At 42.0% G+C, this 46,479-nt stretch carries 45 protein-coding genes, 1 other RNA gene and 2 pseudogenes; 21 read left to right on the forward strand and 27 right to left on the reverse strand.

Annotation, left to right across the window (positions count from 1 at the left end; translation table 11 throughout):
* Window positions 1–101: 101 nt before the first annotated feature.
* The 3 genes and pseudogenes from rlmB to CWB85_RS14920 form a co-directional block, all read right to left on the reverse strand.
* A complete protein-coding gene (gene rlmB, locus CWB85_RS14910) occupies window positions 102–848 on the reverse strand; it encodes a 23S rRNA (guanosine(2251)-2'-O)-methyltransferase RlmB (RefSeq protein WP_016709445.1) in 747 nt (248 codons plus the stop codon).
* Window positions 845–3,337 (reverse strand): ribonuclease R, encoded by a 2,493-nt coding sequence (gene rnr / locus CWB85_RS14915; protein WP_016709447.1) that lies wholly within the window; start codon window positions 3,335–3,337, stop codon window positions 845–847. Before rnr ends, rlmB begins: the two co-directional genes overlap by 4 nt.
* Window positions 3,338–3,456: 119 nt before the next feature.
* Window positions 3,457–3,666: pseudogene (locus CWB85_RS14920) on the reverse strand (response regulator transcription factor); the annotation flags it as partial.
* Window positions 3,667–3,938: 272 nt separating this feature from the next.
* Here CWB85_RS14920 and CWB85_RS14925 point away from each other — a divergent pair.
* The 4 genes from CWB85_RS14925 to queG all read left to right on the forward strand — a co-directional run bounded on the left by CWB85_RS14925 (window position 3,939) and on the right by queG (window position 8,019).
* Window positions 3,939–4,805, forward strand: a complete 867-nt coding sequence (locus CWB85_RS14925) for a DMT family transporter (protein WP_138555328.1) — start codon at window positions 3,939–3,941, stop codon at window positions 4,803–4,805.
* A complete protein-coding gene (locus tag CWB85_RS14930; RefSeq protein ID WP_016709451.1) occupies window positions 4,802–5,500 on the forward strand; it encodes a glycerophosphodiester phosphodiesterase in 699 nt (232 codons plus the stop codon). Before CWB85_RS14925 ends, CWB85_RS14930 begins: the two co-directional genes overlap by 4 nt.
* A gap of 101 nt (window positions 5,501–5,601) precedes the next feature.
* Window positions 5,602–6,819 (forward strand): methyl-accepting chemotaxis protein, encoded by a 1,218-nt coding sequence (locus CWB85_RS14935; protein WP_138555343.1) that lies wholly within the window; start codon window positions 5,602–5,604, stop codon window positions 6,817–6,819.
* 66 nt (window positions 6,820–6,885) lie between these two features.
* Window positions 6,886–8,019 carry a tRNA epoxyqueuosine(34) reductase QueG gene (gene queG / locus CWB85_RS14940; protein WP_138555329.1) on the forward strand — a complete coding sequence of 378 codons (1,134 nt, stop codon included), beginning with the start codon at window positions 6,886–6,888 and terminating at the stop codon, window positions 8,017–8,019.
* Window positions 8,020–8,040: 21 nt separating this feature from the next.
* Here the strand turns inward: queG and CWB85_RS14945 are convergent, their stop codons facing one another.
* The 3 genes from CWB85_RS14945 to CWB85_RS14955 form a co-directional block, all read right to left on the reverse strand.
* Window positions 8,041–9,171 (reverse strand): response regulator, encoded by a 1,131-nt coding sequence (locus CWB85_RS14945; protein ID WP_016709454.1) that lies wholly within the window; start codon window positions 9,169–9,171, stop codon window positions 8,041–8,043.
* A gap of 88 nt (window positions 9,172–9,259) precedes the next feature.
* A complete protein-coding gene (locus tag CWB85_RS14950; protein ID WP_029216203.1) occupies window positions 9,260–11,215 on the reverse strand; it encodes a hybrid sensor histidine kinase/response regulator in 1,956 nt (651 codons plus the stop codon).
* Window positions 11,216–11,297: 82 nt separating this feature from the next.
* Window positions 11,298–11,783, reverse strand: a complete 486-nt coding sequence (locus CWB85_RS14955) for a GNAT family N-acetyltransferase (protein WP_016709456.1) — start codon at window positions 11,781–11,783, stop codon at window positions 11,298–11,300.
* Between the two features lie 337 nt (window positions 11,784–12,120).
* Here CWB85_RS14955 and CWB85_RS14960 point away from each other — a divergent pair, with 337 nt between their 5' ends.
* The 7 genes and pseudogenes from CWB85_RS14960 to CWB85_RS14985 all read left to right on the forward strand — a co-directional run bounded on the left by CWB85_RS14960 (window position 12,121) and on the right by CWB85_RS14985 (window position 17,766).
* Window positions 12,121–12,690 (forward strand): glutathione peroxidase, encoded by a 570-nt coding sequence (locus tag CWB85_RS14960; RefSeq protein WP_138555330.1) that lies wholly within the window; start codon window positions 12,121–12,123, stop codon window positions 12,688–12,690.
* 84 nt (window positions 12,691–12,774) lie between these two features.
* Complete coding sequence (locus CWB85_RS14965) at window positions 12,775–13,056, forward strand: peptidylprolyl isomerase (RefSeq protein ID WP_016709458.1); 282 nt, start codon at window positions 12,775–12,777, stop codon at window positions 13,054–13,056.
* A gap of 67 nt (window positions 13,057–13,123) precedes the next feature.
* Window positions 13,124–13,528 (forward strand): annotated as a pseudogene (locus CWB85_RS14970) (glutathione S-transferase family protein); the annotation flags it as partial.
* A gap of 292 nt (window positions 13,529–13,820) precedes the next feature.
* Window positions 13,821–13,961, forward strand: a complete 141-nt coding sequence (locus CWB85_RS22495) for a hypothetical protein (RefSeq protein ID WP_016709460.1) — start codon at window positions 13,821–13,823, stop codon at window positions 13,959–13,961.
* A 16-nt stretch (window positions 13,962–13,977) separates the two neighbouring features.
* Entirely contained in the window at window positions 13,978–14,328 is a 351-nt protein-coding gene (locus CWB85_RS14975) for a DUF2750 domain-containing protein (RefSeq protein ID WP_016709461.1), read from the forward strand.
* A gap of 77 nt (window positions 14,329–14,405) precedes the next feature.
* Window positions 14,406–15,086 (forward strand): site-specific integrase, encoded by a 681-nt coding sequence (locus tag CWB85_RS14980; RefSeq protein ID WP_138555331.1) that lies wholly within the window; start codon window positions 14,406–14,408, stop codon window positions 15,084–15,086.
* A 109-nt stretch (window positions 15,087–15,195) separates the two neighbouring features.
* Window positions 15,196–17,766: a M1 family metallopeptidase gene (locus CWB85_RS14985; protein ID WP_138555332.1), complete on the forward strand. Its 2,571-nt coding sequence runs from the start codon at window positions 15,196–15,198 to the stop codon at window positions 17,764–17,766.
* Between the two features lie 71 nt (window positions 17,767–17,837).
* Here the strand turns inward: CWB85_RS14985 and CWB85_RS14990 are convergent, their stop codons facing one another.
* The 3 genes from CWB85_RS14990 to CWB85_RS15000 all read right to left on the reverse strand — a co-directional run bounded on the left by CWB85_RS14990 (window position 17,838) and on the right by CWB85_RS15000 (window position 19,660).
* Window positions 17,838–18,290 carry a hypothetical protein gene (locus CWB85_RS14990; RefSeq protein WP_138555333.1) on the reverse strand — a complete coding sequence of 151 codons (453 nt, stop codon included), beginning with the start codon at window positions 18,288–18,290 and terminating at the stop codon, window positions 17,838–17,840.
* Between the two features lie 64 nt (window positions 18,291–18,354).
* Window positions 18,355–18,720: a hypothetical protein gene (locus tag CWB85_RS14995; RefSeq protein WP_138555334.1), complete on the reverse strand. Its 366-nt coding sequence runs from the start codon at window positions 18,718–18,720 to the stop codon at window positions 18,355–18,357.
* 70 nt (window positions 18,721–18,790) lie between these two features.
* A complete protein-coding gene (locus tag CWB85_RS15000) occupies window positions 18,791–19,660 on the reverse strand; it encodes a TolB-like translocation protein (protein WP_138555335.1) in 870 nt (289 codons plus the stop codon).
* Window positions 19,661–19,775: 115 nt separating this feature from the next.
* On the opposite strand from CWB85_RS15000, the gene CWB85_RS15005 reads away from it, so the two are divergent.
* The 3 genes from CWB85_RS15005 to yjjG all read left to right on the forward strand — a co-directional run bounded on the left by CWB85_RS15005 (window position 19,776) and on the right by yjjG (window position 21,963).
* Window positions 19,776–20,675 (forward strand): phosphoribulokinase, encoded by a 900-nt coding sequence (locus tag CWB85_RS15005; protein ID WP_138555336.1) that lies wholly within the window; start codon window positions 19,776–19,778, stop codon window positions 20,673–20,675.
* Between the two features lie 67 nt (window positions 20,676–20,742).
* A complete protein-coding gene (gene yjjX, locus CWB85_RS15010; protein ID WP_138555337.1) occupies window positions 20,743–21,279 on the forward strand; it encodes an inosine/xanthosine triphosphatase in 537 nt (178 codons plus the stop codon).
* A 9-nt stretch (window positions 21,280–21,288) separates the two neighbouring features.
* On the forward strand, window positions 21,289–21,963 hold the full coding sequence (yjjG, locus tag CWB85_RS15015) for a pyrimidine 5'-nucleotidase (protein WP_016709469.1): 675 nt from the start codon (window positions 21,289–21,291) through the stop codon (window positions 21,961–21,963).
* Window positions 21,964–22,063: 100 nt separating this feature from the next.
* Here yjjG and lpxC read toward each other — a convergent pair whose 3' ends face one another.
* The 16 genes from lpxC to mraZ form a co-directional block, all read right to left on the reverse strand.
* Window positions 22,064–22,975 carry a UDP-3-O-acyl-N-acetylglucosamine deacetylase gene (gene lpxC, locus CWB85_RS15020; RefSeq protein ID WP_016709470.1) on the reverse strand — a complete coding sequence of 304 codons (912 nt, stop codon included), beginning with the start codon at window positions 22,973–22,975 and terminating at the stop codon, window positions 22,064–22,066.
* Window positions 22,976–23,079: 104 nt separating this feature from the next.
* On the reverse strand, window positions 23,080–24,324 hold the full coding sequence (ftsZ, locus tag CWB85_RS15025; protein WP_016709471.1) for a cell division protein FtsZ: 1,245 nt from the start codon (window positions 24,322–24,324) through the stop codon (window positions 23,080–23,082).
* Between the two features lie 21 nt (window positions 24,325–24,345).
* Window positions 24,346–25,578, reverse strand: coding sequence for a cell division protein FtsA (gene ftsA / locus CWB85_RS15030; RefSeq protein ID WP_016709472.1), 1,233 nt, complete (start codon window positions 25,576–25,578; stop codon window positions 24,346–24,348).
* Window positions 25,575–26,354 carry a cell division protein FtsQ/DivIB gene (locus tag CWB85_RS15035; RefSeq protein ID WP_016709473.1) on the reverse strand — a complete coding sequence of 260 codons (780 nt, stop codon included), beginning with the start codon at window positions 26,352–26,354 and terminating at the stop codon, window positions 25,575–25,577. Before CWB85_RS15035 ends, ftsA begins: the two co-directional genes overlap by 4 nt.
* 1 nt (window position 26,355) lies before the next feature.
* On the reverse strand, window positions 26,356–27,276 hold the full coding sequence (locus CWB85_RS15040) for a D-alanine--D-alanine ligase (protein ID WP_016709474.1): 921 nt from the start codon (window positions 27,274–27,276) through the stop codon (window positions 26,356–26,358).
* Window positions 27,273–28,721 (reverse strand): UDP-N-acetylmuramate--L-alanine ligase, encoded by a 1,449-nt coding sequence (gene murC, locus CWB85_RS15045; RefSeq protein WP_016709475.1) that lies wholly within the window; start codon window positions 28,719–28,721, stop codon window positions 27,273–27,275. The genes CWB85_RS15040 and murC overlap by 4 nt, the downstream gene beginning before the upstream one ends.
* The gene (murG, locus tag CWB85_RS15050) at window positions 28,722–29,831 is read right to left on the reverse strand and encodes an undecaprenyldiphospho-muramoylpentapeptide beta-N-acetylglucosaminyltransferase (RefSeq protein ID WP_138555338.1); all 1,110 of its coding nucleotides are present in this window, start codon (window positions 29,829–29,831) and stop codon (window positions 28,722–28,724) included. It abuts the gene before it with no gap.
* Window positions 29,828–31,003 carry a cell division protein FtsW gene (gene ftsW / locus CWB85_RS15055; protein ID WP_029216204.1) on the reverse strand — a complete coding sequence of 392 codons (1,176 nt, stop codon included), beginning with the start codon at window positions 31,001–31,003 and terminating at the stop codon, window positions 29,828–29,830. The genes murG and ftsW overlap by 4 nt, the downstream gene beginning before the upstream one ends.
* Window positions 31,000–32,325 (reverse strand): UDP-N-acetylmuramoyl-L-alanine--D-glutamate ligase, encoded by a 1,326-nt coding sequence (murD, locus tag CWB85_RS15060; RefSeq protein WP_138555339.1) that lies wholly within the window; start codon window positions 32,323–32,325, stop codon window positions 31,000–31,002. The genes ftsW and murD overlap by 4 nt, the downstream gene beginning before the upstream one ends.
* Window positions 32,326–33,408 carry a phospho-N-acetylmuramoyl-pentapeptide-transferase gene (mraY, locus tag CWB85_RS15065; protein WP_016709479.1) on the reverse strand — a complete coding sequence of 361 codons (1,083 nt, stop codon included), beginning with the start codon at window positions 33,406–33,408 and terminating at the stop codon, window positions 32,326–32,328. It lies immediately after the preceding gene.
* A complete protein-coding gene (locus tag CWB85_RS15070) occupies window positions 33,402–34,790 on the reverse strand; it encodes a UDP-N-acetylmuramoyl-tripeptide--D-alanyl-D-alanine ligase (protein WP_138555340.1) in 1,389 nt (462 codons plus the stop codon). The genes mraY and CWB85_RS15070 overlap by 7 nt, the downstream gene beginning before the upstream one ends.
* On the reverse strand, window positions 34,787–36,292 hold the full coding sequence (murE, locus tag CWB85_RS15075) for a UDP-N-acetylmuramoyl-L-alanyl-D-glutamate--2,6-diaminopimelate ligase (protein WP_138555344.1): 1,506 nt from the start codon (window positions 36,290–36,292) through the stop codon (window positions 34,787–34,789). The genes CWB85_RS15070 and murE overlap by 4 nt, the downstream gene beginning before the upstream one ends.
* Window positions 36,285–38,102 carry a peptidoglycan glycosyltransferase FtsI gene (locus CWB85_RS15080; protein ID WP_016709482.1) on the reverse strand — a complete coding sequence of 606 codons (1,818 nt, stop codon included), beginning with the start codon at window positions 38,100–38,102 and terminating at the stop codon, window positions 36,285–36,287. Before CWB85_RS15080 ends, murE begins: the two co-directional genes overlap by 8 nt.
* On the reverse strand, window positions 38,099–38,425 hold the full coding sequence (gene ftsL / locus CWB85_RS15085) for a cell division protein FtsL (protein ID WP_016709483.1): 327 nt from the start codon (window positions 38,423–38,425) through the stop codon (window positions 38,099–38,101). The genes CWB85_RS15080 and ftsL overlap by 4 nt, the downstream gene beginning before the upstream one ends.
* The gene (gene rsmH / locus CWB85_RS15090) at window positions 38,422–39,360 is read right to left on the reverse strand and encodes a 16S rRNA (cytosine(1402)-N(4))-methyltransferase RsmH (protein WP_016709484.1); all 939 of its coding nucleotides are present in this window, start codon (window positions 39,358–39,360) and stop codon (window positions 38,422–38,424) included. The genes ftsL and rsmH overlap by 4 nt, the downstream gene beginning before the upstream one ends.
* A gap of 30 nt (window positions 39,361–39,390) precedes the next feature.
* Complete coding sequence (mraZ, locus tag CWB85_RS15095) at window positions 39,391–39,849, reverse strand: division/cell wall cluster transcriptional repressor MraZ (protein ID WP_016709485.1); 459 nt, start codon at window positions 39,847–39,849, stop codon at window positions 39,391–39,393.
* A gap of 506 nt (window positions 39,850–40,355) precedes the next feature.
* Here mraZ and CWB85_RS15100 point away from each other — a divergent pair.
* Genes CWB85_RS15100 through CWB85_RS15110 form a run of 3 tightly spaced genes read left to right on the forward strand, consistent with a single transcriptional unit; the run spans window position 40,356 to window position 41,411 of the window.
* Complete coding sequence (locus CWB85_RS15100; protein WP_016709486.1) at window positions 40,356–40,700, forward strand: hypothetical protein; 345 nt, start codon at window positions 40,356–40,358, stop codon at window positions 40,698–40,700.
* Between the two features lie 6 nt (window positions 40,701–40,706).
* Complete coding sequence (locus CWB85_RS15105; RefSeq protein ID WP_016709487.1) at window positions 40,707–41,153, forward strand: hypothetical protein; 447 nt, start codon at window positions 40,707–40,709, stop codon at window positions 41,151–41,153.
* A gap of 3 nt (window positions 41,154–41,156) precedes the next feature.
* Window positions 41,157–41,411, forward strand: a complete 255-nt coding sequence (locus tag CWB85_RS15110) for a hypothetical protein (protein ID WP_016709488.1) — start codon at window positions 41,157–41,159, stop codon at window positions 41,409–41,411.
* Window positions 41,412–41,684: 273 nt separating this feature from the next.
* Here CWB85_RS15110 and rnpB read toward each other — a convergent pair.
* An RNA gene (rnpB, locus tag CWB85_RS15115) (RNase P RNA component class A) lies at window positions 41,685–42,047 on the reverse strand.
* A 43-nt stretch (window positions 42,048–42,090) separates the two neighbouring features.
* Window positions 42,091–42,948 (reverse strand): 16S rRNA (cytidine(1402)-2'-O)-methyltransferase, encoded by an 858-nt coding sequence (gene rsmI / locus CWB85_RS15120; RefSeq protein ID WP_016709489.1) that lies wholly within the window; start codon window positions 42,946–42,948, stop codon window positions 42,091–42,093.
* A 62-nt stretch (window positions 42,949–43,010) separates the two neighbouring features.
* Here rsmI and CWB85_RS15125 point away from each other — a divergent pair, with 62 nt between their 5' ends.
* The 4 genes from CWB85_RS15125 to dolP are packed head-to-tail and all read left to right on the forward strand — an operon-like array spanning window position 43,011 to window position 46,448.
* A complete protein-coding gene (locus CWB85_RS15125; RefSeq protein WP_138555341.1) occupies window positions 43,011–44,888 on the forward strand; it encodes a penicillin-binding protein activator in 1,878 nt (625 codons plus the stop codon).
* A gap of 33 nt (window positions 44,889–44,921) precedes the next feature.
* Complete coding sequence (locus CWB85_RS15130; protein WP_016709491.1) at window positions 44,922–45,293, forward strand: YraN family protein; 372 nt, start codon at window positions 44,922–44,924, stop codon at window positions 45,291–45,293.
* A 1-nt stretch (window position 45,294) separates the two neighbouring features.
* Window positions 45,295–45,882, forward strand: a complete 588-nt coding sequence (locus CWB85_RS15135; RefSeq protein ID WP_016709492.1) for an SIS domain-containing protein — start codon at window positions 45,295–45,297, stop codon at window positions 45,880–45,882.
* Complete coding sequence (dolP, locus tag CWB85_RS15140) at window positions 45,882–46,448, forward strand: division/outer membrane stress-associated lipid-binding lipoprotein (protein ID WP_138555342.1); 567 nt, start codon at window positions 45,882–45,884, stop codon at window positions 46,446–46,448. The genes CWB85_RS15135 and dolP overlap by 1 nt, the downstream gene beginning before the upstream one ends.
* Window positions 46,449–46,479: the final 31 nt, after the last annotated feature.

The following is a 46,479-nucleotide window of genomic DNA, read 5'->3' on the forward strand; positions in this document are numbered from 1 at the left end:
AGCTATCAGCTATCAGCTAGAGATTTTGCTCGTATTAACTTACGTGTCAATAAGTTACTTGATCTTAAACTGACGGCTGACGGCTACAAGCTTAAAACTTCTTAAGCTTGTGTTGCGTTTCTCTGGCGTAGTACTTCAAACAAACAAATGCCCGTTGCTACCGAAACATTTAAACTTGATACGGTGCCGGCCATTGGAATTTTAACGAGCACATCACAGTGTTCACGGGTTAAGCGGCGCATGCCCTCGCCTTCTGCGCCCATTACAATTGCCATTGGGCCGGTTAGATTAGCATCGAATACATGAGTATCTGTTTCGCCAGCAGTGCCAACTACCCACACGCCTGCGTCTTTAATTTCACGCAGAGTACGCGCAAGGTTTGTAACCTGGATCAGCGGTACTGTTTCAGCTGCGCCACAGGCTACTTTACGTGCAGTACCATTTAATTTAGCAGATTTGTCTTTTGGTACAATGATAGCGTGAACGCCAGCTGCATCAGCGCTACGTAAGCAAGCCCCCAAATTATGTGGATCTGTAATACCATCTAACACCAATAGAAATGGCGTGTCTTCGCGAGCAATAATAACATCCAAATCTTTTTCATTAAACGTAGGTGCCGCTTTAACGTTTGCGATAATACCTTGATGCTGCTCACCCTTTGCTTTGTTATCAAGCGCTTTACGCTGCATAAATTGTACTGATATACCAAATTTACGCGCTTCCTCAATAACCGGAGATAAGCGTTTATCATCGCGCCCTTTAAGAGCATAAATTTCAATAAAACGCTCGGGTTCACTTGCTAAAATCGCTTCAACTGAGTGAAAGCCATAAATTAATTCATTACTCACGTATTCTTTGCTCCTGAGCTAGTACTTTTACGGGCATTTTTGCCGGGTCTCTTTGGCTTTTTAACTGCCTTTTTCTTCGGTTTTTTTGCTGTTGTAGTCGTTGCTGCAGCTGACTTCCCTGCGGGCTTCTTTTTGCCTCTACTGGCACTGCTTTTTTTTGGCTTTGGTTTTCTCTGCTCAGCACCGCCTTTACGCTCAGAAGTGGCGGTTTCATCCGCTTTTTTACCTGGTATTTTGCCACGTTTTAATTGCGAACGAACACTTGCTGGGCGATGTCCTTTTGCATCACCACGACGGCGCGCGTATCTATCTTGCTCGCCATTACCGTCAAGGGTTAAGTTAATGCGGCGCTCATCTAAGCTTACTGACGCAACCTGAACCGTCACTTTATCGCCTAAACGATAAACCTTACGAGAATGTTCACCAATTAAGCAATGCTTCGCGCCATCATGCTGAAAGTACTCATCGCCGAGATTCGTGACATGAATTAAACCATCAATTTGCAAATCAGCTAAGCGAATAAACAGACCAAAGTTAGTCACCGAAGAGATCACTCCCTCGAACTCGTCGCCCACATGATCTTGCATGTATTCGCACTTGAGCCAATCGGCCACTTCACGCGTTGCATCATCGGCACGACGCTCAGTGTTTGAGCACTGCTCACCTAGTTGTGCAACTTCTTCATCACTGTAGACATAAGCACCCGATGTCACCATGCCCTGCGCTTTTAAAATACCTTTAATCGCGCGATGTACCACTAAATCAGGGTAGCGACGAATAGGTGAAGTAAAATGCGCGTATTCATCCAATGACAAACCAAAGTGACCAATATTTTCGGCCTGATAAACAGCTTGCTTCATTGAGCGCAGTAACATAGTTTGGATCAATTCAGCATCAGGGCGATCGCCAAGTTTAGCTAATACGTGAGTGATCTCTTTTGGTGTTGGCTCGTCACTCAGGGTAGATTCGATACCCAACTCTGATAAAAACTGTCTAAAGTTCCCCAGTTTTTCACCATCAGGTTCCGCATGCACACGATAGAGTGCGCTCGCCTCATGTTTTTCAAGCATTTTAGCCGCTGATACATTAGCCAGAATCATACACTCTTCAATCAGCTTATGCGCATCATTACGTACTACTGGCACGATAGACTCTATCTTGCGCTGGGCGTTAAAAACAAAGCGGGTCTCGAGGGTTTCAAATTCAATCGCGCCACGCTCTTGGCGAGCTGCCTTTAATGCCATATACATTTGCTGTAAATCAGTTAAATGAGGCACGACGGCTGCGTATTCAGTACGTAGTTTTTCATCGTTTTGTAAAATGGCATTTACTTTGGTGTAGGTTAAACGCGCGTGTGAGTTCATCACCGCTTCATAAAAACGGTAACCTGATAGTTTGCCTTCAGCTGATACCAGCATTTCTGCGACCATACATAAACGGTCAACTTTTGGGTTTAATGAACATAAGCCATTGGATAAAACTTTTGGCAACATAGGAATAACTTGCTCAGGGAAATACACTGAGTTACCGCGCTGGATTGCCTCGGCATTGAGAGGAGTATTCATTCCTACATAATGCGATACATCTGCAATCGCAACCCACAAACGCCACCCACCCGATTCAACAGGCTCACAGTACACGGCATCATCAAAATCGCGAGCATCCTCGCCATCAATCGTCACTAGGGGTAAATCGCGCAAATCGACTCGGTTTTGCTTGTCGGCTTCTTCGACAAACTCACCTAAATGCTCAACCTGCTTCTCAACCGCTTCAGGCCAAACATGAGGAATATCATGATTACGCAGTGCTACTTCGATTTCCATACCCGGTGCTAAATGTTCACCCAATACATCGATAATTTTTCCCACCGCATTCATATTACGGCTAGGGTTTTGAGTAATTTGCACTTGCACCATTTGGTTATGCCGAGCGCCATTTTCACTACCAGGCAAAATTATAATATCTTGTGTAATACGCGGATCTTCCGCGACAACAACAGCAATACCATGTTCAACAAAGTAACGGCCAACAATGGGGGCACGTTCATTAGGCAATACTTTAATGATGCGCGCATCGCATTTACCACCTGAGCCGCGTTTGCTACCTTTAGCCAAGACGATGTCGCCATGGAGCACCATATTCATTTGATGCTTGGCAATAAACCAGTCTTTACTTTCGCCTTCGACTTCTAAAAAGCCAAACCCGTCGCGGTGACCTATTACTTTACCTTTAACAAGCCCTGCTTCATCAATTAAGGCGTAACATTTAAATTTATTAAAGAATAGTTGACCATCACGCTCCATAGCACGTAAGCGACGCTTAAACGCAATTTGGCGCTCATCATCGTTTACAGCCAACTCTTCACATAACTGATGGAAGTTAGCTGGTTTAGCGCACTCTTTTAGGTGAGTAAGTATAAACTCACGACTTGGGACAGGGTTTTCGTACTTTTCTTGTTCTCGACTGAGATTAGGATCTTGGTTTGACATTCACTATCTTGTTAATTGGTTATGATGTTATTTTAACCCATAACCGATCAATGAGACAGGCAAAAGCTATGAAACTTTTAAGAAAGCCAATTTAGTTACTTTAAATCGACTAAAAAAGCCTATAACCAGCCCTTTTGTTTAGCTATACGTGCCGCATCGACTCGGTTACTGGCATTGAGTTTGGCAATCGCATCGGATAGATAATTACGCACCGTGCCCTCGCTTAAATATAATTTAGCGGCGATATCAACGGTTTTCAAGCCTTCACCCGCTAATTGTAATGCTTTGCGCTCTTTCGGTGACAAGGGATCACCATCAGCTAATGCGTTTGCTCTAATTGCTTTGCACTATAGCCCACACCAAGCGGTAATGACTTTAAGGCGTAAGATAAAAATGTAAAACTTACCCATGCTGCAATATTCATAACCAACCTCAAGTCAACTTAATATGTTAACTATCTCTTTTAAAGCTGGCTTAGTGTAGTGTAAATTGTCATCAATAAAACTGACTTTTGTCATTAATAAAGATACAAAATGCTACAAAAACAAGCCTGTTTATAACATCTGAAATGTTAGTATTTACCAGTCTAAAAGAGGTCTAGATGCAAGCTCAGCAGCAAAGTTTAATTTATCTCCACATCGCCGTATTACTGTTTGGTGGTACAGCATTATTTGCCAAGCTAATTAACTTAAATGCACTAGATATTACGGTATATCGTGCCGCCATTGCAGGTGTAGCTATTTTGCTTTTACTGCTATGGCAAAAGAAAGCAATTAAACTCAATAGCAGGAAAGATTACCTCATTGCGCTATTTTTAGGGGCGACTGTCGGCATACACTGGGTAACCTATTTTGCTGGTATGCAAATGGCTGGCATTGCAGTGGGTATGATTGCGTTTTTTACCTACCCAGTAATAACCGTTTTTATTGAACCTTTTTTTAATGGCAAAAAACCTAAAGTAAACGATTTGCTCAGTGCGTGTGTAGTAATAACTGGGATCTATTTACTGATCCCCAATGCAAATATGGGTAATGACATCACTTTAGGGGTGATAACTGGGGTGGTTTCGGCGTTTTTTTTCGCGTTTAGAAATATTGTTCACAAACGCTATTTTAGCCAGTATGGCGGGCCACAAACCATGTTTTATCAAACGTTAGTGGCAAGTATTTTATTAGCTACTTTTGTAGAAGTACCAGTGCTTAATGTATCCACCCGTGACTTGGGCCTGTTACTCGTTGCAGGAGTTATATTTACTGCAACTCCGCATTCTTTATTTGCGGCAAGTTTACAATATTTATCCGCATCGACTGCGGGGCTTATTTCTTGTTTGCAGCCTCTGTATGGCACATTTTTAGCATTTTTATTGTTGCATGAACAACCTTCACTGCTAACCTTACTGGGTGGTACTATGGTGATCAGTGCAGCATTGTATGAAACATGGTCAGTTACTCGGAAACACACATTATGATAAAAGTTTTTGCTCATCGCGGCGCCAGCGGTACGTACCCTGAAAATACTCAAAGTGCGATTTTAGCTGCTGTTGATATAGAAGTTGATGGGATTGAAGTTGATGTGCAAAGTTGTTTAGATGATTACATGATTATCCACGATACGTGGTTAGATCGCACCACCAGCGGCCGCGGTAAAGTCAATAAACTTACTCGAGAGCAAATTCAATGTTTTGATGCTGGTAATAACGAGTGCGTCCCTACTTTACAGCAAACCATTGACTGGGTTGGTAATAAAACATTATTGAACCTTGAATTAAAACACACCTTTTCGCTGGATAAGTTTGTTGAGTTGATTGAAGCAAATATTGCAGTTAACAAACTGTCGCGGGAGAACCTTTTAGTCTCTTCATTTGATCACCATCAACTCATGTGGTTAAAACAAAAGTTACCATGGGTCAAAATTGGCGCTTTAACAGCCTCTATTCCAATCAACTATGCAGAGTTCGCACAACGTTTACATGCTTCAAGTATTCATATTGATAAAAACTTCATTAATCATGAGTTTGTTGCTGACGCTAAGCAACGTGGTTTACAAGTTTATGCATACACAGTTGATAAACAGGAAGATATAGAATTAATGCTTAATTATGGCGTAGAGGGTATTTTTACCAACTACCCTTGTAACACTAAAATGATTTTAAACTCACTTTGAGCCTACTGTATAAGATACTACAGTTCGTCCTATATTCTTGAATTAAAGTGAATTTGAACGATACTGAGTAAAAACAGATGCAACAGCCAAGCGGGCGACTAATGAGTGGGTATATGCGTATTTATAACTTTATTGAACAAAGCTTATTTTTTACTTTAACGCGAAAAATCATTGGTAACCTGAGCTTTGTTTTCGCTTTTCAAGCCGTTACCCTAATTTGGTTATATCAAAGCCTTAATGAGCAAGGCGCCAACACTGGGATTTTTTGGGTTCTAACCTTTATCATTATTAGCGGCTTTGCCTTCACCATTTTTTATATGCGCTTTCTAATTGTGCGTCCTGTGCAAGCTATGCGCGATACATTAGTTAAAATAAATCACGAAGATGCCAATCTAGCTGCAAAATTACCTCAATTTACTTTTGATGAGTTTCGCGACGTTAGTCAGCAATACAATATTTTTACGGAGCATTTGAGTCAGTTATTAGGCACTATTTATCAAAGTGCCCAAGCCAGTGCACAGAGTAATAATCAAGTGACCGTATCAATGCAACACACTGCACAATTAAGCGAACAACAAATCGACTTTAGCCAAACAATCACCGCTGCCAGCAATCAAATAACCGATAGTTTGCAAAGCATTGTGAGTAACACCGACAGTGTCCATCAAGTAAATAGTGAGCATGTAAACTTTGTAACTCACTCGGCACAGCAACTAACTGAACTCGTTAGCCAAGTTAAGTCGATTAGTCATGTGTTAAGCAGTTTTTCAGAAACAATCTTAGGTTTGAAACAAAACAGTGACAATATTCGCAGCATCCTAAAAATGGTCGAAGAATTTTCAGATCAAACGAATTTGCTGGCTCTAAATGCAGCCATAGAAGCTGCTCGCGCTGGTGAAGCGGGTCGTGGTTTTGCTGTTGTTGCCGATGAAGTAAGAACATTATCAGTTAAAGTAAGCGATGCAACTCGCCAGATCAGCGATTTCATCAATCAAATGGATTCCTTAGTCAACCAAACAAATAAAGAATCAGAACAACTCGTTAATTATTCACACAATGCAGAAGCCACTATCAGCAATACCTCCCATGGTTTCACGGAGCGGTTAATTGAGTTTGAGCAGAACCAACAACAATTGCAGCAAATTGTGCATGCCGTGCATCTACTTGAGCAAACACAAAACCAAACCCACCAATCAGTTGAGCAAATCGTTGCATTGGGCAGTCAAGCCAAATCACAAATCGATATCGCCGTTACTGACTGCCAACAGTCTCAGCGGTTAAGCGAAAAAACACAGCAGCAATTACAGCGCTTTGTATAACCTATCGTGATCTTAATTGCGTAATATGCTAAATTACGCAGCGACTTTTAACCATGATGTGCCCGTGTGACTAACCTAACTTCTGATTACAAACAACTTGCTTTAGATATAAAAAAGTGGGGTTTAGAACTTGGCTTTAGTGAAGTCGGAATCACTGATATTGATCTGAGCAAACATGAAGCACAACTACAACGTTGGCTTGATTTAGGCTATCACGGTGAGATGGAATACATGGCCGCCCATGGTATGAAGCGTGCGCGCCCCGCTGAACTCGTACCAGGCACTGTACGAGTTATTTCGGTAAAAATGAATTACCTGCCCCCCGATGCAAGCTTTGCTAAAACCCTCAAAGATACTAATAAAGCCTATATTAGTCGCTATGCCCTTGGCCGTGATTACCACAAACTGATGCGCAATCGCATCAAGCAGCTTGGTCAAAAAATTGAGCAGCATGTTGATCAATTGGGATTTCGCCCTTTTGTTGATTCAGCGCCGGTACTTGAGCGACAACTGGCTGAAAAAGCAGGGCTAGGCTGGCAAGGCAAACACAGCTTATTGATTAATCAAGAAGCTGGCTCTTGGTTTTTTTTAGGGGAGCTATTTGTTGATATTCCACTACCCATTGATAAACCAAATGAGTTTGAAGGTTGTGGGAAATGCGTTGCGTGTATTACCTTATGTCCAACTGGTGCCATTGTTGAGCCTTATGTGGTTGATGCGCGTAAATGCATCTCTTACTTAACCATTGAGCTACAAGGCTCTATACCTGAACAATATCGGCCACTACTTGGTAATCGTATTTATGGTTGTGATGACTGCCAACTCGTTTGTCCGTGGAATCGCTATGGGCAAATCACAGATGAAGCAGATTTTCACCCACGCAAGCAGTTAAAAGATAAAGATCTACTCGAGCTATTTAGTTGGGACGAAGCCACTTTTTTAAAGAATACCGAAGGCAGCCCAATTCGTCGCATTGGCCATCAGCGCTGGCGTCGCAATATTGCGGTGGGATTAGGAAATGCAGCATTTAGCCAAAGCATTGTTGATACACTCAATGTTATTCGCACACAATCGAGTGCTATGGTCATCGAGCATATCGATTGGGCGCTTGCGCAACAACGCGCTAAGCATGATAAGTTATTACGCAAAACCGCCCGTTTAATACGTATTGTAGAAAAAGGCTTACCACGAGACGCATAAAGTCAATTATCGCGAGTAAATTTACTTACTTAGTAAAGTTGATAGATCTTGCTCTATTTCATGAAAAGCAGCCTTCACCTCCTTAACAGACTCTTCTCGGGCAACTGAGTTCTGGATAGTTTGATCGACCTTTTGATAAATAAAAATTTCCTGATCTTCATCTAATCCCATTGATGGGATCTTATCTTCCAGTTCTTCTTGTAAGCGTTTAAAAACCGCTTCACTATTCTTACGATTTTCATTCAGCAAATCAATTAAGCCATGAAACTTACTATTAACCATCGTTATGGCATTATTTAGTTTAGTTTGTTGCAACTCTAAAGCTGCACGGATCATAATTGCTCGCAGCTGTTGCTCGGTCACACTAACAATAAAACAAACATGATCACGAATTCGTCCATGCTTATCAGGATCATGATCTGGCATATTTAAAATCAATAAACTAATTAATTCATAATTAACCAATATGCGATGAGAAAATTCATGCAATCGCCCTTTATGTTTAAGCATATCAAACAATTCAATTACAATTGGCGAGCACACACCTGTTAGAGAAAAATGCTCAGGAGCATCAGGAATCGTTCTAAACTCAACATTACTTTGTAAATCAAACGACTTTAAGCAATTGACTAAAGCCTCACCAAGCGCCTTAGTATTGTTAATCATACCTATGCTTTCAATATAATTAACGATTAATCCCATCTCACAGCTATTTGCCATAGCATTAAAAGCGGTTGAGGTTGCATCTTCAACCTGCTGTTCTAGCGACTCTTTTTCAATTAATACTTGATTAAGAATGTTCAGCTTTGATTTTAATTCATCGTGGCCAAACGGTTTAACAATATAGTCTTCGGCTCCTACCGCATAACCTTCCATACGCTCTTCAACAGTGCCTCGAGCTGAAACAAACATAACAATGATATGAGCTGTGCTAGGATTCGCTTTCAGTTTTCTACATACTTCATAGCCGTTCATTTGCGGCATGCTCACATCAAGTAAAATAACTTGCGGTGCAAAGTCTTCTACCACACTCAAACATTCAAAGCCGCTGCCTACCATTTTTAATTCAAAATCCAAATCGAGTAATATCTCTTCAATAATTTCTAAATTAAAAGGTTCGTCATCAACCGCCAATATTCTTGTCAAAGCCATAATTGTCGTCCATTTCTTAATTAACATTAATAGTTTAGTCGTAAAAAAGGCACTTACCAGTACGAACAAGTAATTTATTTATGTTTGACTAAAGTTTTACCTCTAATGGCAAATTGATATTAATTGTAGTCCCACCTGAACTATTGTTATGCGCTGATATCGCCCCTTTATGTAGCGAAACAAACTCTCGACATAACGCTAAACCTAAGCCAGTTCCCCCAGCACCGCTATTCGTTTTACTGCTTTGTACAAACTTGCTAAACACATGCTCAAGCTCATCGTCAGGTATACCAATACCACTGTCGATGACTTCAATAACAGCTTGCGCTTGTTGATTAGTCGTTAAAACCACTTCAACGCAGCTACGTGGTTCACTAAATTTCAATGCATTGCCTAATATATTTCGTAATAACTGATTTATTTGCTCTTCATCACAGTCAATCATGACAGGCGAGCTTGGTGGCACAAACTGAATGTCTATCTCTTTTTCCATCGCAGTACCAGAGACGTCATCAATACTGGTTTTAATTATGTTCGTTAGATTATGCGGACGCGGATTAAAGGGAAATTTGCCCACATCTAATTTTGATAAGTCGAGCAAATTATTAAGTAATGAAAGTAATCTTTCACCACTGCACTCAATACGTGATAAGTATTTTTGTAACTTTTCCACCGCAATATCCCCTTTGCTAAGCTTATCTAAACCAAAGCGAGCAAAACTTAAGATTGAATGCATTGGGGTACGCAATTCATGAGACATATTGGCAAGAAACTCTGACTTACTATGATTAGCCGCTTCAGCAACATTTTTAGCATGTTCCAATTGCGAGGTACGTGCTCTGACTTGCTCTTCCAGCATATCTTTCGCTTCTAGTAAGAGATCTTCTTTGTGTTTTAGATGAGTAACGTTTTTAAAAATAACAGCCAGCGCAATTTCACCATGATGATCAATCTCATTAAACGAGCCAACCAAAGGGATGCCTTCACCGGCTTCCAAAGGTAGATGCACGTCACAGCTAAATTGCCGATTTTGATTTAAAGTGACCACTTTATCCTTAATTTTTTCTGCTGATGTTTCATCTAATAAAGTAAACACAGAGCAGCTCTGAAGCTCTTTTGCTGAAAGTCGAAAAAGTTTAGAGCAGGCGTCATTTGCTTCAATGACTTCACCATTTCTTGCAAATAGCATGATAGGATCTGGGGTATGTTTATAAATAACTCGCAGTAGACTATCTTTTTCGATGAGTGCATCAACGGTATCTTGTAAGCGCTCAACCAATTCAATGTTATGACGTTTTAATAATTCCGTTTGCCAGAGTTTATGTACAGATTGCAGTAGCATATTTTCATTAATTGGCTTTATTAACACGTCTTCAACACCTTGGCGGATCGCTTCAATCATAGAAACTTGATTTGGCTTTGAAGTAAAAAGCAAGCAACGGCATTGTGGGTAATGTGCTTTGAGGGTGACAAATACATCAATACCGGAGCCATCAGGTAAACTAAAGTCACTCAATAGCAAATCAATATCATGCCCTTGTGCTTGGCTAATTGCAGCGCTAATACTGTTAGCGGTAATAGTTTTGATATGAGCGCCTAACAAGCTATTCGCTACTTTTTCAAGCCGCTCAGGAATATGATCAACCAGTAATACTGTCGGTAATTGCAACGTAGTATCAGTGCCAAGCTCTAGAGCTTGCTCTAATAAGCTGCTAATTTCTTTATTTGAGAAGAAGGGATAAATGACAATCGCATTTGGCACCAACCGGTTAAGTTCACTGAATAAAGACAGTTGCTCGTTGTTTTCAACTTTTGGTGCAAGAAGTACCACGTGCTCGACTTTGATCTCTGCAATTAATAAACTTGCAGTAGCTACTGGCACGCCATGTGCTATAGCCACGAGATCGTAAGAACTCAACGCGGGGCACTCTTTTAACATTGAAAAATGGATTAATTCAACTTCGCAGCCAATTAATTCTAGCAATACTTTTATTCGCATAGCTAAAACACTACTGCTATCAACGATTAATATTTTTCGCACTATTTTGACCACACTTTCACCCACTTAACCTGATGAAAGCGTAGCCTAAATTTTCTGTATTCACATAATCAAAAAGGTCATTTTCTTAAATATGCTTGCCTAATATGGTTAAGCTGTAGTGATTACCATCCATAATAGCAACGTTGGGGAGTTCTCCCCATTGTTGATACTCAAAGGCCGCAAACAGTTTAATGCTGGGAATATTGTGACTAAATATAAATGCTAGTAACACTTTAATATTTAACTGCTTAGCCTGCGTCTGTGCAAATTCGAGTAAATACTTACCAAGCCCTTGCCCTTGTGCGCGGCCAGTAATATAAATACTGATCTCAACAGTGCCGTCATAAGCGGGTCTGCCATAAAACGATTTATAGCTGAGCCATGCAACCACTTTTTCATCTTGCTCATACACATATATTGGCCGAAGTTGCGTATGGCTATCAAACCAGCTTTGTCTTTGTGCTACTGTCACCTCTTCGGTGTCAGCGGTAACCATTCTGCTGGCAATGGTTTCATTATAAATTGCAACGATGGCCGGTAAATCATTGCTAGTCGCTAATCGAGTTGTCATTAAGTTTGTTATGGTTATTGATCAGTAATGTTGATAATAACGTATCAGCTATACCCAAACCACCTCAAGATGCAGAATTCAGCGTTTCCACAGGGGCTTAATATCAAGGCGTTACTTTGCAATAATGGCAGTCCCTTTTAAAAAGTAACAACACTGAGAGTAAGTACCTGTGAAACGCCCAATGGGTTGGTTTAAAAGCGATTTATACTGCGTTATTGATTTTAACAAGGGAACAACCATTCTTTGCAATCAATGCCTTGCCTAAGTCGCTTTTAATTCCAACTGAAACGTGTATCTTGAGGTGGTTCGGGTATATAACCACCAGCTAGGAATCACTATGTTTAAAAAATTATTATTCTGTACCGCATTATTTAGTAGCATCTACCTAAATGCCGCAACCACTCCAGCGACATTAGAAGCCTCAGCACAGTGTGATGACTTTACCAATGTCAATATGCGTAAATTACGCTCTAAAGAGAGCATTAATCTATGCCAGTTTAAAAACAAACCACTATTAATCGTTAATACTGCTAGCAACTGCGGCTTTACTCCACAGTTTGAAGGGTTAGAGGCGCTGTATCAAAAATACCAAGAGCAAGGTTTAGTGATCTTGGGGTTTCCATCAGATGATTTCTTTCAAGAAGAAGACGATGAAAAAGACACTGCAAAAGTGTGCTTTATCAATTATGGGGTTACGTTTCCAATGTTTGCAACCAGCGAAGTACGCGGGAGTAACGCCAACCCTATTTTTAAGCATTTGAATGCCCAGACCAGTTCACCAAATTGGAACTTTTACAAATACCTTGTCTCTGCAGATCGTAAACAGATCATACGTTTTAATAGCAAAGCTAAACCAAATTCAGAGGCAATGGTGAAAGCCGTTGAACAAGCAATTTCAGATATTTAAATAAATACTGGTACAAGACGATAGTATTAGACTAGAATAACCACAGGTTTGATTAAAAAAACACCATTTTAAACGGGAGATTTTATGACAGTGGCAAGTGCAAGACACATATTAGTAGACAGCGAAGCGCAGTGCTTAGATTTAAAAAGCAAGATTGAGCAAGGTGAAGACTTTGCTGAATTAGCAAAAGCACATTCTAACTGCCCTTCTGGCCAAGATGGTGGTGCGCTAGGTGAATTTGGCCCAGGTATGATGGTTCCTGAATTTGATAAAGTGGTCTTTTCTGCACCAATAAATCAGGTACAAGGCCCTGTGCAAACTCAGTTTGGCTACCACTTACTTGAAGTAACCAGCCGCTCAGAATAATGTTAGTTTTCAACTAATGTGAATAAAGCCGCCTCTGCGGCTTTATTTTTATGTCACAGGTAAGCATATGCAGTTATTAGGCTCAACAACCTCACCATTTGTACGCCGCATTCGTATTTGGGCATTGTTAAATAACTGCGAATTGGGGTTTATCAATCTCAATATTTTCGCTGAGCACGATCGCTAATTAATGATCAAAAACAACCCTGCCCGTAAAATTCCGGTGCTAATCACCAAGCAGCACACACTTGCTGATTCGAATAACATTATCCGTTTTTTACTTGAGCAGCATGCTCACCCTCGCCTTAGCTGGCAACAGGAGCACTTACTTAGCACTATTAATGGCTGCAATGATTCGCGGGTTGAACTGTTATTGTGCCAACGCTCTGGCTTTGATTCCACACAAGATAAATTATTTTTTAATCTCCAAAACGAACGCATTGCTGAAACATTAAGCTATTTAAATAGTCATTGAACTGATCATGAATTTAAAAGCTGTGAATAATTATACCCAAACCACCCCAAGATGCAGAATTCAGCGTTTCACAGGTGCTTAATATCAAGGCGTTACTTTGCAAGAATGTCCCTTTTAAAAAGTAACAACGCTGAGAGTAAGTGCCTGTGAAACGCCCAACGGGTTGGTTTAAAAGCGATTTATACTGCGTTATTGATTTTAACAATAGATCTACTATTACTTGCAATCAATGCCTTGCCTAAATCACTTTTAATTCCAACTGAAACTTACATTTTGAGGTGGTTTGGGTATGCACATCAGTTTATACTGCTTACTTGATTGGATTTGCTTTCGTGAGCTGGTTGATCTGACTCTATTTAGTAACTTAATTGAGTTTCACCGTTCATACAGTCAACATACTGTCGCACAGCAAACTAATCCTCGAATTTAATATTAAGGGTAAACACATGAGTGATATCGAAATAGAATCAGAACTAGTTAGTTTTGTAGAAAAAGTACGCCTAAGTGAAAAACTATGGGCACTCGGTGCTGAAGATGGCGGTTTTGTGGTTTGTGATTCTAACCAATTTGAAAACACCGATGTACTGCTATTATGGGAAAGTGAAGCTACGGCAAAGGCCCAGTGTAAAGAAGAATGGGCTGATTACAGTCCGCTTGAAATTACCTTAGATGAATTTTTAGATGATTGGGTTGAAGACCTTAAAGAAGATGATGCACTTGTAGGCCTAAACTGGAATGACGATCAAGTCTGTGTTGAAATCGAACCAGTTGGATTAGCACGCGCGTTAAGCGAATAAGCATTATTTAACATTGCTTTACTGCGTTGGTTTATTTGCTATAAACTAACGCACATATTTACTTTCAGGGTATTACGTTGAAATCCCATCTTGGTCGTCGCCCTTTTTCCGCTATGGAATTACATACGCTTTACCATGGCTATATTTATGGTGATCAACGCCTCCCTCGTGAACAAGCAAAACATTGGCATTTTTGGCTGCCATTAATCGCCTATTATAGCGGTGCCTACAGTGACGAAATTGGTCATTTGCAACTGGATGACATCGTTGAACACCAACATGTATTTTGTTTTCATTTTCATACTCACGGTAAAATTAAGGCTCGTATTGTGCCTATTCATCAAGCCCTGTTTGATGCCGGTTTAAATGACTATATCGCCTTAGTAAAACAACAAAATCACACTCGTTTACTATTTGACTTACCTTCAAAATCAGGTCGTTACAGTGAGAAAGTGCGTATTTGGTTCTCCGGTGAAGGGGAGCGTGCCGGGTACTTACAAAAGTGTGATATTCCCAGTATTGATCAACTCGGTATGAAAACGGCGATCAGTAGCTTACGGCTTAACTTTGAACAGCAAATTCGTATTTATGCTATGCAAGCAAATAATAAAGATGCCTTTAACTATTTGCTCGGCTTTAATGAATATGACCAGCACGAGTTTAATGATATAACGCAACTAAATCAGATCACCCAGCAGCTCAGAGTGATCAACCCTCACATCCACTGGTCCCGCTTTGTGCAACGTCACGCAGTCTGACAAATTTGTTACTCATTGATAAAAAACTGCTAGGATAGGAAAGACGCTGCCAAAGTACTTTTTTGAAGCTTTGGTACATAACTTCTAACAAGAAAAATCCAGGTGCTCTATGTTTATTAAAAGCTTACTGACTCTGAGTGTGGCCGTTGCTGTTATTTCAGCCCATGCTAATGAGTTTGTTATCGAAAAACTTGCCAAACCAAGCTCTCAACACGTCTCTTTAACTCTAGATCCAGCCCAAGATACATTTTCCGGTATGACCGAAATAGCTCTTGAAGTGCTAAAACCAACTAGCTATATCGAACTGAACGGTGTTGACTACGCAGCACAAATGGCAAAGTTGCTGGGGGATGAAAACTGCGATTTAAGTACTGAAATGCTTAAAACTGGCAAGGTTAAGTTCAGTTGCGCTGAACAAATCCAACCAGGAAAGTATACCCTAAAAATTGATTTTACCGCACCTTATAACCGCCAAAGTGTGGGCTTATATAAAACCTTAGATCAAGGTGTGCCATATTTATTTACCCAGTTTGAAATGAGCGATGCCCGCCGTGCATTTCCGGTATTTGATGAACCAAGTTACAAAATCCCATTTCAATTAACGATTACAGCGCCAAGTTCACAAAAAGTGTATGCCAACACCCCTGAACTAAAAACCACAAAAACGGGTGAGATGACCACTCACTATTTTGATAAAACGCCGCCAATTCCATCCTATTTGGTGGCGATGGCTGTGGGTCCATTTGAAGAGCGTGAAGTCAAAGGTATGCCTATTCCAGGACGCGTGATCACGCCGCAAGGTAAAATTCATTTAAGCGAATATGCCGAGCAAGCAATGCCAAAAGTGCTAGCAGCCCTTGAGGATTATTTTGGGATCCCCTACGTTTATAAAAAGCTGGATTCTGTCGCTGTACCAGAGTTTCCATTTGGCGCAATGGAAAATGCTGGTTTAGTTACCTACCGTGAAGATATTTTACTGCTAGATTTAGCCACGGCTACGCGCAGTAAAAAGCAGCGTAATGTATCGATTATTGCTCATGAACTTGCTCACCAATGGTATGGTAACTTAGTCACCATGAAATGGTGGAATGACTTATGGCTAAATGAAGCGTTTGCGAGCTGGATGGCGGCCAAAATCACCGCTCAATTAAACCCTGAGTTTGAATCACATTTAGATTTACCACAAAATAATGTAATGGCACTCGATGCACGTTTAAGTACTAAACCAATTCGGAAACCAATTAAAACCGAAGCCGATATTATGGATGGCTTAGGCCTTGCGTATAGCAAAGGCAGCTCTGTATTAGCCATGGTTGAAAATTGGATTGGTGAAAAGGCATTCCAACAAGGTATTCAGGCGTATTTAAAAGAGTTCTCTTATAAGAATGCAGAAGCGGCTGATTTATGGCAAGCACTTGGTAAAGCATCAAACAAAGATGTTGCTGGTGTATTAAAATCGTTCATCGAACAGTCTTCATTTCCGCTTGTTAAAGTAACTCAGCAAGGTAAAACACTGACCATTAACCAAAGCCGCTTTACCAACGCTGGAGTTGACGCACCGGCACAGCTTTGGAATGTACCTGTGGCAATAAAATACGGTGCAGGCGACAAAGTCAAAACCGCTAATGTATTACTGAGTAAGGCCAACCAGAGTGTTAAGCTTGAATTTGAACCAGAGTGGATTTACCCAGATCAAGGAGCTTTAGGTTATTATCGCTGGGTAATGGACGACCAACAATTCGCTTCATTAATTGAGCATGCAGCCGAAGTACTCACCGTACGCGAGCGCTTAGCATTGCTATCAGCCGCCGATGCATTATTAGATGCTGGTGTAATTTCAGCAGCCCACTTAATGCAAACTCTGGAAGTATTCGTAAGTGATAAACATCCTCGTGTTGCAAACACTGCACTTGGCTATTTAGCAGCGCAAAAACGTACTTTTGAAGATGAAAGCAACCACGACTTGTGGCCTGAGTTTATTCGTAAAAGCATCATGCCTGCAGCTAAGCAATATGGTTTAACGGCCAAAGTTGATGAAGACGCAGCAATTTCACAATTACGTACGCAAGTGGTAGCTCGTTTAGGATTTGACGGAGAAGACAAAAGCGTAATAAACACCGCTAAAGCACAAGCGCGTGTTTACTTAAACAATCCTGAGAAAGTAGACCCATATCTGGCATCAACTTACTTAAACTTAGCGGCATTTCATGGCGATCAACACTTACTTGATGCCTATATAAATACCTTTAAAACGACTAAAGACCCGCAAGTGAGGACTAAAATGCTTGCCGCAATGAGTTACTTTAGCAGTGCTGAACTACAAACCAAGGTGCTAAATTACAGCTTAACTGACGATGTGACTGCATCAGACATGCGTACTATCATGTCTGGTCAAATGTATAGTAAGCCTCGTGAAAGCTTATTTATCAATTGGGTATATGAAAATTACGATAAAGTAGCGGCCAATTTACCTCCTTTCTTTGTGCCTAACTTACCTTATTTTACAACCTCAGGTTGTAGCGCTAGTAGCTTGGCAAAAACACAAAGTTTCTTTATGGATAAAATTGCTGACGAGCCAGGTTATGCGCGTACATTAAGTAAACTTGAAGAAAGCGTGAATAATTGTATCTCACTTAAAGAACGTGAGTTAGCGTCTGTTAATAGCTTCTTAAAGCGTTAATTTTTATAAAAACGGCAAACCACTGGTTTGCCGTTATTACTAAACTAATCCTGAACTTAGCAATATTAAACTTACCATTCACCGCGCTTAATAATTGACAGAACTTGCTCAGCCCCCCCAACCAACTGATAGTCTAAATTAGTAAACTGAACCACTATCTGATCACAAACTGCAGCTATACTTCCTTCATCACGTGTTTCACATACTTTTAGCTGATAATTGTGATCCGGTAATATTTTTTCAATACTGTAGCTTATCTGTGTTTCATCCCCACCGGGATACGGATAATTTGCACTATTGCAGCCACGTGAATTTGCTGACTCAATAAACACTGCGGCAGTGGTATTATCACCATTAAGGTTAGTGACCAATTGTGCAAAGCACCCTGCTGGTATTACTTCATTCTGGCTAACGAACTGGTCATGTTCAATTGTATAATCAGGCGCTGGTACACTATGAGTAGCTTGTAAACCACAACCAGCTAAGCTCGCCGCTACAGTTGAAGCGAGTATTAAGCGTTGCATAAGTCAATTCCATTTATTTACTTTAGGGACGATTATACCCAAGCAAACTGAAATCAAAATGAACCTAACCGTTGATAATTTTTACCAGCTGAGTAATAAATTCTTTCGCGCCTGCAACACTATTCATTTTAAAACCAATACCGTAATGAATGGGATTGGTGCTTTTAAAAATGCGGGTCGGGAAGCGAGTCATTTCACTACTATGGAAAAAGCCTGCAATACGGCTAACACCGTCTATGTTATTAAAATCATCACTAAACACTTCCAGCGCCGGGCGCAGTACTAACTTAGCTTGCCCGCCTTCTATATGCAGATAAATAGCTTCTTTTGATTTAGGCAACATGTACTCAGTAATATTTTTAATTCTAAAATTACTACGACATTGTAATTCAATTAACTGCTCGTTGATTTGCTCTGGGCTAGCTGACATAGTTATTCTGTTCCTCATTAGGCTATTAGCTGTAAACTACAGTACAGCTAAAAGCCTGAAAAGTCTTATATTATATACTACATACAAAAGCGAGCTGTTCATCTAAATAGCTCATACGAGTAATCTTACTATCACAATAAGGCGTTAAATCTAACCACAGTGAAACGTGTTCAGGGCTATCCAACTGGCGTTGATAAATACGACTACCGATTGCATAAATAACCGTATTTGCGTCTTTAAATGCGTAATCTTGTACATCTTGGGGTAAACGAAACAAATTAGTCACACTAGCTTGTTGCGGATCATAACTGGCTAACCAATGCTGCTGCGCTTTATTGTAGCTAAATGTGTAAACTCCTAGAGTATGGTTAAAAGTCAAAGTACGCCCTATATTGTGCGCAACAACTGTTGGCTTTGCAGCAGTAACCTGAGTGTATTGTAAGGTATGAGGTTCGCCTAAAATAAACATAACCATATCATTTTTAGGCCCCCAAGCATGATAACCAACGGGCTCTATCCACTCAAAAATGCGACTCGGTGGTACGTTATGATCAAACGGGTATTGCCATAATTTTTGCTTACCGTCAGCCTCAACCACGATTGCTGAAAGCGCATCACCATCAGGAGTTAAAGTAGGAGAGTATTCACTTACAGCTGTATTTGTTAAATTAACGACTTGTTGATTGCTAAAATCGTAAAAAGCCAAATCAGTTTGGCTTTGCCCATCTGTTTGTACTTCTTTGGTAAAATAAATACCGGCTTGAGTAAGTAACGGTTGATTATTATAAACATCATTATTGGTGATACGGCTTACTTGTAAGCCATACTCCGTGTTAAGTTTAGCAAGTAAAATTTCGCTCTTTGGCATCGCAGCCAGAGCCATATGAGGGATAGTGACAAAGGTGGCAACTAAACTTAACCAAGGTGAAATCAATTTCATGTGGGTCTCTCGTTATTATTCTCTGCCTATAATAGCGTTAATTAACTCCCTATGTCACTTGACCTACTCTACTAAGCCCTTTATAAATGACTAGACCATAATAACGAGAACAATTATGTCAGCTAAACATCCGATTATTGCAATCACTGGTTCATCTGGTGCAGGTACTACCACTACGACAAGCGCGATAAAACATATATTTCGTAGTCTTAATATTGAGGCTGCATTTATAGAAGGCGATAGTTTTCACCGTTATACTCGCCCTGAGATGGATAAAAAAGTCCGTGAAGCGCAACAAGAAGGTAAACACATTAGTTACTTCGGTCGTGAAGCAAATGACTTTGGCGCACTTGAAAGCTTGTTTAGCACCTATGGTGATACTGGTGCTGGTAAGTTACGTCGTTATTTGCACACCTTCGATGAAGCCGTCCCTTACAATCAATTACCTGGTACATTTACACCATGGCAAGAGTTAGAGGCTAGCACTGATATTTTATTCTACGAAGGACTGCATGGCGGCGTAGTTGATGAAGCTCACGACGTAGCAAAACATGTCGACTTACTCATTGGCATGGTGCCAATTATTAACCTTGAATGGATCCAAAAACTGATCCGCGATACTTCTGAACGTGGTCACTCTCGCGAAGCCGTGATGGGCTCAATTGTGCGCAGTATGGATGATTACATTAATCACATTACGCCACAGTTCTCACGCACGCATATAAACTTTCAACGGGTTCCAACGGTTGATACGTCTAATCCTTTTAGCGCAAAAGATATTCCGTCCCTTGATGAAAGCTTTGTGGTTATCCGTTTTCGTGGCATAGATGATGTAGATTTTCCGTATTACCTACGGATGATTGAAGGCAGCTTTATGTCACGTATCAATACCCTTGTAGTACCTGGTGGAAAAATGGGCTTGGCAATGGAACTTGTGTTAACCCCACTCATTAAAGACATTATTTTGAAAAAACGCGCCCTTGCCGAATTAGCCCCGGTTGATTTGCCTATTTAAGAAATACGCTTGCTGAAATACCTAGCTTATGTAAACTGCTGACTTCATCATAAAAGGAGATGTCAGCATGGCACAATCATTACGTATTATTGTCGGTTCAAACAATCCAGTTAAAATAAATGCCGCACGCAGTATTTTCTCTCTCTACTATCCTGATATGACAATTGACTGCCAAGGTGTTGACGCTCCATCACAAGTACCAGATCAACCAATCGGTGAAGATGAAACCCGTATTGGTGCAGAAAATCGTGTATTACATTGCCAACAGCATCATCAAGCCGACTTTTACGTGGCAATGGAAGGCGGTGCAGAGCAATTTAGTTATGGCCCAGCAACCTTTGCATTTGTGGTGATTGCCAACAGCCAGCAACGAGCAATCGGCCGCAGTAGTAATCTACCTTTACCACAACGTCTTTATGATTCGTTGCTACAAGGTAACGAACTGGGTGATGTAATGGACAATGCATTTAATACCACCAATATCAAACAGCAAGGCGGCGCTATCGGTTTATTAACTAACCACCATGCCACCCGTGAAAGTACTTACACGCAAGCCTTAACACTCGCTATGGCGCCGTTTATACACCCTGCACTTTATCGCTAAGGAAGTTTAATGAAGTATACCCATGTATTATTCGATGCCGACGAAACGCTATTCAGCTTCAATGCCTTCGCAGGCTTAAAAAGAATGTTTGCCAATTACGGAGTTAACTTTACTGAGGCTGATTATCAACACTATCAAGTAACCAATAAATCACTGTGGCTTGCTTATCAAGACAATCAAATAACGGCAACACACTTACAGGTAACCCGGTTTAGTGAATGGGCCGCTAAACTCAATGTGCCCGCTCAAACACTCAATGATGATTTTTTAACCGCGATGGCTGAAATATGTCACCCCTTACCAGGTGCTGTAGAGTTACTCACTGCGCTAAAACCACATGCTCGGCTTGGTATCATTACCAATGGCTTTACGCAATTACAAGCTCGCCGCTTAGCGCGCACCGGCTTAAACGATATGTTTGATTGGCTAGTTATTTCTGAGCAAGTTGGCATAGCAAAGCCTGCGAAGGAAATTTTTCAACATACTTTTGATTTAATGGGTAACCCTGACAAAGCGCAGATCTTAATGGTTGGCGATACTGCAAACAGCGATATACTCGGTGCGCAAAATGCAGGAATTGATAGCTGCTGGTTACAGCACCCAGGGTTTGAGCTACCGCAAGGGATCACGCCTACTTATAAAATTACCGAGTTGGTGCAATTACAACAGCTGTTGGGATTGTAGAAAGGTTCTAGGCTTGCAATTAAAATCTAGGCCATAATATTAAGGCAAAAAAATGACGCTCAATGGCGTCATTTTTTATAACTGTAGTAAGCGGTTGTAATTACGCTGTGGCTACTTCTAGGCCCGGTGCTGGCATTGTAACTGGAGTATCAAATGTAGCCCATTCCCATGCAGACTCAGTTGCCATAATTTTACGAAGTAACTTGTTATTTAAGTCATGACCCGATTTATAGGCAGTAATTTTGCCTAAAATGTTGTGACCTGTCATAAACATGTCACCAACACAGTCTAGAATCTTATGCTTAACAAACTCATCGCTGTAACGCAGACCGTTAGGATTAAGTACTTTAAACTCATCCAATACTACCGCGTTATCCATGCTGCCACCTAAAGCTAGGTTGTTAGCATGCATATATTCAATGTCTTTCATAAAACCGAAAGTACGCGCGCGGCTAATTTCTTCAGTGAAGCTTTGTGCCGTGATATCTAAACCGATACGTTGGCGGCTTTCATTGATTGCCGGGTGGTCAAAAGCAATTTCAAAGTCGATATGAAAACCATCATAAGGTTCGATCTCGGCCCATTTATCGCCTTCTTCAATACGTACTTTTTCTTTTATACGAATAAAGCGCTTAGCCGCATTTTGCTCTGCAATGCCGCCTTTTTGTAACAAATAGATGAATGGCAATGCACTACCATCCATAATTGGCACTTCTGAGCTATCTAATTCAACGATCAAATTATCAATCCCCATTGCTGCTACCGCTGCAATCAGGTGCTCAGTCGTAGATAAGCGAACGCCATCTTTGTTAGTTAAACAGGTACACAATTGCGTATCACCAACGGCTTCAGGCGTTGTTTCAAAATCAACAACCGGATCAAGGTCGACACGACGAAATACAATCCCAGTATTTGCGCTCGCAGGTCGGAGAGTTATTGTGACCTTCTCACCTTTATGAAGTCCAATTCCTATGGCTTTGACTATTTCTGCAATCGTACGCTGTTTAATCATAGCTTCGCTCACTTATAGTTACAGTTAGACTACCGATTGTATCACATATACTACCAGCTGCCAAATTCGATTACTTTTCAAGCAAAATAATTTTATTTATTTGCTTAATCGGCCTGTTTTCTTAAAAATGCAGGGATGTCAAAGTAATCACCACCTTCTGATTTTTCAGACTTTTTACTGCTTTCATTGGTTTTTGATAAACCGCTATTGCTTTGCGTTGTCATGCTCGACTCGTGTTTTTCAACACTTGGGGCAGCAGTTACATCATCACTGCTACCTTGGCTTGCAAAGCTTGGTACATACATACTGCTTGTTTGGCCTGTTGAACCACTTACATCAGAACCTGACGCTTTCTTAAAGCCGTTATCAACAATACCAAACTGTGGACGACGATCACCGCCCAAACCTGTTGCTACCACTGTTACACGTAATTCATCCGTCATTTCAGGGTCAATCACAGCACCTACAACAACTGTCGCGTTTTCAGATGCTAGTGCTTTAACGTGGTTACCAACAATTTCAAATTCTTCAATCGCGATATCCATACCGGCGGTGATATTAACCAAGATACCTTTAGCACCGGTTAAATCAACATCTTCAAGTAATGGGCTAGAGATAGCTGCTTCTGCCGCTTCTTGCGCACGATCAGGACCCGACGCTGACGCTGTGCCCATCATCGCAGTACCCATTGCTGACATTACTGTACGTACGTCGGCGAAATCCACGTTGATTAAACCTGAGCGGGTAATTAATTCCGCAATACCTTGTACCGCACCAAACAATACGTCATTTGCTTTCGCGAACGCATCTAATAGTGTAGTCCCTTTACCTAAAACTTTAAGCAATTTATTGTTAGGAATTGTAATAAGTGAATCTACAATTTCTGACAATTCGTTAATACCTTGTTCAGCAGCTGCTGCACGCTTTTTGCCTTCAAAGTCAAACGGACGCGTTACTACTGCAACGGTTAAAATACCTAGCTCTTTAGCTATTTTAGCAACAACCGGTGCAGCACCAGTACCAGTACCACCGCCCATACCTGCAGCAATAAATACCATGTCAGCACCTTCAAGGCTGGCACGAATAGTTTCCGCATCTTCTTCTGCTGAATTTCGGCCAACTTCAGGATTTGCCCCAGCACCTAAGCCTGAGGTGATCTGCGTACCTAGCTGCACGGTAATATCGGCAGATGAATTACGTAATGCTTGCGCATCCGTATTAGCTGCAATAAAACGCACACCTTCAATTTGTTGCTTAACCATGTGCTCGACTGCATTACCGCCGCCGCCGCCCACGCCTATTACTTTTATGACAGCTTCTTCGCTGTGTTGTTCCATCATATCAAACATGTTTACTCTCCGACTTGAGTATTAAAACTCGCCTTGGAACCACTTAGTAATACGGTTCCACCAATTGTTATCGCCTTCAGGTTTCGATTTTTGTGCATTCATCGATTGCATTGTGCGGCCATACTGTAATAAGCCCACCGCCGTTGCATATGAAGGGTCATCTACATAATCAGTCAAACCAACCATCCCGATTGGCTTGCCTATTCTTACTGGCATCTGGAAAATGTCTTCTGCCACTTCCATCGCGCCAGCCATTTTAGCACTCCCGCCAGTTATGACGAGTCCTGCTGCAATTTGGTCTGCTAACCCTGAACGATGAATTTCTTCCATCGCCAGTTCAAATAACTCTCTAAAGCGTGGCTCAACCACCTCTGACAAGGTATGTCGCGACATTAATCGCGCAGGTCGCCCACCAACACTTGGTACTTCTATTGTCTCTTCGCTGCTGGCCATCTGGCTACTTGCACAGGCGTATTGTACCTTGAGTGATTCAGCATGTGATATCGGTGTGCGAAATATTTTTGCAATATCGCCCGTCACTTGATTACCCGCAACAGGAATAACCGCAGAGTGACGCAGCGCACCATTGATATAAATGGTGATATCCATTGTACCACCGCCAATATCAAGCACCGCTACACCAAGCTCTTTTTCATCATCAGTTAATACTGAGTAACACGAAGCTAGGGCTGTAAAAATCAGTTGGTCAACTTCAAGACCACAGCGCTCTACACATTTTTCAATGTTTTTCGCCATATCATTTGAGCAAGTGATGATATGAGCACGGGCTTCCATTCGTACACCACTCATACCACGTGGGTTTTTAATCCCTTCTTGCATATCAATACTGTACTCTTGCGGCAACGCATGCAGCATTTTACGCTCAGCAGATACCGGCACTGAACGAGCAATATGAATCACATTCTCAATGTCTTCATCGGTAACTTCGGTGTTATTAATTGCCACCACACCACTTTCGTTTTGACATTGAATATGTTTACCGGAAATCCCCAGATACACAGAGCTGATACGGCAATCTGCCATAAGCTCTGCTTCATCGATTGCACGACGAATAGACTCAGACACTAAATTAAGGTCGTTTACGCCGCCTTTATCCATACCATGGGATACTTGGCTGCCAACCCCAACAATACTGAGCTTGTTATCTGCGGTGATTTCACCAACCGTGGCCACCACTTTTGAGGTGCCAACGTCTAATCCAATCACGAGGTTTCTTTCTGCTGACTTAGTCATGCCTTACTCTTATTTTGTAATTGCGCTTCTTCCAGGAGCTTCCAGCTCACTGCAAGGCCGGTATCATACCGTAAATCCACTACATCTACTTGTGCATCAGCACGTTTTTCCATCCGCGGGTACACATCGATAAACCGTTGTACCCGTTTAGCTTTCTCTTTACGTCCCAACTTAAGACGAATGCCGTTATCAAGCCACAGTTGCCATGAAAACCGCTCAGACAATGCAAGACTGGTTAACTTTAAATCGTTTACTTTGAGCATGTCATCAAATTGCTTGAAGGCAACCCATGCTTCTAATTCACTCCCTTCAGGGCCATAAAGCTGCGGCAGTTGTTCAACGAGTTTGTCGCTACTCGCTTCAAATACTTCACCGCTTTGGTTCAGCAATAAATCACTGTTCCAAATTGCCACCGCGTGGTGCTCCACTACGTACACTTGTAATGTGTCTGGCCATTGCTTACGTACCGATGCCGTGGCAACCCAAGGCAGCGCTTGTACCAAATGCTGCACATGTTTAACGTCTAAATCAAAAAAACTCGATAAGTCGGCTTTTTTAATTGCCCCAATAATCGCTTTTTCATCAGTATATTGAGGTTTACCTAATACCGATAAATGCTTAATTTGGGCGTCTTTGTTCTCTACCAACCACTCCCTTACGCCGCTGGTGATTTGCACTAAGCTAAACACCACGACCAGAAAAAAGCTCACTCCAAAAATCAGCGACCAATTTAGTTGCTGTTTTAATTGCTGCGCTTTTTCCAAAAAGGGAGGCATATTAAAGCGTTTGCCCTAAAATGCGAACAACTAATTGCTCAAAGCTTGCGCCATTTGCTTTCGCTGCCATCGGCACTAACGATTTTTCAGTCATGCCTGGTACAGTATTCACTTCAAGTAAGTAAAAGTTGCCCTCAGCATCTTGCATTGCATCAACACGTCCCCAACCACTGGCGCCTACTAAATCAAACGCCTGTAACGCCATTGTTTGCAGCTTTTGCGTGTCACTTGCTGATAAATCAGCAGGGCAATGGTATTGCGTAGTATTTGATTGATATTTAGCTTGGTAATCATAAAAGCCATTCGGGGTGGTCATTTCAATTACAGGTTGTACATCATCACCTAAAATAGCCACGGTAAATTCACGGCCAGTTATCCATTGCTCAACTAATACTTGGCTATCAAATTTAAATGCAGCAGCCAGTGCTGCATCAAGCTCCTGCGCATTATTTGCCTGCGCCATGCCGATGCTAGAGCCTTCATGTGACGGTTTAACCATTACTTTTTTAAGCTCAGCCATAATAGCGTTAGCATCAAAACCACGTTTGTTATCCACAACAGCATATGGTGCGGTACTTAACCCTGCTGATTTAAATAAATGCTTACAACGAACTTTATCCATCGCTAACGCTGAACCTAATACGTTACTGCCGGTATAAGGGATGCCCATAAATTCAAGTGCGCCTTGAATGGTACCGTCTTCCCCCCCGCGGCCATGCAAAGCAATAAACACACGTTCGATAGCTAATTCTTTTAATTGCCATAAAGGTTGTTCTTTTGGATCAAACGCAATGGCATCAACACCTGCATTTTGTAATGCGTTCAAGACAGCTTGACCTGATTTTAGTGAGACTTCGCGCTCAGCGGAGTTACCACCAAGCAACACGGCCACTTTGCCAAATTGTGTGTTTAATTGCGTCATACCTTTACCTGCTTAAGTTTCTCAATCGATAGCGATGTCGCTGCGAGTACTTTTACTAATTGACCTATATTACCAGCGCCTTGGGTTATAACTAAATCATTATCTTGCAATGTATCTGCTAAAACACCAGCAAGCTCTGAGCTGCTGGCAACATGCAGAGGCTCTTTACCACGTTGACGCAAAGTGCGGCATAAGCTCTTACTATCAGCCCCCACAATTGGCTCTTCACCAGCACTGTAAACATCTAACAATAATAACTGGTCAACATCAGCAAGTACTTTTACAAAGTCTTCATACAAATCACGAGTACGCGTAAAACGATGCGGTTGATAAATCATCACTAAACGTTTATCAGGCCAGCCTTGGCGAATTGCCGCGATTGTTACCGCAACTTCTGAAGGGTGGTGACCATAATCATCCACTAGCATCACTTTGCCGCGCTCGTTTTCAAAGTCGCCATAATGCTGAAAACGACGACCAATGCCTTCAAACTTCTGCAATGCTTCTAAAATTGCATGGTCAGCAATTTTTTGATCTTTGGCCACAGCAATCGCTGCAGTGGCGTTCAATGCATTGTGCTTACCTGGCATATTTAAATGCACAGTTAACTCATCACCTTGCTTGCTACGCACTTTAAACTGGCTCGTATTTGCGGTTTGGCTAAAGTCAGTCATACGATAATCGGCGTCACTTGACTCTCCGTAAGTGATCACCGGACGTGCAAAACGTGGAATAAGCTCAGCCGCCACTTCAGAGTCAATACACACCACAGCAAGGCCATAAAACGGTAGGTTATGAATGAAGTCTACATACGTGTCTTTCATTTTTTCTAAACTACCGCCGTAAGTATCCATGTGATCTTCTTCAATATTAGTGATCACCGATACCATAGGTTGTAAATGTAAAAATGACGCATCACTCTCATCCGCTTCAGCAATTAAAAAATCACTTTTACCCACCTTAGCATTACTACCAGCACTATTAAGTAAGCCACCTATAATAAAGGTTGGATCAAGCCCTGCTTGAGCATAAATACTGGCAATTAAACTGGTTGTTGTGGTTTTACCGTGAGTGCCAGCAATGGCAATACCATGGCGAAAACGCATTAACTCGGCCAGCATTTCAGCGCGGCGAACCACAGGGATACGTGCAGCTTTTGCTGCAATAATCTCAGGGTTAGATTCATCAATCGCACTTGATACCACTACAACGCTGGCATCTTTTACATTACTTTGATGATGACCAATAAACACTTCAGCACCGGCTTGGATCAAACGTTCGGTCATTGCACTGTGCGCAATATCAGACCCAGTAATACGGTATCCTTCAAAAGCGAGTACTTCGGCAATACCACCCATACCCGCACCACCAATGCCAATAAAGTGAATGGTGTTAATACGGCGCATTGCCGGACGAGTACTTTTTTCTGTTGACGTTTCTTTCACTTAATAATCTCTTTTTTCTGTAACGTGCTGTGCAGGCAGAGCAACACCGGCCGCATCCATACAATGCCATGCAACATTTGCGGTAGCATCGAGTGTCGCCAACTGTTTTGCATTACCAGCAAGTTCACTAATTAATTCTGGTTCGGCTAAATATGGGCGCAATAGTTCAACAATGTTTTGTTCGTTAAACTGCCCCTGCGGCATTAATAATGCTGCTTTGCCATCGACTAAAAATTTTGCATTGGCGGTTTGATGATCGTCCACTGCATGCGGAAACGGCACAAATACCGCCATTTTGCCAGCAGCGGCAATTTCACTGACAGTTAAAGCGCCAGCGCGGCAAACCACTATATCAGCCCAACTGTATGCGGTATCCATATCATCAATAAACTCTGCCACTTTTGCTTGCTCAACACTAAAACCTTGTTGCTGATATGCCTGTGTTACCGAGCCAAGCTGCCCTTTGCCTGTTTGATGCCAAACATTTAGTTGAAAGTCATCATTCAGTTGCTTAAATGCCGCTGGTAGTGTTTGATTTAGTACTTGTGCCCCTAATGAACCACCAACAACTAGAATATTAACCGGCGTTGATGCGGTGCGCGTTGTTACATTTGCCACACTGGCTCGCACTGGATTACCAACAACTTCACTGTGACCTGCTGCAAAGGCTTGCGGAAATGCAGCTAAAACTTTATTAGCAAACTTAGCGAGGTATTTATTACTCATACCAGCCACTGCATTTTGTTCATGGATCACCAATGGAATACCTAAGCTTTTTGCAGCCATGCCGGTTGGCCCTGTCACATAGCCGCCCATCGCAAGCACAACATCAGGGCGTTGCTTTTTCAATACTTTACGCGCTTGTAATATGGCATTAATAACCATAAATGGGGCTTTTATTAAACGTGCAAGGCCATTTCCTCGCACGCCTTTGACATTAATAAAATCAATATCAATACCGTGTTTGGGTACCACTTGGGCTTCCATTCGGTCGGCCGTGCCAATCCAACTAACCTGCCAACCTTGTTGTTTTAAGTGATCCGCCACCGCAATACCAGGAAAGATATGCCCCCCCGTGCCACCAGCAACAACGACTAATTTTTTACTCATCGCTTACCTCCGCGAGATGTTGCTTGTTTTGTGGCCATTTTGGTTTCAAAGTCCACTCGTAATAAAATAGCTGCCGCTATGGTCATGATAAGTAAGCTAGAGCCACCATAAGACACAAACGGTAAAGTTAGGCCTTTGGTTGGTAAAATACCGGCACTTGCGCCCACATTCACCATGGTTTGAAACGCAAACCAAATACCTATTGCGAATGCAAAATAGCCTTCATATTCTTTGCCGCACTTTAATGCTTGTTGACCGATTAATAAGGCTCTAAATACAAAGGTTCCAAATACCATCAAAATACTGACAATACCGATAAAACCTAGCTCTTCACCGATCACGGCAAAAATAAAATCATTATGAGCTTCTGGTAAATACTGTAATTTTTGTACACTATTACCTAAGCCTTGACCAAACCAACCACCTTGGCTATAGGCCATTAATGACTGTACTAACTGGTAGCCTTTTCCAAATGGATCATCCCATGGTTCTAAAAAGCCTACCACTCGCGCCATGCGATACGGTTCAATAATGATCAGTAAAACCACTAAGCCAATGCCGGTTAAGATCAATACAAAAAACTGCCACAATTTCGCGCCAGCTAAGAATAATAACCCGACTGTAGTTACAAACATCACCACCACAGTCCCTAAATCGGGTTGTAGTAAAATTAATGCCGCGTACACTGCAAATACAGCAATAGGCTTAGCAAAACCTTTTATGTTCTCTTGTACTTCTTCGCGTTTACGTACCAAATAACCAGCGATATAACTGAAAAAATATAACTTTGCGGCTTCAGCAACTTGAAAGCCTATCGGACCTATTGGGATCCAGCGCTTTGCACCATTCACTTCACGGCCAACAATCAACACAATGATCAACAACACCATGCCAAGCAGTAACAAATAAGGGTTGGAGCGCTTCCACCAGTCCATCGGCACACAGCAGGTGATCCAAAACAATACAAAACCAATCGCTAAAAACATGCTGTGGCGGATAATAATATGATACGGATTATCAAACAGACGATCTGCGGTGGGCATTGATGCACTCGTCACCATCACAAACCCCAAACCTATGAGCATAATCACACAGTACAGCAGAGGTACATCGAACAGCTGCGCCGATGGCTTTGGAGTCAAAGAGTCACGAATATCAGCAAACGCGATCATAGCGCCTCCGCTAAAACACATTGGCTAAAGTGATCGCCACGTTGCATGTAATTGTTATACATATCGATGCTGGCACAAGCAGGAGCAAGCAAAACAATATCACCCACTGTCGCTAGCTGCTTAGCAAGCGCAACAGCTTGTTCCATATTTGTTGTTAGGTGACCTTTATCAGTTAATGCAACTAAGGCTTTAGCATCTTTACCGAAACAAATTAACGCTTTAACTTGTTGCTGTAAATACGGTTTTAAACTATCAAGATCTGCACCTTTAGCATCACCACCGGCAATAACCACCAGTTGCTTAGCTTGATCTGCCAAGCTTTCTATTGCCGCAATAGTCGCGCCAACGTTAGTGGCTTTAGAGTCATTAAAATATTTAACGCCCGCTTGTTCTGCAACAAACTGGCAACGATGAGCTAACCCTGTAAATTCACCAAATGCCTGTGCATATTGCTGTGGTGTAATATCAAATGGGCTGAGTAAAGCCATAACCGCTAATGCATTGAGCTGATTATGACGACCCACCACCGCTAAACTGCTCACAGGCAACAAAGGCGCATTTTGATAACTAAAGTACTGAACACCTTGATAAGTCATCAGGCAATAATCGCCAGTGTCTATCCCAAAGCTCAATTGCGGCATAACCTGCGTATGGGTTGCGCTATCGCTGCTGTTGATCACAGCAAGAGCAGCATTACTATAAATTGTTTGTTTTGACTCTATGTATGCTTGATAACTGGCATAGCGGTCTAGGTGATCTTCTGAAACATTCAATACCGTTGCGCTAATCGGCTTTAAACTGTATGTGGTATCGAGTTGAAAACTCGACAACTCGAGTACATACACATCAAAATCATCGCTTAATAAGTCCAACGCTGCGGTGCCAATATTGCCACCAAGGCCAACTTTATAACCGGCGCTTTTTAGCACTTCGTACGCAAGTGTCACCACCGTTGATTTACCATTAGAACCAGTGACAGCAACTACAGGCTTATCTGTTAAGCGCGCAAACAATTCAATATCACCCAATACTTCCACACCCGCTTGTATCGCTTGTGCAACAGCAGGAAGGGTCAAACTTAGGCCTGGGCTGATGATGATCATATCGGCACTATCAAGCTTTGCCTTTGCTAGATCACCAAAATGAGTATTTAAATTTGGCGCATGCTGTTGCAGCCAGTCACTTCCCGGTGGCGATTGGCGACTATCAACTACATTCGGTGTTAAACCTTGCGACAATAAAAAACGCACAATGCCCAGACCGGTTACACCGAGTCCGAGCACTGTTACTTGTTTGTTTTTTATCTCGTTTAAATACGTCATTTACCTGATCTTTAATGTCACGAGGCCAGCCAGTACTAGCACGATTGATATAATCCAAAACCGAACAATAACACGTGGTTCTGGCCAACCCTTTAATTCGTAGTGATGGTGAATAGGCGCCATTCGAAAAATGCGCTGGCCGCGTAATTTATACGAGCCGACTTGTAAAATCACCGATAACGCTTCCATCACAAACACGCCCCCCATAATAATGAGTATCAATTCTTGGCGTACCAATACCGCAATAATTCCTAGTGCACCACCAAGTGCTAATGAACCTACATCCCCCATAAATACTTGTGCCGGATAGGTGTTGAACCATAAAAAGCCTAGGCCTGCACCGACAATGGCAGTACATACCACAACTAACTCACTAGCCAGCGGTAAATGTGGAATATGTAAGTAAGCCGAAAAATTTACGTTACCGGTTAAATACGCAATAATCGCCAGTGCTGCCGCCACTAAAATAGTTGGTACAATAGCTAAGCCATCAAGGCCATCAGTGAGGTTTACAGCATTTGAAGTACCCACCACCACAAAGTAAGTCATTACTATGTAAAATAAGCCTAATTGCGGTAACACATCTTTAAAAAATGGCACAACGAGTGAGGTTTCATTTGCATGATTCGCACTAAAAAACAATGCACACGCCACCACGAGTGCGATCACTGATTGCCAAAAATATTTCCACTTAGCGATAAGTCCTTTAGGATCTTTGCGGATCACTTTACGGTAATCATCAACAAAGCCAACAATACCCAACGAGCCGATCACAAACAGTGTTGCCCACACGTATTTATTGCTCAGATCAGCCCATAGTAGTGAGCTTGTAAAAATAGACGCTAAGATTAATAAGCCCCCCATGGTTGGAGTGCCTTTTTTCGATAAATGAGATTCGGGTCCATCATTACGAACTACTTGGCCTATTTGCATTCTTTGCAACGCGCGGATCAATTTAGGACCAAAATATAAAGAAATTAATAATGCCGTTAAAATGCCAAATACTGCGCGCACCGTAAGGTACGAAAACACATTAAAGGCACTGTAATATTGAGTTAGGTATTCTGCCAGCCAAACTAACATTGAGATACTCCATTGCGGCCAACTTGCTGGCTGTTAACTAAATCTTGTACTAATAATTCCATGCGAGAGCTACGTGATCCCTTCACGACGATAGTGGTGTTTTGTGTTGAATCAGCCAACTCTGCCCGCAACTGTTGCAATAGCTGTTCACGGCTCGAAAAATGCCGCTGTGGTTGAGCAAATTCATCACTGGCATATTGGCTCAATACACCTAAACTATACAGCTCATCGATACCTTGTTGTTTGGCATATAAACCAACTTGTTGGTGATAAAGCGCAGCTTCCTTGCCAAGTTCGCCCATATCACCTAAGACCAAAACACGCTTACCTGCTAGGTCACGTAATAGGTCGATTGCAGCCTTAACTGATTGCACATTAGCGTTATAGGTGTCGTCAATCACGGTTAGGGTGTCAGTAACAGGAATTATGTTTACTCGGCCTTTAACTTCAGCCATATTTGCGAGCGCTTTAGCGATCGCCTCAAGTGACACACCAAACTCACTGGTTAGTGCCGCAGCAATTAATGCATTAGTCACATTATGACGACCAGGCAGTGCAAGCGTTACTGGCACACGTTGCTGCGCAGTGCAGAAGAAAAAAGACGCGTGTGCTTGTGCATCTAAGCTGATATCTTCAGCCCAAATGTCCAGCTGTTCAGTGCTTGATAAACATTTAATTTTACGCCCTGCAAGCTTATTCAACCAACCATCGCTAAATTCACTGTCACAGTTAACAATTGCAGTACCATGCTCTTTTAAGCCGTCGTAAATTTCACTTTTAGCAGTGGCTACGCCTTCAAGCGAGCCAAAGCCTTCAATATGCGCTGCTGCAACATTACATACTACAGCTACATCAGGTTTGGTCATGGCAACAGTGTATGCAATCTCACCAATATGATTCGCACCAAGTTCAATAACGGCATACTTATGCTGAGGTTCAAGGCGAAGCAAGGTCAATGGCACACCAATGTCGTTATTAAAGTTGCCCTTCGTTGCTAACACCTCACCATGTGCGGCTAAAATAGCGGCACACATTTCTTTTACCGTGGTTTTACCGACACTTCCAGTGATCGCAATAGTTTGCGGAGCAACACTTGCCATTACCGCAGCACCAATGTCGCCTAGTGCAATACGTGTATCTGCCACTAAAAATTGGGGAATATCAACGGCAACTTTATGACTAACGATGGCAGCTATTGCGCCTTTGTCTTTCGCTTGTTGTACAAATTTATGGCCGTCGAAATTAGAGCCTTGTAACGCTAAAAACACCTCTCCCGCGCAAACTGTGCGAGTGTCCGTATTAATATTAATGACGGGTTGATTATCACCTTGATAATCGCTTGCTAGCACATTTGCCAGCCAATCAAAATCCATAGGGATCATAACTGCGATCCTCTGAGTTGTTGTTCTTGTAAATCTAGCTTTTGTGCTTGTTGTAAGTGCTGCTGAACAAACTTTCGATCGCAAAAATCGATCCGTTGCGCACCAATGATTTGGTAATCTTCATGGCCTTTGCCTGCAATCAAAACAACGTCTTGAGCATTTGCATTATCAATAGCAAAGGCAATAGCTGCAGCACGATCCGCCTCTAAATGAACTTTATCTGGTTGACTAAAACCTGCGGCAACATCGTTAATGATCTGCCACGGATCTTCACTGCGGGGATTATCACTGGTGACAATAAGCTGATCAGCATATTGCTCTGCCGCTTTTGCCATCATCGGGCGCTTGCCTTTATCACGATCGCCACCACAGCCAAATACACAACTTACGCCACCAGGCACATGTTGTTGGAGTGCTTGCAGTGCCAATGCTAAGGCATCCGGCGTATGAGCATAATCAACAATACAAGTTGGTTGGTTTGGTGCGCTAAAGGCCTGCATTCGGCCCGCAACAGGCTGTAAACTTTCACACCCTGCGGCTAGCTTTTCAAGCGGATAACCCATACCCAATAACGTGGCTATTGCGGCGGCTAAATTATATAAATTAAATTCACCAAACAGCGGACAAGAAATGGTAATATCACCCCAACTTGTCGTTAATTGTGCCGAAATACCAGTTTTATGGTAATTAACATCGGTAAAGTAAACAAACCGTGCATTTTTAGGTACTAGCGCTTTGTGACCATAACAAATTAAGCTATTAAAATCATACTGCTCTAACCATTGCTGAACTTGATGATCATCTTGATTGAGCACCACCAGCTGCGCATCAAAGTCTCGCATTAGCATTAGCTTAGCGTCGGCATAACTTGCCATATCACCGTGGTAATCTAAATGATCGCGAGATAGATTGGTAAACACCGCAGCTTTAAAGTGGGTATTGGCAACACGATGCTGTACCAGTCCATGGGATGAAACCTCCATCGCCACCAACTTATTATTTTGCTCAGCTAATTGCGCTAATATTCTTTGCAAGTCAACACATGACGGTGTGGTGTTAATTAATTCGGTTAAGTTATCTGGCTGCCCATAACCCAATGTACCAACAATGGCTGACGGGGTACCACAAAACCTTGCTAAATGGGCTATCATAGCGGTGGTGGTTGATTTACCGTTCGTACCAGTAACACCTATCACATCTAAGTGCTTACTCGGTTGCTGATAAAAATGACTCGCCAAAGCCGGTAGCTTTTTATCCAAGTCAGTAATTAAATACAGCGGATCAAAATCAGATTCAAACTCACATAAACGGTCAGCAATAATCGCCACCGCGCCATTATCAATGGCGTGTTGTATAAAGTGCCCACCATCTAACTGGTGGCCTTTAATAGCCACAAATACGTCACCGGGGGTGACATCGCGACTATCCAAACGCAAATCTTTAACTAACAAGCTTGCAGCTGATACTTCTATTTTTTGTAAAATTATTTTTAAATCACGCATCATCATCTATGCCCTTCACGTAGGCAACCGAGCCTTTATCAGGCGCTACGTTTAAAATTCTTAATGAATTAGAAATTATTTCAGCAAACGCCGGTCCTGCCGTTGCGCCGCCGTAATAAACATCTCCACCGGGCTCATTAATTAATACTACTACAGCTAAACGTGGGTTACTGGCAGGTGCTAAACCTGCAAAATAACCAACATACTCATCCCCATAACCACCTACGGCGGCTTTTTTAGAGGTGCCTGTTTTTCCTGCTGCGCGATAACCATCGACCTTTATACGTCTCGCTGTACCATCGTCTTCAAATACGCTTTCCATCATATGTACAACGGCTTCAACATCTTGTTGTTGAAATATTCGTTCACCTTCAGGAATACTGTCTTGCTTTAAGATTGTAAGTGGACGATTTACACCACCAGCACCTAACATGGCATAAAAACGTGCCATTTGAGCGGTACTTACGGCAAGGTTATAACCAAATGACAAAGCGGCAATTTCGTGATCAGACCAACGACGATTAGGGTAAAACAAACCACTGCTTTCCCCGACCATACCGGTGCCTGAATCTGTTCCAAAACCCACTTTTTGGAATAACCCAACAAAGTAATCCTTAGGCACTGTTTGACTAATTTTCGTCACGCCCATATTACTGGAGTATTTTAAAATCTCACGCAGTGTCATTTCGCCGTGGTTACGCGAATCTGACACTAAACTACCGCCTAAACGCATCCAGCCTGGATAAGTATCAATTTTATCATCCGGTTGAATTGTGCCGTAGTCTAAGCCAGCTAAAATGGCTAGAGGCTTAACGGTTGAACCAGGTTCAAACAAATCAGTGATTGCGCGGTTACGACGCTTATGAGGAGCTGCATCATTTAAATTATTGGGGTTAAAAGAGGGGCTGTTAACCATCGCTAACACTTCACCGGTTTTTACATCCACAACCATTGCCGAGCCAGAGGTTGCCTTGTAAGTCAGTACTGCTGATTTAACTGCTTTATAAGCAATTGCTTGAATACGTTGGTCGATACTGAGTTGGATATTTTCAGGCTCAATACGTTCACGTTCATCAAGTACTTCCACTTCACGCCCTTGTGCATCTTTACGAATAGTACGACGTCCTTCCACACCGGTTAGCGCACTTTCATACAGTTTTTCTATGCCTTCAATCCCTTTACCATCAATATTGGTAAAACCTAGCACATGTGCAGTTACTTCACCTGCTGGATAATAACGTTTTGATTCATCTAATAAATGAATACCTGGTAGGCGTAAATCACCAATATAATTGGCAACGGCTGGAGTTACTTGGCGTTTTAAATACACAAAACGGCGGCTAGCATCGTCGCGTAAACGACTATTAATTTTGTTCGGTTCAATACGCAGTACATCGGCAAGTTCGCGCCAACGTAAGTCATTTTTGTAATATTCGCTAATACGTTGCTCAAGTAATGCTGTATTTTCGGCCAATGCTTTTTCGTCTTCGCCATTTTTTCGTGCTTGCCTAAGCACTTTAGTACGCAATGACTTATGCAATGCTTTTGGATCTGCATACACGCTTACAACTGGCACACTCACTGCGAGCTCTTTACCATGACGGTCAAAAATCATCCCTCGTTGTACGTGTAATTTTTCAACTCGCACGGTGCGTTTGTTACTTTCTGAACGCGCTTTATCAGGCTCAATAACTTGTAAATAGGCCGCACGTGAAACCAAAGTGACAAAAACAAGCAGCACAACAGAGCACACCAGCATAAAACGCCATGTGATCAAACTATTGACTGGTTTTTTCCCTCTGCTTCTCATGGCAGTACTATCACCTGTTCATCTTGGCTGGTCGGCCGTTTCATCTCAAGTTGCATGGTGGCAATTTCTTCAATGCGCGCATGCTGCGAATAAAATTCTTCTTCAACTAATAAATAACGCCATTCTAAATCCAGCTCATCTCGCTCTTGCAGCAGCTGATCTTGTTCAATCAGCTCTTGGCGAGCAAAGTGGGTGACCTGCACCACACTCAAACTGGATGCAAATATCACAACCAATAAGGCCAACGTCAGCTTATTTGCTGCTAGGCCTTTGAGCACTTCTACAAATAAATTGGGTTGTCGATGATTCGCTTTTGGCTTCATCCCAATCTCTGTGCCACCCTAAGTACTGAGCTACGTGAACGTGGATTACGCTCAATTTCAGCTTGGCTTGGCTTAATAGCTTTACCCACTGCCTTTAACGTCAGGTTTTGATTTATTTGTGCATCAGTTAAAGGCAGACCTCTGGGTAATGCTGCTCCCTTACTCTGTTTTTTAATAAACTGTTTTACAATGCGATCCTCAAGCGAATGAAACGAAATCACCACTAAACGGCCACCCGGCTTTAATACCCTAATTGCCGCCTGCAGCGCTGTTTGAATCTCTTCAAGCTCACTATTGATATAAATACGGATCGCCTGGAAAGTACGCGTAGCCGGATGCTTAAACTTATCTTTTACGGGGACCGCTTCATCAACCAAATCAGCTAGCTGCTTGGTCGTCGTAATAGGAGTGTGTTCACGAACTTCTAAAACCTTGTGCGCAATACGGCGGCCAAACTTTTCTTCGCCATAGGTTTTGATCACATGCACAATGTCTTCAAGTTCGGCTTCGGCTAACCACTGCGCCGCGCTTCGGCCACTGGTTGGGTCCATACGCATATCAAGCGGGCCATCCTTCATAAAGCTAAAACCACGTTCAGCATCGTCTAATTGCGGAGATGACACACCGATATCTAATAAAATACCATCCACTTTACCTAGCAGATCGTTTTGCGCCGCCACTTCGTATAAATTAGAAAAACGCGTGTGAGCAATAGCAAAGCGGTTATCATCGGCAAACTTTTCAGCTGACTTAATTGCTTGTGGATCTTGATCGATCGCTTGTAATCGACCATGTTCACCAAGGCGCGCCAAGATTTGCCCAGAATGTCCGCCACGGCCAAATGTACCATCCATATAGATGCCGTCTGGCTTAATTGCTAACGCATCGATGGTTTCGTCCATTAGTACGGAAATGTGTTCAAATTGCGCTGTCATTAGCTATTATTTGCCTTTTTTATTGTGTGATCAGAGTGAAAAATTATCTAAGTCTGGTGTTGATTCAAACTCACCGAGGCGTTCTATTTCGGTGTCTTGGCGCATTTGTTCATGCCAACGCTCTTCATCCCAGATCTCAAATTTATTCATCAAACCAACCAACATGATTTTTTTGCCTAAATCTGCATGAGCCCGTAACGACGGTGCCAGCAAAATTCGGCCATTTTTATCTAATTGGTATTCAGTTGCGTTACCTAACAACATCCTTTGCATGCGTCGAGCACGTGGATTCATATTAGAAATTCTAGCGAGGCGATCTTCTATATCTTGCCATTGCGCCAGTGGATATAACCACAAACAAGGCTCGTTCAGTGCGACTGTACAAATCACAGTTCCCTGATCTTCAGACAACAACGCATCGCGGTACTTAGTAGGTACCGCAAACCGTCCTTTGTCATCCAAACTGAGCGAACTCGCACCACGGAACATAAAAAGCCTATTCTAAAAGTTGATAATCAATCCATTTTGATTAGTTTGATCCAATTTGATCCACTAAAAACCACTTTTTACCACAGTGCTCCAGTTTAGGGCTTGACAAGCGGTTTTGTCAAGTCAGCAAGATCCTATAATCGCGTGTTAAAGCCAGAAAAAATAAGGGCTAGCGCAAAGCTACTGAATTACGTGGGAAAAAGTGGATATCTTTGAAAAAAATATTTTATTCTGAGATAAAAACAAATAAACCAAGCTAAGTGATTAATGAATAATCAATGAATAGTTACAAAATAAACAACACCAAATGCCTATTAACTACGCCTTGTAAAATTTACGCGATGGCTTTGCAATAGTTACCTAAAATGCTGCTTTTTTAAGTATTTCAATTTCCATTAAAAACATAAGCAACTGATTTAATGGTTAAATTATTATTTGGCAGAACTGGTACAAAGGATGCAGTTAGTATTGCACTATTTAATTTTAATATTTAAGGAATGATTATTATGGCTACTTCAACATCAAGTACTAACTCAGCTTCAGCAGCTAACAAAAATACAGATACCCTAGCACCTCATACAGAGGCGCCACTTACAGATAAAGCCACTTCAGCGGCTCATCTTGCAGTTGACGCACTCTCTTCAAAGGCGGCTACAGCAGAGCAAAGTATCCGTCATGGCGCAGCTAGTTCAGCTGAAACACTGTCAGAAAAGCAAAAAGTTGCTCGTGAAAAGTTAACTGAATACAGTGGTAAAACACGTCAGCTAGCATCAGAAAATCCTCTTGCAACAGCTGGTATTGCATTTGCAGCTGGTATGTTAGTAACTGCATTACTTCGTCGTGGCAAGTAAGCTGTTATGCAACAAGATACTGATCTTAAAGATAAGCAAAATCAAGCCGCTGATCCTGCACAGCAAAGTGCAGATCAGTGGCAAGATCACCTAGCTAAATTAACCCAGTATGGTGAACAGCTTTATCAGGATTACCGCCAACAAGCTGGTATTTGTAAAGAGTTAGCCAGTGCAGAGTGGCGACTATCAACCCGCTCATTAGCGTTGACTATCATTTTACTCGTAAGCTTTGCAGGTGGCTTAGTACTCTTATGGGCTGGTCTACTCGTCACTCTTGGCTTGGCTATTTTCGCCTTTAGCCAATCAATCTGGCTCAGTGCCCTTTGCCTGATCAGCTTGCAGTTACTGTGTTTATTTTGGCTGTGGAAAAACATTGGTTATATCAGTAGTAAAATTGGCTTCGATAAAACCAGCCATAGCATTAAGCAGTTGCTCAATATTACCAAGGAGTAATAGATGCTCATTGATTACTTTATTCTCAAACCAAACCGGAAAGTGGCTCATTTAACTGAAAAGATGAACACCATTCAAGCTTTAAAGCAACAGCACCATCAAGCTTTCAACTATCGACTGAAACGCTTTGCTGTAACCAAAGTGGGTATTGCCAGCGCATTTACTGCCGGTGCAGGTTATCAAGCGCTAAATAGCCGCCGACCTTCCAGTAATGTCGCTAAATTAAGTCAATTTAGTTGGTTATTACGGCTGCTATAAGCGATGCAATACTGAGATAGTGGTTTTTGAATATCTAGCTTAAGCGTATTGCTATTTTTACCTCGACGTTATCTTATGTAAGCTATTCCAAGTCTATTTATTGAAATAATAAATTTAAATTTTAAGTTTCTAACTTCTAATTTCTATATCTGAGATCTGAGTCCACCTCTCAACATCCTACTCCCGTAGCGCGCTGCTCGAAACTCGAGACCCATAACCTAAACACAAGCACAAAAAAGCCCGCAGCGTTAACTGCGGGCTTTTTTGTTGAATGAGTGAGTCAGCCGTATAAGCCGGGTTCTGTCCTTTCCGAAGAAAGTGATAATCATTCGTCTAGGCCATAAATCGCTCTATGGCTCAAGCAACCTACCCGGTTCCGATGTGGGCCACACCTTAAGGAACCCTATTTGGTCTTGCTCCGGGTGGAGTTTACCTTGCAACCAACTATTACTAGTGGCCCGGTGCGCTCTTACCGCACCCTTTCACCCTTACCAACCGAAGTTGGCGGTCTCCTCTCTGCTGCACTTGTCGTAGGCTCACGCCCCCCAGCCGTTAGCTGGCACCCTGCCCTGTGGAGCCCGGACTTTCCTCCCCCTGCGCATTTTCGTTGCAGGCAGCGATCATCTTGGCTGACTCGGCGCGCAGTATACCTGAGCTTGTAGTTGTGTGCAGTAAAGATTTAGCCTTTTTCGTCAATAATTGTTTTATATAAGGCGTTTTTCTTCATGCCAAAGTAATCAGCCACAATACCGCAGGCTTTTTTCATTGGCATTTCATTCTCAAGTAGCGCTAACATTTTTCGTGCTTCTGGCGGAATATCATCAACCTGCTTAGGGTTACCAGGTAACATAAGCACTATTTCGCCCCGTTGCTTGGTTGGGTCATCGGTTAAAAATTGCTTTAACTCACTAACAGTGCCACTAAAGAATGTTTCAAAGGTTTTAGTTAATTCTTTGGCAAATACCACCTGTTGTTCACTCCCTAAGGCAATTTCTAAGTCATCAAGACTTGCCATAATACGGTGCGTGCTTTCGTACATTATGCTGGTGATGTTGGAATTAACCGCTTCAATAAAAAAATCTTGCCGCGCTTTGCTTTTTGCGGGAGTAAAACCAATAAATTGAAAGCGATCTGTTGGCAAGCCAGAGCAACATACTGCTGTGATGGCTGCACATGCCCCTGGAATAGGTGTAACATGAGCACCTTGTTCTCTGCACAAGTTTACAACCGCATAACCGGGATCACTAATCAGCGGTGTGCCTGCATCAGAAACCAGTGCTATATTTAAACCTTGGTTAAGTTGATCGATAATTTGTTGCGCTTTTTGTTTTTCATTATGGTCATGTAAAGCAAAGGTTTTAGCTTTAATACCAAAGTGACTAAGCAACTTACCAGTATGGCGTGTGTCTTCAGCAGCGATTAAGTCAACTTGCGATAATGTCGCGATTGCACGCTGACTTAAATCGTCATAATTGCCAATTGGGGTGGCTACAATGTAAAGAGTGCCGATTTTCTGTGAATTCTCCTCATTTAACATTGAGGTCTCCTGCGTCAGTCAGTAATATAAGCAAATCGCGTTTAACGTATTGGGAAATCATTGTGCGACTTAAACTTGTTAGTCTAGTTATCATATTGTCAGGGTTATCGGCCTGTAGTACAACCGAAAAACCGACTAAAACCACTGAAAATCTCAGTTCAGCTAATAGCTCATCACAAATTCAAGCAACTGATGCACAATCACTGTACCAACTAGCTTTAAATCGCCAAGGTGTGGACCAAATTCAACTCTTGTATAGTGCACGAGATGCCGCGATCACAGAGCAACAATGGCCACTCCTAGAGCAAATATGCACTGAATTAGAACGCACACCGAGCGTAGATCAAGTGCAGAATAAGCTGTATATCGCGTTTGCGCAAAAACAACAAAATAAGAATACCGCCGCACTTGAGATCTTAGCCAGCTTAGACAACCAACTAACTCAACCTGAACATTTTGCTTGGCACCAATATTTAACTGCCAGTGTGTATGCGTCACAAAATTTGCCAAAAGAAGCGATGGAGTATTTTTTTCGCGCGTCTGAAACCGCCAGCAAAAATAACTTAACGATCCCACAACTCAACCATGATCTTTGGCACAATTTACAACAATTATCATCGTATGCGTTGGAGCGCTTTAATCGCGGCTCGGTAGTGCAGCAAGGCTGGGTAAACTTAGCTCTTTATCATCAAGTATATTTAGGTGCGCCGGTTGAGCTTGATCAAGCGATTAATAATTGGCAACGTCGTTACCCTGGTCACCCTGCAATTGATGTATTGCCAAAAAAAGCGGCTGAGTTAATTGCCATTACCCCCCTTACTATTGAACGCTTAGTGGTATTATTGCCGCAATCTGGCGCTAATCAACGTTTGGGGGATGCCTTAAAAGCGGGTGTACTAGCTGCATTAGATAACGCCGCGATTGATGAAACCATTTTTATTGACGAAATGCTCAGTCCTGAAGAGCTGACGGTTAAATTACACGAAGCCCAACCAAGCTTTGTGATTGGTCCGTTGCTCAAAGGAAATATCGATAAGTTTGCTGCAAGCAAAACCTTATTAGACTACCCTGTACTGCACTTAAATACAGCAGATGCCGAACGCCAATCACCGCAGCATTACTATTTTGCCTTAAACCCTGAGCACGAAGTACAGCAAGCTCTTGAGCACTTTTTAACGGTGGGCTACCAAAAGCCAATGTTATTAGCACCTAATAATAGTACAGGGCAGCGCTTAGTTGATTTTTTCAACGTACAATGGCAACGCTACAGCGAAACGACTCCGGAAGTCGGGCTGTATAATGATAAAAAAGACATGCCTACCACTATAATTAGCTTGCTTGAAGTAGATAAATCAAAAGAGCGTGTTGCTTCGGTTAAATCGCTATTTAAACAAGAAGTCGAAAGTGAAACCCGCTCTCGCCGTGATATTGATGTTATTTATATCCTTGGTGATGCGATGGAAACGCGACTTATCAAACCTTATTTAGATGTCAACGTGAGTACTTTTGCAGATCGTATTCCTCTGTACGCCAGCTCTAAAAGCCATAGTAAACAAATAGATAGCACAGATAAAGGCGATCTCGAAGGCTTGTATTTTACTGAACTACCTTGGATGTTGAGTGGGCAAATTGCAGATCATAGTTTGCGTCAACAATATAATTCATTGTGGCCTGATCAAGCCGATATTAGCCAACGTTTATTTGCCATGGCGTATGACTCTGTGGCAATGCTCAGTAATATTACACAATTGAGTATGATCCCCGGTAAACGCTTTAATGGCTTAACCGGACAGTTAAGTATTACCAGTGATGGCCAAGTTAATCGTCATCTTGATTGGGCACAGTACAAAGATAGGCAGATCCAAGCAGTGCAGTTACAAACAACAGCGCCGATGCCCTTATTTATGCAATCAGCTACCACCTTATCTAACAGTGAGTAGTTGTTAACAAACTTATCGAACAAGGATGTCATTATGTCGTGGTTTAAACAGCTGTGGCAAAATAGCCGGGAAAAAGGCCAATACTACGAGCAAGAAGCTCAAAAATATTTAGTTGCGCAGGGGCTAATCCCTATTGAGTGTAACTATAACTGCCCTTACGGGGAGCTAGATGTAATAATGCGCGATGGCAACACGTTAGTGTTTGTGGAAGTGAAATTTCGCAGTAGCCATGTTAAAGGCGGAGCACTCCATGCTTTAGGGAAGCAAAAGCAAGCACGCTTAAAACGGTCAATTTACCATTATTTAGCGGCGAAAAAACTGAGTGACCAAGCAATACGAATTGACTTTGTCGCTATAACCGGCGAAGCATCACAACAACTTAATTGGATAAAAAACGTATTTTAATATGCAAGATACCATTAAAGAAATTTTTACAGAAAGCATTCAAGTGCAAATTGCCGCAGGTGAAGTACTCCCTAGTGCATTAGAAGCAGCTGCATTTACCATAGCGCAAAGCCTGATCAATGGTAATAAATTGATCTGTTGCGGCACCGCTAGCTGCCATATGCTTGCGCAGCATATGGCAGGTGTATTGATCAATTACTATGAAACCGAACGCCCGTGTTTACCCGCAATTGCTCTCTCTCAAGAACATATCAATCTTGGTCAAAACAACCAAAGTGATGACCAAGATACTTTTGCTCGTCAAGTTCGCGCTTTTGCTCAACAAGGCGACTTACTGTTAGTGTTGGCAATCAATGGTAATGAAAAAAATATCATTAGCGCAGTTGAAGCGGCACTCACTAAAGATATGAAAGTCATTGTGTTGGTTGGTGATGACGGTGGTGAATTAGTTGGTTTACTGGGTGCAAATGACGTAGAAATACGTGTGCCATCAAAACGTCCAAGTCGCATTATTGAATCTCACTTGGTTAATCTTCATTGTTTAAGCGAACTCGTCGACTTAACCTTATTCCCACAGGAAGAAAATTAATGTTGAAACAATCTCTTATCGTTATCAGTACGGTTTTATTATTACAAGGTTGTGCCGCTGCAGTCGTCGCTGGCACTGCGGGAGCTGTTACTGCAGCAAACGATCGTCGTACGCTTGGCTCACAAATAGACGATAGCAATATTGAAATCAAAGCTGGGGTTGCAATAAACGATGTGCCTCGTCTTGCTGATCATGCCAATATTAACGTAATTAGCGTTAACGGCATTGTATTACTCGTAGGCCAAGTTGCTAACCAAGAAATGAAAGACGAAGCTCAGCGAGCGATTGAGGGCTTACCTGCAATACGTAAAATACATAACCAGCTGCGTATTGGCTCTAATATAAGTATGAGCACCCGAACCCACGACTCTTGGCTTACCTCTAAAGTAAAAACACAATTACTCACCACTGAAAATATCAGTAGCAACAACATCAAAGTAGTTACAGAGAACGGTGAAGTATTTTTAATGGGCTTAGTATCAGATGCTGAATCGAACACCGCTGTAGATGTTGCCCGTAATGTATCTGGTGTAGAGCGTGTAATTAAAGTATTTGAATATTTGTAAAAGGTATCAGGAGCAACGAGCAACGAGCAAC

It is taken from the genome of Pseudoalteromonas sp. S1727, from assembly GCF_005886375.1.
In the GTDB taxonomy this organism is placed as follows: domain Bacteria; phylum Pseudomonadota; class Gammaproteobacteria; order Enterobacterales; family Alteromonadaceae; genus Pseudoalteromonas; species Pseudoalteromonas haloplanktis.

Coding starts and splice junctions, on each gene's coding strand:
- rnr (WP_016709447.1), bottom strand. CDS start 3,337: ATGTCAAACCAAGATCCTAATCTCAGTCGAGAACAAGAAAAGTACGAA.
- CWB85_RS14925 (WP_138555328.1), top strand. CDS start 3,939: ATGCAAGCTCAGCAGCAAAGTTTAATTTATCTCCACATCGCCGTATTA.
- CWB85_RS14930 (WP_016709451.1), top strand. CDS start 4,802: ATGATAAAAGTTTTTGCTCATCGCGGCGCCAGCGGTACGTACCCTGAA.
- CWB85_RS14935 (WP_138555343.1), top strand. CDS start 5,602: ATGAGTGGGTATATGCGTATTTATAACTTTATTGAACAAAGCTTATTT.
- CWB85_RS14945 (WP_016709454.1), bottom strand. CDS start 9,171: ATGGCTTTGACAAGAATATTGGCGGTTGATGACGAACCTTTTAATTTA.
- CWB85_RS14955 (WP_016709456.1), bottom strand. CDS start 11,783: ATGACAACTCGATTAGCGACTAGCAATGATTTACCGGCCATCGTTGCA.
- CWB85_RS14960 (WP_138555330.1), top strand. CDS start 12,121: ATGTTTAAAAAATTATTATTCTGTACCGCATTATTTAGTAGCATCTAC.
- CWB85_RS14965 (WP_016709458.1), top strand. CDS start 12,775: ATGACAGTGGCAAGTGCAAGACACATATTAGTAGACAGCGAAGCGCAG.
- CWB85_RS22495 (WP_016709460.1), top strand. CDS start 13,821: ATGCACATCAGTTTATACTGCTTACTTGATTGGATTTGCTTTCGTGAG.
- CWB85_RS14975 (WP_016709461.1), top strand. CDS start 13,978: ATGAGTGATATCGAAATAGAATCAGAACTAGTTAGTTTTGTAGAAAAA.
- CWB85_RS14985 (WP_138555332.1), top strand. CDS start 15,196: ATGTTTATTAAAAGCTTACTGACTCTGAGTGTGGCCGTTGCTGTTATT.
- CWB85_RS14990 (WP_138555333.1), bottom strand. CDS start 18,290: ATGCAACGCTTAATACTCGCTTCAACTGTAGCGGCGAGCTTAGCTGGT.
- CWB85_RS14995 (WP_138555334.1), bottom strand. CDS start 18,720: ATGTCAGCTAGCCCAGAGCAAATCAACGAGCAGTTAATTGAATTACAA.
- CWB85_RS15000 (WP_138555335.1), bottom strand. CDS start 19,660: ATGAAATTGATTTCACCTTGGTTAAGTTTAGTTGCCACCTTTGTCACT.
- CWB85_RS15005 (WP_138555336.1), top strand. CDS start 19,776: ATGTCAGCTAAACATCCGATTATTGCAATCACTGGTTCATCTGGTGCA.
- yjjX (WP_138555337.1), top strand. CDS start 20,743: ATGGCACAATCATTACGTATTATTGTCGGTTCAAACAATCCAGTTAAA.
- yjjG (WP_016709469.1), top strand. CDS start 21,289: ATGAAGTATACCCATGTATTATTCGATGCCGACGAAACGCTATTCAGC.
- lpxC (WP_016709470.1), bottom strand. CDS start 22,975: ATGATTAAACAGCGTACGATTGCAGAAATAGTCAAAGCCATAGGAATT.
- ftsZ (WP_016709471.1), bottom strand. CDS start 24,324: ATGTTTGATATGATGGAACAACACAGCGAAGAAGCTGTCATAAAAGTA.
- ftsA (WP_016709472.1), bottom strand. CDS start 25,578: ATGACTAAGTCAGCAGAAAGAAACCTCGTGATTGGATTAGACGTTGGC.
- CWB85_RS15035 (WP_016709473.1), bottom strand. CDS start 26,354: ATGCCTCCCTTTTTGGAAAAAGCGCAGCAATTAAAACAGCAACTAAAT.
- CWB85_RS15040 (WP_016709474.1), bottom strand. CDS start 27,276: ATGACGCAATTAAACACACAATTTGGCAAAGTGGCCGTGTTGCTTGGT.
- murG (WP_138555338.1), bottom strand. CDS start 29,831: ATGAGTAAAAAATTAGTCGTTGTTGCTGGTGGCACGGGGGGGCATATC.
- ftsW (WP_029216204.1), bottom strand. CDS start 31,003: ATGATCGCGTTTGCTGATATTCGTGACTCTTTGACTCCAAAGCCATCG.
- murD (WP_138555339.1), bottom strand. CDS start 32,325: ATGACGTATTTAAACGAGATAAAAAACAAACAAGTAACAGTGCTCGGA.
- mraY (WP_016709479.1), bottom strand. CDS start 33,408: ATGTTAGTTTGGCTGGCAGAATACCTAACTCAATATTACAGTGCCTTT.
- CWB85_RS15070 (WP_138555340.1), bottom strand. CDS start 34,790: ATGATCCCTATGGATTTTGATTGGCTGGCAAATGTGCTAGCAAGCGAT.
- murE (WP_138555344.1), bottom strand. CDS start 36,292: ATGCGTGATTTAAAAATAATTTTACAAAAAATAGAAGTATCAGCTGCA.
- CWB85_RS15080 (WP_016709482.1), bottom strand. CDS start 38,102: ATGAGAAGCAGAGGGAAAAAACCAGTCAATAGTTTGATCACATGGCGT.
- ftsL (WP_016709483.1), bottom strand. CDS start 38,425: ATGAAGCCAAAAGCGAATCATCGACAACCCAATTTATTTGTAGAAGTG.
- rsmH (WP_016709484.1), bottom strand. CDS start 39,360: ATGACAGCGCAATTTGAACACATTTCCGTACTAATGGACGAAACCATC.
- mraZ (WP_016709485.1), bottom strand. CDS start 39,849: ATGTTCCGTGGTGCGAGTTCGCTCAGTTTGGATGACAAAGGACGGTTT.
- CWB85_RS15100 (WP_016709486.1), top strand. CDS start 40,356: ATGGCTACTTCAACATCAAGTACTAACTCAGCTTCAGCAGCTAACAAA.
- CWB85_RS15105 (WP_016709487.1), top strand. CDS start 40,707: ATGCAACAAGATACTGATCTTAAAGATAAGCAAAATCAAGCCGCTGAT.
- CWB85_RS15110 (WP_016709488.1), top strand. CDS start 41,157: ATGCTCATTGATTACTTTATTCTCAAACCAAACCGGAAAGTGGCTCAT.
- rsmI (WP_016709489.1), bottom strand. CDS start 42,948: ATGTTAAATGAGGAGAATTCACAGAAAATCGGCACTCTTTACATTGTA.
- CWB85_RS15130 (WP_016709491.1), top strand. CDS start 44,922: ATGTCGTGGTTTAAACAGCTGTGGCAAAATAGCCGGGAAAAAGGCCAA.
- CWB85_RS15135 (WP_016709492.1), top strand. CDS start 45,295: ATGCAAGATACCATTAAAGAAATTTTTACAGAAAGCATTCAAGTGCAA.
- dolP (WP_138555342.1), top strand. CDS start 45,882: ATGTTGAAACAATCTCTTATCGTTATCAGTACGGTTTTATTATTACAA.